General features: G+C 64.2%; 50 protein-coding genes, 3 tRNA genes and 1 riboswitch (1 of these 54 running past the window's edge). Of the genes, 12 read left to right on the forward strand and 41 right to left on the reverse strand.

Annotated elements, in window-relative coordinates:
- Positions 1–581: 581 nt before the first annotated feature.
- From WBG56_RS12530 to WBG56_RS12560, 7 genes are all read right to left on the reverse strand, one after another.
- Entirely contained in the window at positions 582–1,901 is a 1,320-nt protein-coding gene (locus WBG56_RS12530; RefSeq protein WP_424268811.1) for a TRAP transporter large permease, read from the reverse strand.
- Positions 1,902–1,937: 36 nt separating this feature from the next.
- Positions 1,938–2,507, reverse strand: a complete 570-nt coding sequence (locus WBG56_RS12535) for a TRAP transporter small permease (protein ID WP_424268813.1) — start codon at positions 2,505–2,507, stop codon at positions 1,938–1,940.
- 8 nt (positions 2,508–2,515) lie between these two features.
- Positions 2,516–3,559: a TRAP transporter substrate-binding protein gene (locus tag WBG56_RS12540; RefSeq protein ID WP_424268815.1), complete on the reverse strand. Its 1,044-nt coding sequence runs from the start codon at positions 3,557–3,559 to the stop codon at positions 2,516–2,518.
- 90 nt (positions 3,560–3,649) lie between these two features.
- Positions 3,650–4,033: a cupin domain-containing protein gene (locus WBG56_RS12545; RefSeq protein WP_424268817.1), complete on the reverse strand. Its 384-nt coding sequence runs from the start codon at positions 4,031–4,033 to the stop codon at positions 3,650–3,652.
- Between the two features lie 100 nt (positions 4,034–4,133).
- Positions 4,134–4,514: a carboxymuconolactone decarboxylase family protein gene (locus tag WBG56_RS12550; RefSeq protein ID WP_424268819.1), complete on the reverse strand. Its 381-nt coding sequence runs from the start codon at positions 4,512–4,514 to the stop codon at positions 4,134–4,136.
- A gap of 46 nt (positions 4,515–4,560) precedes the next feature.
- Positions 4,561–5,457 carry an NAD(P)-dependent oxidoreductase gene (locus WBG56_RS12555; RefSeq protein WP_424268821.1) on the reverse strand — a complete coding sequence of 299 codons (897 nt, stop codon included), beginning with the start codon at positions 5,455–5,457 and terminating at the stop codon, positions 4,561–4,563.
- A 35-nt stretch (positions 5,458–5,492) separates the two neighbouring features.
- Positions 5,493–6,974, reverse strand: a complete 1,482-nt coding sequence (locus tag WBG56_RS12560) for an aldehyde dehydrogenase (RefSeq protein ID WP_424268823.1) — start codon at positions 6,972–6,974, stop codon at positions 5,493–5,495.
- Between the two features lie 409 nt (positions 6,975–7,383).
- Here WBG56_RS12560 and WBG56_RS12565 point away from each other — a divergent pair, with 409 nt between their 5' ends.
- Positions 7,384–8,073: a GntR family transcriptional regulator gene (locus WBG56_RS12565; RefSeq protein WP_424268825.1), complete on the forward strand. Its 690-nt coding sequence runs from the start codon at positions 7,384–7,386 to the stop codon at positions 8,071–8,073.
- A 193-nt stretch (positions 8,074–8,266) separates the two neighbouring features.
- Here WBG56_RS12565 and WBG56_RS12570 read toward each other — a convergent pair.
- Positions 8,267–8,351, reverse strand: a tRNA-Leu gene (locus tag WBG56_RS12570).
- 189 nt (positions 8,352–8,540) lie between these two features.
- On the opposite strand from WBG56_RS12570, the gene WBG56_RS12575 reads away from it, so the two are divergent.
- Complete coding sequence (locus WBG56_RS12575; RefSeq protein ID WP_424268827.1) at positions 8,541–9,092, forward strand: cytochrome b; 552 nt, start codon at positions 8,541–8,543, stop codon at positions 9,090–9,092.
- A 76-nt stretch (positions 9,093–9,168) separates the two neighbouring features.
- On the opposite strand, the gene secG is transcribed toward WBG56_RS12575, so the two are convergent.
- The 5 genes from secG to WBG56_RS12600 form a co-directional block, all read right to left on the reverse strand.
- Entirely contained in the window at positions 9,169–9,639 is a 471-nt protein-coding gene (gene secG / locus WBG56_RS12580; protein ID WP_424268829.1) for a preprotein translocase subunit SecG, read from the reverse strand.
- 21 nt (positions 9,640–9,660) lie between these two features.
- Positions 9,661–10,422: a triose-phosphate isomerase gene (gene tpiA, locus WBG56_RS12585; protein ID WP_424268831.1), complete on the reverse strand. Its 762-nt coding sequence runs from the start codon at positions 10,420–10,422 to the stop codon at positions 9,661–9,663.
- A gap of 88 nt (positions 10,423–10,510) precedes the next feature.
- Positions 10,511–12,826, reverse strand: coding sequence for a molybdopterin oxidoreductase family protein (locus tag WBG56_RS12590; protein WP_424268833.1), 2,316 nt, complete (start codon positions 12,824–12,826; stop codon positions 10,511–10,513).
- Between the two features lie 135 nt (positions 12,827–12,961).
- A tRNA-Leu gene (locus WBG56_RS12595) sits at positions 12,962–13,046 on the reverse strand.
- Between the two features lie 78 nt (positions 13,047–13,124).
- A tRNA-Ser gene (locus WBG56_RS12600) sits at positions 13,125–13,214 on the reverse strand.
- Positions 13,215–13,272: 58 nt separating this feature from the next.
- Between WBG56_RS12600 and WBG56_RS12605 the strand changes: the two genes are divergently transcribed.
- Complete coding sequence (locus WBG56_RS12605) at positions 13,273–14,253, forward strand: NAD(P)H-quinone oxidoreductase (protein ID WP_424268835.1); 981 nt, start codon at positions 13,273–13,275, stop codon at positions 14,251–14,253.
- Positions 14,254–14,403: 150 nt separating this feature from the next.
- Here the strand turns inward: WBG56_RS12605 and pnp are convergent, their stop codons facing one another.
- The 7 genes from pnp to WBG56_RS12640 form a co-directional block, all read right to left on the reverse strand.
- Entirely contained in the window at positions 14,404–16,548 is a 2,145-nt protein-coding gene (gene pnp / locus WBG56_RS12610; protein ID WP_424268837.1) for a polyribonucleotide nucleotidyltransferase, read from the reverse strand.
- A gap of 155 nt (positions 16,549–16,703) precedes the next feature.
- Positions 16,704–16,973: a 30S ribosomal protein S15 gene (gene rpsO, locus WBG56_RS12615; protein ID WP_424268839.1), complete on the reverse strand. Its 270-nt coding sequence runs from the start codon at positions 16,971–16,973 to the stop codon at positions 16,704–16,706.
- 134 nt (positions 16,974–17,107) lie between these two features.
- Positions 17,108–17,884 carry a CDP-diacylglycerol--serine O-phosphatidyltransferase gene (gene pssA / locus WBG56_RS12620; protein WP_424268841.1) on the reverse strand — a complete coding sequence of 259 codons (777 nt, stop codon included), beginning with the start codon at positions 17,882–17,884 and terminating at the stop codon, positions 17,108–17,110.
- 7 nt (positions 17,885–17,891) lie between these two features.
- Positions 17,892–18,572: a phosphatidylserine decarboxylase gene (locus WBG56_RS12625; protein ID WP_424268843.1), complete on the reverse strand. Its 681-nt coding sequence runs from the start codon at positions 18,570–18,572 to the stop codon at positions 17,892–17,894.
- Positions 18,573–18,696: 124 nt separating this feature from the next.
- Positions 18,697–19,713, reverse strand: coding sequence for a ketol-acid reductoisomerase (ilvC, locus tag WBG56_RS12630; RefSeq protein WP_424268845.1), 1,017 nt, complete (start codon positions 19,711–19,713; stop codon positions 18,697–18,699).
- Between the two features lie 164 nt (positions 19,714–19,877).
- The gene (ilvN, locus tag WBG56_RS12635; RefSeq protein ID WP_424268847.1) at positions 19,878–20,369 is read right to left on the reverse strand and encodes an acetolactate synthase small subunit; all 492 of its coding nucleotides are present in this window, start codon (positions 20,367–20,369) and stop codon (positions 19,878–19,880) included.
- A 10-nt stretch (positions 20,370–20,379) separates the two neighbouring features.
- A complete protein-coding gene (locus WBG56_RS12640) occupies positions 20,380–22,101 on the reverse strand; it encodes an acetolactate synthase 3 catalytic subunit (RefSeq protein WP_424268849.1) in 1,722 nt (573 codons plus the stop codon).
- Positions 22,102–22,558: 457 nt separating this feature from the next.
- Between WBG56_RS12640 and WBG56_RS12645 the strand changes: the two genes are divergently transcribed.
- A complete protein-coding gene (locus tag WBG56_RS12645) occupies positions 22,559–24,775 on the forward strand; it encodes an FUSC family membrane protein (protein WP_424268851.1) in 2,217 nt (738 codons plus the stop codon).
- A gap of 33 nt (positions 24,776–24,808) precedes the next feature.
- Here WBG56_RS12645 and WBG56_RS12650 read toward each other — a convergent pair whose 3' ends face one another.
- The 9 genes from WBG56_RS12650 to WBG56_RS12690 all read right to left on the reverse strand — a co-directional run bounded on the left by WBG56_RS12650 (position 24,809) and on the right by WBG56_RS12690 (position 33,944).
- Positions 24,809–26,125 (reverse strand): TRAP transporter large permease, encoded by a 1,317-nt coding sequence (locus WBG56_RS12650; RefSeq protein ID WP_424268853.1) that lies wholly within the window; start codon positions 26,123–26,125, stop codon positions 24,809–24,811.
- Positions 26,122–26,610 carry a TRAP transporter small permease subunit gene (locus tag WBG56_RS12655; RefSeq protein ID WP_424268855.1) on the reverse strand — a complete coding sequence of 163 codons (489 nt, stop codon included), beginning with the start codon at positions 26,608–26,610 and terminating at the stop codon, positions 26,122–26,124. Before WBG56_RS12655 ends, WBG56_RS12650 begins: the two co-directional genes overlap by 4 nt.
- A gap of 67 nt (positions 26,611–26,677) precedes the next feature.
- Positions 26,678–27,679, reverse strand: a complete 1,002-nt coding sequence (dctP, locus tag WBG56_RS12660) for a TRAP transporter substrate-binding protein DctP (protein ID WP_424268857.1) — start codon at positions 27,677–27,679, stop codon at positions 26,678–26,680.
- An 89-nt stretch (positions 27,680–27,768) separates the two neighbouring features.
- The gene (locus WBG56_RS12665) at positions 27,769–29,310 is read right to left on the reverse strand and encodes a malonate--CoA ligase (RefSeq protein WP_424268859.1); all 1,542 of its coding nucleotides are present in this window, start codon (positions 29,308–29,310) and stop codon (positions 27,769–27,771) included.
- The gene (locus WBG56_RS12670; protein ID WP_424268861.1) at positions 29,307–30,113 is read right to left on the reverse strand and encodes an enoyl-CoA hydratase/isomerase family protein; all 807 of its coding nucleotides are present in this window, start codon (positions 30,111–30,113) and stop codon (positions 29,307–29,309) included. The genes WBG56_RS12665 and WBG56_RS12670 overlap by 4 nt, the downstream gene beginning before the upstream one ends.
- Positions 30,104–31,453 (reverse strand): malonyl-CoA decarboxylase domain-containing protein, encoded by a 1,350-nt coding sequence (locus WBG56_RS12675; protein WP_424268863.1) that lies wholly within the window; start codon positions 31,451–31,453, stop codon positions 30,104–30,106. Before WBG56_RS12675 ends, WBG56_RS12670 begins: the two co-directional genes overlap by 10 nt.
- Positions 31,450–32,166 (reverse strand): GntR family transcriptional regulator, encoded by a 717-nt coding sequence (locus WBG56_RS12680; protein WP_424268865.1) that lies wholly within the window; start codon positions 32,164–32,166, stop codon positions 31,450–31,452. The genes WBG56_RS12675 and WBG56_RS12680 overlap by 4 nt, the downstream gene beginning before the upstream one ends.
- A 122-nt stretch (positions 32,167–32,288) precedes the next feature.
- Positions 32,289–33,065, reverse strand: coding sequence for a peroxide stress protein YaaA (gene yaaA / locus WBG56_RS12685; protein WP_424268866.1), 777 nt, complete (start codon positions 33,063–33,065; stop codon positions 32,289–32,291).
- Positions 33,066–33,161: 96 nt separating this feature from the next.
- Entirely contained in the window at positions 33,162–33,944 is a 783-nt protein-coding gene (locus WBG56_RS12690) for a 3-hydroxybutyrate dehydrogenase (RefSeq protein ID WP_424268868.1), read from the reverse strand.
- A gap of 102 nt (positions 33,945–34,046) precedes the next feature.
- A riboswitch (Fluoride riboswitch) is annotated at positions 34,047–34,112 on the forward strand.
- A 129-nt stretch (positions 34,113–34,241) separates the two neighbouring features.
- Here WBG56_RS12690 and crcB point away from each other — a divergent pair.
- Positions 34,242–34,640 (forward strand): fluoride efflux transporter CrcB, encoded by a 399-nt coding sequence (gene crcB / locus WBG56_RS12695; protein ID WP_424268870.1) that lies wholly within the window; start codon positions 34,242–34,244, stop codon positions 34,638–34,640.
- Positions 34,641–34,715: 75 nt separating this feature from the next.
- Here the strand turns inward: crcB and WBG56_RS12700 are convergent, their stop codons facing one another.
- Positions 34,716–35,426: a TerC family protein gene (locus tag WBG56_RS12700; protein WP_424268872.1), complete on the reverse strand. Its 711-nt coding sequence runs from the start codon at positions 35,424–35,426 to the stop codon at positions 34,716–34,718.
- A gap of 204 nt (positions 35,427–35,630) precedes the next feature.
- Positions 35,631–36,476 (reverse strand): NAD(P)H-binding protein, encoded by an 846-nt coding sequence (locus WBG56_RS12705; RefSeq protein WP_424268874.1) that lies wholly within the window; start codon positions 36,474–36,476, stop codon positions 35,631–35,633.
- A gap of 70 nt (positions 36,477–36,546) precedes the next feature.
- On the opposite strand from WBG56_RS12705, the gene WBG56_RS12710 reads away from it, so the two are divergent.
- A complete protein-coding gene (locus tag WBG56_RS12710) occupies positions 36,547–36,999 on the forward strand; it encodes a winged helix-turn-helix transcriptional regulator (protein ID WP_424268876.1) in 453 nt (150 codons plus the stop codon).
- Here the strand turns inward: WBG56_RS12710 and WBG56_RS12715 are convergent.
- Positions 36,948–38,132 carry an MFS transporter gene (locus WBG56_RS12715; RefSeq protein WP_424268878.1) on the reverse strand — a complete coding sequence of 395 codons (1,185 nt, stop codon included), beginning with the start codon at positions 38,130–38,132 and terminating at the stop codon, positions 36,948–36,950. The two genes, WBG56_RS12710 and WBG56_RS12715, sit on opposite strands and share 52 nt — an antisense overlap.
- A 93-nt stretch (positions 38,133–38,225) precedes the next feature.
- Between WBG56_RS12715 and WBG56_RS12720 the strand changes: the two genes are divergently transcribed.
- Positions 38,226–38,474 carry a hypothetical protein gene (locus WBG56_RS12720; protein ID WP_424268880.1) on the forward strand — a complete coding sequence of 83 codons (249 nt, stop codon included), beginning with the start codon at positions 38,226–38,228 and terminating at the stop codon, positions 38,472–38,474.
- Positions 38,475–38,516: 42 nt separating this feature from the next.
- Here WBG56_RS12720 and WBG56_RS12725 read toward each other — a convergent pair whose 3' ends face one another.
- A complete protein-coding gene (locus WBG56_RS12725; protein ID WP_424268882.1) occupies positions 38,517–39,911 on the reverse strand; it encodes a sigma-54 interaction domain-containing protein in 1,395 nt (464 codons plus the stop codon).
- 222 nt (positions 39,912–40,133) lie between these two features.
- On the opposite strand from WBG56_RS12725, the gene WBG56_RS12730 reads away from it, so the two are divergent.
- From WBG56_RS12730 to WBG56_RS12745, 4 genes are all read left to right on the forward strand, one after another.
- On the forward strand, positions 40,134–40,949 hold the full coding sequence (locus tag WBG56_RS12730; protein WP_424268884.1) for an alpha/beta fold hydrolase: 816 nt from the start codon (positions 40,134–40,136) through the stop codon (positions 40,947–40,949).
- Positions 40,950–40,967: 18 nt separating this feature from the next.
- Entirely contained in the window at positions 40,968–42,605 is a 1,638-nt protein-coding gene (locus WBG56_RS12735) for an MFS transporter (protein ID WP_424268886.1), read from the forward strand.
- Between the two features lie 130 nt (positions 42,606–42,735).
- Positions 42,736–43,473, forward strand: coding sequence for a hypothetical protein (locus WBG56_RS12740; RefSeq protein WP_424268888.1), 738 nt, complete (start codon positions 42,736–42,738; stop codon positions 43,471–43,473).
- Between the two features lie 170 nt (positions 43,474–43,643).
- Positions 43,644–47,264 (forward strand): DUF748 domain-containing protein, encoded by a 3,621-nt coding sequence (locus tag WBG56_RS12745; RefSeq protein ID WP_424268890.1) that lies wholly within the window; start codon positions 43,644–43,646, stop codon positions 47,262–47,264.
- Between the two features lie 3 nt (positions 47,265–47,267).
- On the opposite strand, the gene WBG56_RS12750 is transcribed toward WBG56_RS12745, so the two are convergent.
- The 5 genes from WBG56_RS12750 to WBG56_RS12770 form a co-directional block, all read right to left on the reverse strand.
- Positions 47,268–48,233, reverse strand: a complete 966-nt coding sequence (locus WBG56_RS12750; protein ID WP_424268892.1) for an ATP-grasp domain-containing protein — start codon at positions 48,231–48,233, stop codon at positions 47,268–47,270.
- Positions 48,234–48,402: 169 nt separating this feature from the next.
- Complete coding sequence (locus WBG56_RS12755) at positions 48,403–50,115, reverse strand: SulP family inorganic anion transporter (protein WP_424268894.1); 1,713 nt, start codon at positions 50,113–50,115, stop codon at positions 48,403–48,405.
- 154 nt (positions 50,116–50,269) lie between these two features.
- Positions 50,270–50,836, reverse strand: a complete 567-nt coding sequence (locus WBG56_RS12760) for a cysteine hydrolase family protein (protein WP_424268896.1) — start codon at positions 50,834–50,836, stop codon at positions 50,270–50,272.
- Between the two features lie 10 nt (positions 50,837–50,846).
- Positions 50,847–52,295 carry a DHA2 family efflux MFS transporter permease subunit gene (locus tag WBG56_RS12765; protein ID WP_424268898.1) on the reverse strand — a complete coding sequence of 483 codons (1,449 nt, stop codon included), beginning with the start codon at positions 52,293–52,295 and terminating at the stop codon, positions 50,847–50,849.
- 79 nt (positions 52,296–52,374) lie between these two features.
- On the reverse strand, positions 52,375–52,794 hold the full coding sequence (locus WBG56_RS12770; RefSeq protein WP_424268900.1) for a VOC family protein: 420 nt from the start codon (positions 52,792–52,794) through the stop codon (positions 52,375–52,377).
- Positions 52,795–52,917: 123 nt separating this feature from the next.
- On the opposite strand from WBG56_RS12770, the gene WBG56_RS12775 reads away from it, so the two are divergent.
- Complete coding sequence (locus tag WBG56_RS12775) at positions 52,918–53,613, forward strand: TetR/AcrR family transcriptional regulator (RefSeq protein WP_424268902.1); 696 nt, start codon at positions 52,918–52,920, stop codon at positions 53,611–53,613.
- A 104-nt stretch (positions 53,614–53,717) separates the two neighbouring features.
- Here the strand turns inward: WBG56_RS12775 and WBG56_RS12780 are convergent, their stop codons facing one another.
- The 3 genes in view from WBG56_RS12780 to WBG56_RS12790 are tightly spaced (at most 7 nt apart) and all read right to left on the reverse strand, a layout consistent with a single transcriptional unit that may run on beyond the window.
- Positions 53,718–54,752 carry an HlyD family secretion protein gene (locus tag WBG56_RS12780; protein WP_424268904.1) on the reverse strand — a complete coding sequence of 345 codons (1,035 nt, stop codon included), beginning with the start codon at positions 54,750–54,752 and terminating at the stop codon, positions 53,718–53,720.
- A 7-nt stretch (positions 54,753–54,759) separates the two neighbouring features.
- Complete coding sequence (locus tag WBG56_RS12785; protein ID WP_424268906.1) at positions 54,760–56,328, reverse strand: MFS transporter; 1,569 nt, start codon at positions 56,326–56,328, stop codon at positions 54,760–54,762.
- A protein-coding gene (locus WBG56_RS12790; RefSeq protein ID WP_424268908.1) for an efflux transporter outer membrane subunit crosses the window boundary here: on the reverse strand, positions 56,325–57,671 show its 3' portion. Its footprint extends 189 nt past the window's final position; the window shows 1,347 of its 1,536 coding nt (coding positions 190–1,536); its start codon lies beyond the right edge, outside the window — the gene reads right to left on this strand; the stop codon is at positions 56,325–56,327. The genes WBG56_RS12785 and WBG56_RS12790 overlap by 4 nt, the downstream gene beginning before the upstream one ends.

Below are 57,671 nucleotides of genomic sequence, written 5' to 3' on the forward strand. Positions count from 1 at the left end.
GCGACGCCTCTATCCGGGGCGCCAGCTGCGCCGCGCGGACATTGGTGCACATCATGGTGAGCGCGTCCGGCCGGCTGGCGCAGACCTCGGAGGCCATCGTCAGGATCTGCGGCTCCGTCACCTCGGAGAACGCGAAATTGACCTGGAGAATACGCGCCAAGTCCGGGGTCTACCAGCCGGATCTCCGCTTCGCGCAATTTGTTCCAGCGTGCGCACATTGACGCCGCACCGGCGACGGCACCGGTTGGCCACGCAGGCAGCCGCGAACCTCTTGCAGCAACAGTTCGAGGTGGCCGCGCCGATCAGGCGGAGGCGGCCGGACATCACTTACACCCACCCACGAAGGACGGCCGTATCTGTCCGGGCTGCTCGATCTCTTTGCTCGCACCGTTGAAGGATGGCATGAGCAGTTGCATCTATGGCGAATTCGCGCGCAACGCCTGGTTGACGGCGCTCCGGCGCCGATGCCTCAAGGCTGGGGCATCATCCTTAGCGATCCGGGCGGCCCTGATTGGCGCGACTTCCCGAAGACCCGGCGGCTTAAGCCCAGCCATGGAGTCCCGAAGACTTTCGGTCGCCCACTACGCGCCGGGGAGGAACAGAGCGATCTGCGGGAAGATCATGACCAATGCAAGCCCCACGAGCCCCATCGCGGCGTACGGCGCAGCGCCAATCAGTATTTCCTTCAACGTATAGTTCGGGTAGAGCGATTTGACAACGAACAAGTTCAAGCCGACCGGAGGCGTCACCGTACCTATTTCCATATTGATGACGAGGATGACGCCAAACCAGATCAGATTGATATCCTGCGCAATCAAACTTGGCAGCAAGATCGGCACCGTGACCAAAATCGCAGCTGAAGCATCCATGAACATACCCAGGAACAAGTACATGATGTTGATGGCTATGAGGAATTCCCAGGTCGAGAGATGCAGCGTCTCTATCCATCCCGCAAGCGCCTGAGGCAGCTGAATCAGCGACAGCGCATTGCCGAACACCCCCGCCCCCGCGATCAACATGAGAATCATCGAACTGACCAAGACCGTGTCGCGTGCAGCCTTCCAGAACAACCCCAGTGTCAGGGTACGCTTGAAGCCCAAGGTCAGAATCAAGGCATAGGCCGTACCGATCGCGGCGGCTTCAGTCGGGGTGAAAAAGCCCAGATAGATCCCCCCCAGGACAAGAGGGATCATGAACAGGCTCAAAAGCATGTTCAAACGCAATTTCACGGGCCTCTCAGCCGGAATAGCCGACTGCTCGCCGCTCTCCGCAGCGAGATGCGTGTCCGCACGTCGAGATTTCCTATCCTTTATCGTGACGGCCGCCATTGTGTAAAGAATGAACAGAATCGCCAACATGATGCCGGGAAGAATACCGGCCAGGAATAATTTCCCCACCGAAGCGTTCGTCACGAGCGAGTACAGAATGAATGAGATGCTTGGCGGGATGAGAATCCCGAGGCTTCCGGACACTGCGACCGCGCCCGCGGCCATCTTGCGGTCGTACCCCCTCTTGAGCATTTCCGGGATGCTGATAGAACCGATCGTAGCCACAGTTGCCGTCGAAGATCCGGAAATCGCGGCGAAAATCGCGCTCGCCGCAATCGCCGCGACGGCCAGGCCGCCGGCCAGCTTGCCCACGAGCACCTGCGCAAAATCGAACAGATCCTGGCCGGCCTTGCCCTTGAGCATGATCTGGCCCATGAAGATGTAGAGCGGAATGGCGGATATCACCAGGGAATCCAGATCACCGTAAGCGGTCTGCGCGAGGGTATTGATGCCGGACATCGGTCCTATGACCACGACGTAGCCCACGACGCCGCCCAGGAACAGACTCACCGAAATCGGCACGCCCAGCGCGAGGAAGATGAACAGGGCAAGAAAAATCCAGAGTATTTCCATGCTGCTTACCGCCTCATAAAATACGATCCAGGCACTTCAGACCGAGAAGTCTTCCTGTACTTCTTCACCATAGGATTCCTCGGGGTCGATCATCTTCCTGATGAATTTTCCGAGATCCGCCAGCAACCACCCCCCGATTCCGATCGGAGCCGATATCTGCGCGATCCAGAGCTCCCATCTCAGGGAATCGACCGTTCTCTGGTGAGTGAGCAGCGTTTCCAGGAACTTGTTCCAGGCGGAGAACAGGAACACGGCAAGAAAGACAAGCAAAACGACGTACCGCAGGGCCACGATGACCCTGTGGCCACGATGGATGAAATGCTCTATTGAAATCCCGGCCGTGACATGAAAATCCCGCAGGGCGCAATATGACGCGCCGATGAAGGCAACCCACATGAGGGAGAACAGGCCTATGTTGTACGTCCAGGAACTGTCCACCCTGAACAGCCGCAGCCCGACCCCAAGCGTCAGCGCAATCGTGAGCACAATCAGGGCCGCAGCGGCAATATGACCCAATACATCCGATATTCTGAAAAGAAGGGCTGAAAGATCTATCAGGAACTTATGCTTTTTTTGAGTCATCATCGCCTCGCTGTCCGCCGTCACCGCTCCATCTAGCTCAAAGCAACGTCCGTGGCTCCGGCCTGCTGCAGCAGTTCTATGACATGCCTGCCTTCCTTGCCGGAGAGCCGCAGATACTCATCCAGAAGCGGGCGATAGGCCTTCTTCCAGACGGACAGTTCCTCCGCATTGGGTTCGTATACTTCGTTGCCGTTCTTCCGGGTGACCTTGATGACGTTCGTATATTCATCATTGATATTCTTCAGGTTGTCCGCTTCCGCGTCCTTCATCGCCGTCGAAATGATCTGGCGTTGCTCGGGACTCAGGCCCTCCCACCACTTCAGATTGGTCATGATCGGATAGACGATGGGGACATACTTGATCGCTGTGATGTATTTCGCGACCTCATACCATTTCCTCGACAGAAAATCCGACAACCCTGAGCTCGCCCCATCCACCGCGCCACGCTGCAACGAGGTATAGACTTCCCCTGAATCCATGCCGACCGTCGTAGCGCCCTGCTGCTTGAGAAACATGGCTGACAACGTGCCCTGGGACCTCATCCGCAGACCGTTGAAATCCTTGGGCAGCTTGATCGGATGCCTCGCGTTGATGTAGTCGAACGCATAGCCGTAGAAGCTCCATCCGATGAACTTCACGCCATGGGGTTTCATCAATTCATTGATGTACTCGCCCAGCGGCCCATGAAAGGCCTTCAGCAGGACATCGACGTCCTTGACCAGAAACGGCACCGTGTCCCATTCCATGGCGGGCACCTTGCCCCCCCACCAGTGCATGCCCAGGATCACCATATTGGCGGTATTGTTCTGCACTCCCTCGGCCGATTGATATTCCTGCAAGAGCGAGCCCGCAGGATATGTCTTCACATTGATCGATCCGCCGCTGAGATCCTTGATCCTTTTTGCAACGTCAAAACCTTCCTTACCCGTGGATGATGAATTGGGGAGATACCATGAAAAGCGGACGTCCAGCGTTGCTGCGTTCGCTATCATGGGCAGCGAGATCGAACCGAGCCCGGCTCCCAACAGCCCAAGCCCCGCCCCTCCTTTCAGGACATCGCGTCGCGTAATGGTCATTTCAGTCTCCAAGAATTTTATGAATCCATCTGCTCCGAACCTTGTCGCCCAAGGCCGGATATACATCGCCTGACCAGCATCGGGAAAATCTCAGCAGCCCGCATACTCCTCGGGGCTGACGGCGCCCTCCCACGTCGTGCGATCCACCGAGATCGCGATATGGCCGAAGATGCTGTCGGACGCTGCCCCATGCCAGTGCCTCTCGTGGGGCGCAATCCAGATGATGTCTCCGGTGCGAACCCTCTGAGGCTTCTCACCGTCTTTGCAGACCCAACCGGCGCCCACCGTGACGTGGAGAATCTGGCCGCGCTCATGGCTATGCCAGTTCGTGCGGCCTCCCGGAGCGAACCAGACCATGTTGACGGTGACGCCTTCCGAAGTCGGAAGGATCGCATCACCCCAAACCTCGCCCACGATATTCTGCGATCGCAGCACGGAACCCTTCGATGTGTCTCTTGCCTGAATCACCTTCATGACTGATCACCTCCAAAGATCGAAAGACAATCCTCTGACATCCGAAGCCCGGTCACGGCGTCTCTACATGCCGGCAACATGCGCGGGTTTCATCTGAACTTCATGCTTCCTTCATTTCTTCCAGCACGGCGCTGGCTGTGCGGAAAGCATCCACGGCAGCAGGCACACCCACGTAGATCGCGACCTGCAACAGGATTTCCCGGATCTCCTCGGGCGTGACGCCGTTCCTGATGGCTCCGCCCACATGCACTTTCAGTTCGTGCGGCCGGTTGAGGGCGCTGATCATAGCCAGATTGATCATGCTGCGCGATTTGCGGGACAAGCCCTCACGCCCCCAGACCTCGCCCCAGCAATACTCGGTGACCAGCTCCTGTATCGCCCGATTGAAATCGGTGGCGTTCTTCAACGAATTCTCGACATGCTCCGCGCCCAATACTTCTTTGCGGATCTTCAAGCCCTTTTCAAACAGCTGTTGATTCATGTGATGCTCCTTGCCTGTGTTGATGACAATCGACGCTCGTGAAAACCTAGTCTTTGATCTCGACGCCGCTCCATTGCTCCACCACGCGCGCGGCCGTCGTAAAGTCCGACTCGGGACCATAGGAGCTGTTGGTGATCGCCATAATCTGGCGCACGGCAGCACCGATGATCATCGGAACCCCCAATCCCTCGCTTTCATCGACGCAAAGGCGGACGTCCTTGTATGCAAGCCTCGTGGAGAATCCATAATCAAAGGTCCGCGTCACGACGGCGCGCGGGTACTTCGCTTCCGTCGCCGTATTGCGCCCCGAACTCTTGTTGATGACTTCCAGCATCCGCGTCGGAGAAAGCCCGGCCTTGACGCCCATGGAAAGGGCCTCCGCGGTCGCCACCACGGCGCATACGGACAGCATGTTGTTGGCCAGCTTCAGCGTCTGCGCCTGGCCATACCCCTCGCCGACATGGAATACCGTTCCGAAGATATCCAGCGATTTCCCGACCTCTTCAAAGGCCCGCTCCGCGCACGACACCATGACCGCCAGCGTGCCGTTGGCGGCCCCCTTCGGACCTCCGCTCACAGGGGCTTCGACATAGGTGATCTGGTTTTCGCGCAGTACGGCCGCCACATCCACCGCCGCCTTCGGGCCTATGGTGGAAAAATCGACCACATACCTGGTGCGGCTGCCGGCAGTCGCGGCGGCGCCGATCTCCCGCGCGACGGCCTGCACGGTGCTCGGTTCCGGCAGACTGAGGAAAATCACATCGGCCCCCTCCACCACCGCCTTCAAGCTGGGAGCGGCGACGGCGCCCTCCTGCGCGATCCTGGCGACCGCGTCCGGAGAAACGTCGTGAACCAGCAGCAGCCGCTTGTCATCCAGCACCCTCCTGGCCATGGGAGATCCCATGTGTCCGAGTCCGATGAATCCGTAAGTAGTATTTCCCATGATGTATCCCAGTAAGTAGGCCAGTGGAACTTTTGCTATCGCAGCGTAAAAGGATTGCCGGGGACGTTCGGGTCGTACGAGATCCAGGTGCTCTTCGTTTCCAGGTAGCTTTCAATGGACTCGATGCCGCTTTCGCGGCCAATGCCTGAATGCTTCATGCCGCCAAACGGCATCATGTAGCTCACGGCCCGGTAGGTATTCACCCAGACCGTTCCGGCTCGGATGGCGGCCGACACTCGGAACGCCCGCCCCATGTCGCTCGTCCAGATGCCGGCGGCCAGGCCATAGATCGTGTCGTTTGCGATCCGAACCGCTTCTTTTTCATCCTCGAAACCGATGATCGACAGGACGGGTCCGAAAACCTCCTCCCGGGCGATTCGCATGTCGGAGGTCACATCGGTGAAGATGGTCGGCTCGACAAACTGATTGCCTGGCAAGGCACCCGCAGGCACGGGTGCGCCGCCCAGAATGCACCTGGCCCCTTCTTTTTTCGCAATATCCAGATAACTCACGATCTTCTGAAACTGGGGCGGCGTCGTGACAGGTCCGATGTTGGTCTCGGGGAGCATCGGATCACCTTTTCTGGCGGTCTTTCCCAACTCCACGAGGCGGCGGCTGAACTCATCTTTGATCGAGTTCTGCACCAACAGCCGCGATCCGGCGATGCACGTCTGGCCAGTTGCCGCAAAAATCCCCGAAACCGCGCCCGAAAGCGCTGCATCGATATTGCAGTCTTCAAAGACGATGTTCGGCGACTTCCCCCCCAGCTCAAGCGTGACGCGCTTGAGCTGTTTAGCCGCTTCTTGATAGATCGCCGCGCCGGTCGCGTCCGACCCCGTGAAAGTGATTTTCGACACCAAGGGATGGCGGATAAGCGCGCCGCCCGCTTCCGGGCCATAGCCGGTCACGACGTTGAACACGCCATCCGGGAAACCTGCCTCTGCCGTGAGCCGGGCATAGGCGAGCGTCGAGGCTGACGCGAATTCCGATGGTTTGACCACCACGGAGCAACCGGCTGCCAAGGCGGCCGCGCACTTCCAGGCGATGAACAGCAGCGGTGAATTCCAGGCCGTCAGCGCAGCGACAACGCCAACAGGTTCCTTTCGCGTAAAGGCGAAATGATGTGGCTTGTCGATCGGGATGACCCTGCCCTCGATCTTGTCGGCCAACCCGCCGAAATATTGCAGCCACTTCGGGTGGTACCTGACCTGGCCCAGCATCTCCGCATAGAGTTTGCCGTTATCCCTGACCTCGATTTCCGCAAGGCGCTCAGCATCGCGTTCAACCAGATCCGCGAGCCGCTGCAGCAGCTTCCCGCGTTCAGTCCCGTTCATCTTCGCCCAGGGGCCCTCGTACATTGCCGCATGCGCCGCCTGCACGGCCTTGTCGACATCGGCGTCATTGCTGCGCGGAATCCGTGCCCACGCTTCTCCGAGATAGGGATTGACGCTATCGATCCATTCACGGCTTGCCGGATCGACATAGCGGCCATTGATGAAATTCTGGAATGTTTCCATATCCTGCCAGACCCCACTGATGCAATGAATTTTGCATGACCGGTACCTGCTTCACCGCCGCCGCGCCCCTGCCAGCCTTGATGTCAACGGCTGCAGTGACGGATGCATGGGCCCGGAGCCACTAGACATCCACATGCCTCATAATGAGGCCGCTCAGAAGGTGTCATGAGCCTGGGTCCGCCACATAAGCAATTTCACCGAAGCATCCAGGATCGAAGCTGCGCCATCGGCTGCCGGACGGAGTGGCATGGGAGAGTGTCAAGAAAATGACAGCGCCATCTTGTCTCCTAAAGCCATCATTCCAGTGGCTGGGCGCCTTTACTGAGCGTCTTTGCTTCAACTATAGTGACAAGATTAATGCAAGTCAATCATATTGACTGTTTGTCTGACAAAATAAATGGTAACTTCGATGACACAGAACGCAAGCAAACAGCAGGAACGGCTGGAAAAGCCGATCGGACTCAGGGACTATGTGGAGAACTTCCTTCGTGAGGCGATCGTCGAAGGACGCTTCAAGCCGGGCGAGAAGCTGCACGAACGCGAGCTCTGCGAACTGCTGGAAGTCAGCCGGCCATCGGTGAGGGAAGCGCTGAGAAAGCTGGAAGCCGAGAAGCTGGTGACGACGACGCTGCATCGAGGACCGGTCGTGGCGAAGATAAGCCCCAGCGAGGCGTCCGATCTGTATGCCGTCCGCGCCCTGCTGGAAGGATACGCGGCGCACCAGTTCGCGCTCCTGGCCTCGGAAAGCGAGGTTGACGAACTGCATGCCACCGTGCAAGCCCTGCACGAAGCGGGGCAGGCCGGCGACCGCAAACTCCTGCTCGAGGCGAAGACCCGCTTCTACAACGTCATCCTCGGCGGCTGCGGCAACGCCCTGATCAGGGACCTGCTGTTCAACCTGCTCTCACGCATCAGCCTGCTGCGCGCGACGTCCTTTTCAAGGCCCGACCGCCTGCCGGAAAGCCTGAAGGAGATCGATGCGCTATTCGCCTGCATCAAGGCGCGCGACATCGAAGCCGCGCGAGCCGCGGCGGAACAACACGTCCGCAATGCGCAGAAGGCGGCGCTGGAAGTTCTGTTGCAACAACAGGCCGGGTGACAGAGGGCAAATGTCCATCGGGCTCCAGGGGCCGGCGGCATTGTCGGGCGATCGTGCTGCCGAGTGACGAGATGGCGGCTGGCGCCTCGACCAGACGGCGGCGCAACTCGTCACCGGGGGGCGCAGATCGAACTTCGCCTACAACAAAAAGCCCGCAAGAACCTGATGTTCATGCGGGCCTGCAATAATTCGATGGTGCCGTCGACGAGACTCGAACTCGTACAGCTTTCGCCACTACCCCCTCAAGATAGCGTGTCTACCAATTCCACCACGACGGCTTGAATCTTCTCCCCATAGGGAAAGACGCAGATTCTAACATGAAACGCCCACATTCCTTGGCGGCCAGCGGGCGCCGGGATCAGCCGCTCACATCCTGTATCTTCCGCGCTGAAAAGCAAATGAACGCTCGGGTATAGTCAAATCTACCATCCGTCCTCACGGATGACAGCGCCTGATAGGAGAAGCATATGCCAGCATCCTCCGCCGTCTGGAGCCCGCGTCTCAGATTCCTGCACTGGGCCTTGTTCATCATCATCGCTGCGGCGGTGACCTGCGTGCTCATCGCCAGCGGCTACGAGCGCGGCGATCCCCTCAAGGGGCAATTCATGTTCTTTCACAAAAGCTTCGGGGTGACGGCTTTGGCCTTGATGATCGTCTGGGTCATCACGCGGCTGAACACCGGCCGGCCGCCGCCCATCGGACAGGCATGGCAATCACGCCTGGCGACGACGGTCCACTGGGCCATGGTCGTCCTGGTGCTCGCTCTGCCGACGGCCGGCCTGTTGATGTCGCAATTCGCGCAGCAGTCCGTCAGCGTCTTCGGCCTGTTTTCCATCCCGGTCTGGCTGGCCGAGGACAAAGTGGCGGCGAAGGCCATTCATACGATTCATGCGGGATACGCCGGGCCGATCCTGATCGGCTTGGTCGCGCTGCACTTCATTGGCGCCCTATGGCACCATTTCATCGATCACGACGAGACCCTGAAACGGATGCTTCCGGGGAAAACCCGCCAGCCTTGACGGGCTTCCCCGCTTTCCCGGTCAGTTTCCGAATGTTCGACGGTGTCAGACGGGGAGCGGGCCCTGACGCAGGCGCTTACTTGCCGGTAGGCGCGTCCTTGGGCGCGGGCACCACGGGCACCGAAGCGTCGGAGTTGGCGGCGTCCGGCGTCGCGGAGCCGGATGCGGGCGCGGCGGGCTTGCCGGTGGACGGGGCCGAAGGCACGGCGGCGCCCAGGTCGGGCACGGCGGAACCCGTGGCCGGCGCGGGGGCTTTTTCGGGAGCGCTGAAGCCCTGCATGATGCCCGTTTCGATCGGCGAACCGGCCGGATGGTGGGACACCCAGGCCAGACCGATGGTCGTGGCGAAGAACAGGACGGCCGCCCATTTGGTCGCCCGGGACAGGAAATTCGCGGCCCCCGCCGAACCGAACACGCTGCCGGCGGACCCGCTGCCGAAGGCCGCGCCCATGTCGGCGCCCTTGCCCTGCTGCAGCAGCACCAGCACGATGATCAGTAGCGAGGAGATGACCTGCAACGTCAGCAGGATCGAGGAAAACCATTGCATGATAATAGGACTCCGGGGGGCTTAAGCGACCGCGGCCGCAATATTCAGAAATTCGTCGGCGACCAGCGACGCCCCCCCCACCAAGGCGCCGTCGATGTCGGGTTGGGCAAACAGGGCGGCGGCATTGGCAGCCTTGACGCTGCCGCCGTACAGAATGCGGGTCTGCGCAGCGCCCTGCTGGGCCAGGGACGCGCGGATGAAACCATGCACCGCCTGCGCCTGTTCAGGGGTGGCGGTACGGCCCGTGCCGATGGCCCAGACGGGCTCATAAGCCAGCACCATGCGGGACAGGGCATCCGCCCCCAATGCCAGGATGGGATCGAGCTGATCGCCGATGACGCATTCGGCCTGGCCCGCATCGCGGTCGGCCAAAGTTTCACCCACACACACGACCGGCGTCAGGCCGGCGCCCAGCGCGGCGACGGCCTTGGCCGCCACCAGAGCGCTGGACTCGCCATGCATGGCGCGGCGTTCGGAGTGGCCGCACAGGACCCAGGCGCACGCGAAATCCGCCAGCATGGCTGCCGAGACTTCGCCCGTGTAGGCGCCCCGATCATGCACGCTGACATCCTGCGCGCCCCAGGTGATGGCGGCGCCAGCCAGGGCCTGACGGGCCTGTTCCAGGTAGGGGAAAGGCACGCACACGGCCAGCTGGGCATCGCCGGCCCGCTGCGCGCCCGCAACCAGACCGCCCAGCAGCGCGGCATTGTCTGCCAGGCTGCCGTGCATCTTCCAGTTGCCCATGATCAGGCGCGAACGAGGTTGGCTCCGGGTTTGGCTCATGCGTATCGTCGATTAGGTTCAATTCAGGTAACTCTTGATTGTAGCGTGAATGACACCAAGACGCAGAAAAACCAGACGCCGTCCCGATTCACAGCGCCGGCCATTCACGCGCCGCGAACGGCACGATGGACGTGCCGTCCAGTTCGGCCATGCGCCGCAACAGCCAGGGTTCGGGCTGGCCGAAACCCAGCCTTCTCAGGGCCACGGGCGAAGACTTGAAATGCGGCTGCTGGCTGACGGCATCGCGCGCGTACCACGTGTGCTGATTGGCGGCCTGAGCGCCATGCCCATAGTGGAAAGGCACGAACACCTCGCCGCGCCGCACGGTCCCGACCACCATCGCGACGCCCTCCCACCGGCCATTCGGTGACACGAGCTCAACCAGATCGCCGGTCGAGATCTCCAGCCGCGCGGCATCGTCGGGATGAATCTCGGCATAGGCATGCGGCGCGCATGAGTTCAGGACGGTGGACCGCGCGGTCTTGGTGCGGGTGTGAAAATGGTAGACCACCCGCCCCGTGATGAGCAGAAACGGAAACTGCTCCGAGGTCGGATTGGGATGCCGGCGCCAGCGCACCGGGCGCAGGAAGGCCTTGCCCTTCGGGTCATCGCGCTCGTAGTCGGCCCGCGCAACCGCCCTGCCCGTCAGAAAATCCACGCCCCAGGTCTCGCAATCATCGACGCCGGTCCCGAACCGCAGGTCCTCGTACAAGCGTTCGCACCCGCGCGGATGCTGTTCATTGCACGGCCAGCGCACCGCCCCCATTTCCAGGATCAGCTCGTAGCTCATGCCCGAATAATCACAGGGACGGCCCTTCGAGACCTTGCGCCACTCGTTGAAGGCGTCTTCGGAGCGCTTGAAAGGCAGCAACGGCGCGCCGTCCCTGTCTTGAAAACCCAGCCGCCCGGAGGCCTCGACGATGATGTCGAGGTCGCTGCGCGCCTCGCCGGGCGGCTCCACCGCTTTCAGCAGCAGGTTCACGCTACGATCGGCATTGGTGACGCACCCCTCTTTCTCGCCCCACATCGCGGTCGGGAAATAGATGTCCGCCAATTCCACGGTCTCGGTATCGATGAAGGGATCCTGCACCACCAGGAACAGGCGCTTCAAGATGCGCTCGGTGCGGTTCTGGTCGGGCAGGCTGACCAGGGGATTGGTGCCGATCACCCACATGAACTCGATTTCACCGCGCTCGGCCTGCTCCATCATCGTGAGTATGTCCTTGGGCGTCTCGGGGCGAAACGTCTCGGGATCGAGGTTCCAGCACTCGCACAGTTCGCGCATGTGCTTTTCATTCGCGGGGTTGCGGTAGGCCGGATAGGACCCGCCGGCGCCGGCTTCGCGATTGCACATGGCCGAAGGCTGGCCGGCCATCAGCAGCGGCCCGGCACCGGGCTTGCCGATCGCCCCCGTCAGAAGATGCACGGCATTGACCAGGGACGAAGACGCGGTGGCTTCCACGCTTTGATAAAAGCCCTGCAGCACCGTCGACACCATCCGGGGCGTGGCGCCAATCCATTGGGCGGCTGTTTCCAGTGTTTCTTGGGGAATATCGCAGATCCGAGCCACGCGCTCAGGCGGATACTCGCGCGCCACGGCTGCCAGCGCATCGAACCCCACCGTGTGCGCAGCGATGAAATCGCGATGGATCCAGTCGTGCGCGATCAGCAGATGGAGGATGCCATTCATCAACGCGACGTTCGTCCCGCCCCGCAGCTGCACGTGCAGGTCGGCGCCCTGGGTCACCGTGGGCGTCCTGCGCGGGTCGAAAACGATGATGCGGGCGCCATGGTCCTTTTTCGCCGCCAGCATGCGTTCCCACAGTACCGTCTGCACTTCGGCCACGTTGTGGCCGTACAGGCAAAGAAGATCCGCCTGGTCCACATCGGCATAGGATGCGGGCGGACCATCGGTGCCGAAATTGGCCATCAGGCCGGTCGCGGACGTCGCGGTGCACAGGCGCGTATTCCCGTCGATATTGGCCGATCCCAGGCCGCCGCGCCAGAATTTGCCAAGCGTGTAGAACTCTTCGATGGTGAGTTGGCCGGAGTTGTAGCAAGCCAGGTTCTGATGGCCCTGCCGCCAGGCATCGCGGAATTTCTTCTCGAAGAAATCCATGGCCTCGGGCCAGCCTGCAGGTTCCAGCGGCGCGCCCTTGCAGCGGCGGATCATGGGCGTGACGCCGCGACGCGGGCTATTGTTGGCGACCCAGGCATGCTCGCCCTTGGGGCCCAGATGCCCGAAATTGACCGGGTGCGCAGCGTCGCCGCGAACGCCGACGATCTTGCCGTCCTTGACGGCTATATCAAGGCCGCAGCCGTTGGAACACAGGATGCAGGCCGAATGAACCCAGGCGTCGGGTTCGCCCTGGATGCCGAGACCGATGTCGATTCTTGCTTGCATGCGCGCCCCCGTGGGCGGCAGGCAAGCCGGTCGATGCGCGCGGAGGCCGCCTCGTCCACGAAACCGGCGTTGGCGAAAGTTGCGATCGAGTATACGCCGCCTCGCCGACACGGCCCTGAACGATACGGCCCAGAATGGTGCTCCCAGCCGGGGTCGAACCGGCACGCCCGAAGGCGAGGGATTTTAAGTCCCTTGCGTCTACCAATTCCGCCATGGGAGCAACTGGAGAACTGCCGGGAAGAATATTCCCGGTATAGTACCAGCGAGGGGATTGCGCACTGCAGCCGGCCGCCTGCAGTGGCGGAAGCGGTGAGATTCGAACTCACGGATGGGTCGCCCCATCGCCGGTTTTCAAGACCGGTCCATTCAACCACTCTGGCACGCTTCCGGGGATGAAGACCGCAAGTGTAGCGCATAATTCAGGCTGATCATTCAGCGGAGGTCCCATGCAAGCGATAGAAATCACGACTCCCGGCGGACCGGAAGTCCTGGAACTCGTGGAACGCCCCACCCCCGTCCCCGGCCCCGGCGAAGTCCTGATCCAGGTCAGCGCGGCCGGCATCAATCGGCCCGATGTCTTCCAGCGGCAGGGCAGCTACCCCCCACCGGCCGGGGCATCCGATCTGCCCGGACTGGAAGTGGCCGGCCGGATCGTGGACGGCGACGCGTCTTCAGCCGGATTCCGGATCGGGGACGAAGTCTGCGCCCTGCTGGGGGGCGGCGGCTATGCCCAGTACTGCGTCGCGCCGGCCGCCCAGTGCCTGCCCGTGCCCAAAGGCCTGTCGATGATCGAGGCCGCCGCCTTGCCCGAAACCTACTTCACGGTCTGGAGCAACGTCTTCGACCGGGGCCGTCTGGCAGCGGGCGAAACCCTGCTGGTGCACGGCGGGGCCAGCGGCATCGGCACGACGGCCATTGCGCTGGCACGCGCTTTCGGCCACACCGTTTACGCCACGGCCGGCAGCGCCGAACGCGTGCGAGCGATCGAAGCCTTGGGGTGCACCCGGGGCATCAATTACCGCACTCAGGACTTCGTCGAGGAAATCCACGCCCTGACGAACAATCGCGGGGTGGACGTCATCCTGGACATGGTGGCGGGCGACTACCTGCCGCGCAACCTCAAGGCGCTGGCCGATGACGGCCGGCTGGTGATGATCGCCCAGCTGGGCGGCGTGCACGCCTCGATCAATTGCTGGCAGGTCATGGCCCGCCGCTTGACCATCACGGGCTCCACGCTGCGGTCCCGACCCGTGGCCTTCAAGGCCGCCATCGCGCAGGCCCTGCGCGAACGGGTCTGGCCGCTGCTGGACGCCGGCAAGATCCGCCCCAGCATCCACGCCACCTTTCCGCTGGCGGAAGCTTCCAGGGCGCACGCCATGATGGACGCGGGCGAGCAGATCGGGAAGATCGTGCTGACGTTGTCGTAAATCCGCACGACCGCGCCCGGCCCCCGTTGCCGGGGCCGGGTGCCGCGGTCTCTTGGCGCCGTCGCACCGCCATAGAAAAAGGGCGCTCCTTGCGGAGCGCCCTTTTTCAGGCAACCGCCGGGCAGCGCCGCTGCCCGGGACCGCAGCCGATTACTCGGCCGTGGTCGGGGCGGCGGGACCGCCCTGGGCTTCGATACCGCCGATGGCCTTGACCGACAGGCGCAGACGACCGCGGTCGTCGGCTTCCAGGATCTTGACACGCACCGACTGGCCGACCTTCAGCACGTCGTTGATGTCGGCGATGCGGTAGTTGGCGATTTCGGAGATGTGCAGCAGACCGTCGCGGCCCGGCAGCACCTGGACGATGGCGCCGAAGTCCAGCAGGCGTTGCACCGTGCCCTGGTATTCCTGACCGATTTCCACGTCGGCGGTCAGTTCCTTGATGCGGCGCTCGGCTTCGTGCGCGCGGTCCAGGTCGGCGCTGGCGATGGTGATGTTGCCATCATCGCCGATGTCGATCTGGCAACCGGTTTCCTCGGTCAGGGCGCGGATGGTGGCGCCGCCCTTGCCGATCACGTCGCGGATCTTTTCCGGGTTGATCTTGACGCGCAGCATGCGCGGGGCGAAGTCGGACAGTTCCGTGCGCGAACCGTCGATGGCTTCGCGCATCTTGCCCAGGATGTGCAGACGGCCTTCGCGGGCCTGGGCCAGCGCCACCTGCATGATTTCCTTGGTGATGCCCTGGATCTTGATGTCCATCTGCAGGGCGGTCACGCCGGTGACGGTACCCGTCACCTTGAAGTCCATGTCGCCCAGGTGATCTTCATCGCCCAGGATGTCGGTCAGCACGGCGAACTTGCCGCCTTCCTTGATCAGGCCCATGGCCACGCCGGCCACGTGATCCTTGACCGGCACGCCGGCGTCCATCATGGACAGGCTGCCGCCGCAGACCGACGCCATGGACGAGGAGCCGTTGGATTCGGTGATTTCCGACACCAGACGCAGGGTGTACTGGAATTCTTCCGCGCTGGGCAGCAGGGCCAGCAGGGCTCGCTTGGCCAGGCGGCCGTGGCCGATCTCGCGGCGCTTGGGTACGCCGAAGCGGCCGGTTTCGCCCGTGGCGAACGGAGGCATGTTGTAGTGCAGCATGAAACGGTCGCGGTATTCGCCCATGATCGAATCGATGATCTGCTCGTCCTGCTTGGTGCCCAGCGTCGTGACCACCAGCGCCTGGGTTTCACCCCGGGTGAACAGGGCCGAGCCGTGCGCGCGGGGCAGCACGCCCAGGCGGATGCTGATGGGGCGCACCGTGCGCGTGTCGCGCCCGTCGATGCGCGGTTCGCCGTTCAGGACCTGGCCGCGGACGATTTCCGATTCCAGGGCGAACAGCATGTTTTCGACCTCGACGCTGTCGGGGGCGGCATCGCCCCGGGCGGTGGCGTGCTCGGCCAGTTTCGTCTTGACCTCGGCATAGACCCGGCGCAGCTGGGCGGTGCGCTCCTGCTTGTTGCGCACCTGATAGACGGCCTGCAGGGGTTCGAAGGCGGCGCTGCGCACGGCGGTCGCCAGGACCTCGTTGCGCGGGGCCGGCTGCCAGTCCCATTCGGGCTTGCCGGCTTCGGCCACCAGTTCATGGATGGCGTTGATGCAGGCCTGCATCTGTTCGTGGCCGAACACCACGGCGCCCAGCATCACGTCTTCGGGCAGCTGCTTGGCTTCGGATTCGACCATCAGCACGGCGGCTTCGGTCCCGGCCACGACCAGATCCAGCTGGGATTGCTCGTGCAGCTGCGTGGTGCTGGGGTTCAGGACGTACTGGCCGTCCACATAACCGACGCGCGCGGCGCCCACCGGGCCGTTGAACGGAATGCCGGAGATGGCCAGGGCAGCCGAGGCGCCGATCAGCGCGGGGATGTCCGGATCGATTTCAGGATTGACCGACAGCGTGTGGATGATGACCTGCACGTCGTTGTAGAAGCCTTCCGGGAACAACGGGCGCAGCGGGCGATCGATCAGGCGCGACGTCAGGGTTTCCTTTTCGGAGGGCTTGCCTTCGCGCTTGAAGAAGCCGCCCGGGATCTTGCCGGCGGCGTAGGTCTTTTCAACGTAATCGACGGTCAGCGGAAAGAAATCCTGGCCGGGCTTGGCGGTACGGGCAGCCACGACAGTAGCCAGGATGACCGTATCATCCACGGACACCAGCACAGCGCCGGACGCCTGGCGGGCGATCTCGCCGGTTTCCAGGACGACGGTGTGCTCACCGTATTGAAACGATTTGCTCACTTTATTGAACATTTTCTTATCCTATTAAAAGGGCCGCCTGCGGACACGCGCCCGCGACCCGCCATGAGCGGGAACTTATTTCAGCGACCCATGACAAAAAGCCGCGCACACTGCGGACATGAAGGCAGCGTGCACGGCTCGTGCAAGGGGAACGACGCCCCCGGGCATTACTTGCGCAGACCGAGTTTTTCAATCAGGGCGCGATAGGAATCCGGGTTGCGACCCTTCAGGTAGTCCAGCAATTTACGGCGACGGCTGACCATGCGCAGCAGGCCGCGGCGCGAGTGGTGGTCTTTCGTGTGGGCCTTGAAGTGGCCGGTCAGTTCATTGATGCGGGCGGTCAGCAGAGCGACCTGCACTTCGGGAGAACCGGTGTCACCGGTGGCGCGCTGGAATTGCGCAACGATGTCGGATTTGACGATATCAGCAACGGACATGCTTTATTAACCTCAGGAACAGGCGGCAGCACCGAGGCGCGCTGCCGTGGGACGAAAAAAGCGCCACGCGAGATCGCGGCGCAGGCAAGATTATAACGGATTTGAGGCGCCCGCGCCCAAGCGCGGATCGGGCCTCATTCGTTGGCAGGTGCGTCTTCGTCGGCGCCACGCATGCGCTGGCCCAGGCGCCGCGCGCGGCGGATCCGCCATATCCAGATCAGCCAGCCCGACAGGCTGTAGAGCACGAACAGCAGGAACAGCACCACGGGAGGGTCACTGGACACGAAGACGAACACCGCCACCACCAGCAGCATCACCCAGAACGGCACGCTGCGCCCCAGAGCGAAGGACTTGCCGCTGAAAAACGGCGCATTGGACACCATAGCGACGCCGGCGTAGACGGTCACGGCGAAGGCCGCCCAGGGAATCAGGCCGTCGGACAGGGACAGCTTGTTGTCCACCGACAGCCAGACGAACCCGGCCACCAGGGCCGCCGCCGCCGGGCTGGGCAGGCCCTGGAAATACTGTTTGTCGACCTTGCCGATATTGGCGTTGAAACGCGCCAGGCGCAGCGCAGCGCCGACCACGTACACGAAAGCGGCCAGCCAGCCCCAGCGCCCCAGCCCCTGCAGGGACCATTCATACATGACCAGCGCCGGCGCCATGCCGAAGGAGATCATGTCGGCCAGGGAATCGTACTGCTCCCCGAACGCCGACTGGGTATTGGTCAGGCGCGCCACCCGGCCGTCCATGCTGTCGAAGACCATGGCCAGGAAGATCGCAATGGCGGCGACCTCGAAATGCTGGTTCATGGCCTGCACGACGGCATAGAAGCCGGAAAACAGGTTGGCGGTGGTAAATGCGTTGGGCAGCAGATAGATGCTGCGGCGGCGCTGTCTTTCGTCAGGCATGGGATGTTCAGACTGCGGAATCATCATCGCGGGAAGGGACGGGAAGTTCGGCCAGCACGGTACTGGTGGCCTTGACCTTGTCGCCGATGGCGACGCGCGGCCGCGTCCCTGGAGGCAAGTATACGTCCACCCGCGATCCGAAGCGGATAAAGCCGTAGCGCTGGCCCGCATACAGGGACTGCCCGACCCGGGCATGGCACAGGATGCGCTTGGCCACCAGGCCGGCCACCTGCACCGCCGTGACGACCTGCCCTTCGGGGGTTTTCAACACCATGGCGTTGCGTTCGTTTTCCAGCGAGGCCTTGTCCAGCGCCGCGTTGAAGAACTTGCCCGGAAAATAATCGATCGACTGCGCAACGCCGTCGACCGGCACGCGGTTCGAGTGCACGTTGAAGACGTTCATGAAGACGCTGATCTTCAGCGACGGCCGCCCGCCCGCATAGGGGTCGGCTGCATCCTCGACGCAGACGATGCGCCCGTCGGCCGGGCACAGCACCAGACCTTCGCCATCGGGCGCCTCGCGCGATGGGTCGCGGAAGAACTGCAGCGCGAACACGGCGAAGATCCAGAACGGGATCGAAACCCACCAGGACCAGGCGCTGATCAGCAGCGCCACGATCACGGCGCCGATCAGGATGAGCCAGCCTTCGCGGGCGATCAGGGGATGCGGATAAGGGGGGATTTTCATGGTAGGCGCAAGGATAACCCAAATACGGGTACGGAACGACCCGAATACGGGTACGCCTCCGCACCAAAGGCAAAACAGCCGGACATCCCGATGGGATGCCGGCTGTTCAGCCGCACGAACCGGATCAGTTCTTGGACTGGTCCACCAGCTTGTTGGCCGCGATCCAGGGCATCATGGCGCGCAGCTTGCCGCCAACCTGCTCGATCTGCGATTCGGCGTTCAGGCGGCGGCGCGAAGTCAGTTCCGGGGCGCCGGCGGCGTTTTCCAGGATGAAGTTCTTCGCGTAGACGCCGGACTGGATGTCGGCCAGGCATTGGCGCATCGCGGCACGGGTGTCGTCGGTCACCACGCGCGGGCCGGTGACGTATTCACCGTATTCCGCATTGTTGGAGATCGAGTAGTTCATGTTGGCGATGCCGCCTTCGTAGATCAGGTCCACGATCAGCTTGAGTTCGTGCAGGCATTCGAAATACGCCATTTCCGGCGCATAACCGGCGTCGACCAGGGTCTCGAAGCCCGCCTTGATCAGTTCGACGGTGCCGCCGCACAACACGGCCTGTTCACCGAACAGATCGGTTTCGGTTTCTTCGCGGAAGTTGGTCTCGATGATACCGGCGCGCCCGCCGCCATTGCCCATGGCATAGGACAGGGCCAGGTCGCGGGCCTTGCCGGACACGTCCTGGTGCACGGCGATCAGGTGCGGCACGCCGCCGCCCTGGGTGTAGGTGCTGCGCACCGTGTGGCCCGGGGCCTTCGGCGCGATCATGATGACGTCGATATCGGCGCGCGGCACGACCTGGCCGTAATGCACGTTGAAACCGTGGGCGAAGGCCAGCGCGGCGCCCGGCTTCAGGTTGGCGGCGACATCGTTGCGGTAGACCGCCGCGATGTTCTCGTCGGGCAGCAGCATCATGACCACATCGGCGCCCTTGACGGCTTCGGCGACTTCCTTGACGGTCAGGCCGGCGTTCTCCGCCTTTTTCCAGGAGGCGCCGCCCTTGCGCAGACCCACGGTGACGTGCACGCCGGAATCATGCAGGTTCTGTGCATGGGCGTGGCCCTGCGAGCCATAGCCGATGATGGCCACGTGCTTGCCCTTGATCAGGGACAGGTCGCAATCTTTGTCGTAGAAAACTTTCATGTTGGATACTCCGATTTTTTAATTCTGAAACGAGAGGTTAGGTACAGCCGGACGCCCGCACAGCGGGACGCCCTTGATATTTACAGCTTGTGCCGCCGGGCCGCCCCAAGGCCGCCCCCATGGGGAGGGGCAGCAAGCGGACGAAGCCTGCGCGGCGTGGGGGCTCATAACTTCAGTACGCGTTCGCCGCGGCCCACGCCGGAAACGCCCGTGCGGACGGTTTCCAGGATGGCGCTGCGGTCCAGCGCCCCGATGAAGGCGGCGATCTTGTCCTGCACACCGGTCAATTCAATGGTGTAGGTCTTGTCGGTGACATCGATGATGCGCCCGCGGAAGATTTCCGCCATGCGCTTCATTTCGTCGCGTTCCTTGCCCACGGCGCGCACCTTGATGAGCATCAGCTCGCGTTCGACGTGCGGCCCTTCGGACAGGTCCACGACCTTGACCACATCCACCAGGCGGTTCAGGTGCTTGGTGATCTGCTCGATGATCTCGTCGGACCCGACCGTCACGATGGTCATGCGCGACAGCGTGGGGTCCTCGGTGGGCGCCACGGTCAGGGTTTCGATGTTGTAGCCGCGCGCCGAAAACAGGCCCACCACCCGCGACAGGGCGCCGGGTTCGTTTTCCAGCAAAACGGAAATGACGTGTTTCATGGTTATCCCCTCACAGATCCTCGGCGCCCAGCAACATTTCCGTCAGCCCGCGGCCAGTTTTGACCATGGGCCAGACGTTCTCGGTCTGATCCGTGATGAAGTCCATGAATACCAGGCGGTCCTTGTACTTCGTGAAGGCCTCGCGCAGCGCCGGTTCGACATCCGCCGGTTTCTCGATGCGCATGCCCACATGACCGTAGCTTTCCACGAGCTTGACGAAATCCGGCAGGGCATCGACATAGGATTCGGAATAACGCGAACCGTATTCGATCTGCTGCCATTGGCGCACCATGCCCAGATAGCGGTTATTCAGGCACAGGACCTTCGGCGTCAGGTGGTACTGCTTGCAGGTGGACAGTTCCTGGATGTTCATCTGGATCGAGCCCTCGCCGGTGATGACGGCGACGTCGCGGTCCGGATTGGCCATCTGCACCCCCATGGCGTACGGCAGGCCGACGCCCATGGTGCCCAGGCCGCCGGAATTGATCCAGCGGCGCGGTTCCGGGAAGGGATAATACTGGGCCGCCCACATCTGGTGCTGCCCCACGTCGGACGTGACGAAAGCCTGGCCGCGCGTGACTTCCCACAGTTTCTGCACCACGTACTGGGGCTTGATCACCGTGTCGGAACTTTCGTAATCCAGGCATTTGCGCCCGCGCCAGGCATCGATCTGCTGCCACCAGGCATCCAGGCGCTGTTCCGCCGCGCCCTCTTCGGCCAGCGATTGCGCATACAGGCCGATCAGGTCCTGCAGGACCTCGCGCACGTCGCCCACGATGGGCACGTCCACCCGCACCCGCTTGGAAATCGACGAGGGGTCGATGTCGATGTGGATGATCTTGCGCGGCACCTGGGCAAAATGCTTGGGGTTGCCGATCACCCGGTCGTCGAACCGCGCGCCGATGGCCAGCAGCACGTCGCAGTTCTGCATGGACATATTGGCTTCGTAGGTGCCGTGCATGCCCGGCATGCCCACGAATTTTTCGTCCGTGCCCGGCAAGGCCCCCAGCCCCATCAGGGTGGTGGTGCACGGCGCCCCGGTCATGCGCACCAATTTGCGCAGTTCGTCGGCGGCATCGGCCAGCACCACCCCGCCCCCCGCGTAGATCATGGGGCGTTCGGCGGCCAGCAGCATCTGCACGGCCTTCTTGATCTGGCCCTGATGCCCCTTGGTGACCGGCGCATAGGAGCGCAGCACGGTCGGACCGCGCTTAGGCGTGTATTTGCAGGTCGCCACGGACACGTCCTTGGGAATATCCACCAGGACGGGGCCGGGACGGCCGGAACGCGCGATATAGAAAGCGCGGCGCATGGTTTCCGCCAGGTCCTTCACATCGCGCACCAGGAAGTTGTGCTTGACGCAGGGCCGCGTGATGCCCACGGTATCGCATTCCTGGAAAGCATCCTGGCCGATCGCGTGCGTGGGCACCTGACCGCTGATGACGACCATGGGGATCGAGTCCATGTAGGCCGTGGCGATGCCGGTCACGGCATTGGTCACGCCTGGGCCGCTGGTCACCAGGCACACGCCTGTCTTGTCCGAGGATCGGGAGTAAGCATCCGCCGCGTGAACCGCGGCCTGCTCGTGTCGCACGAGGACGTGCTGGAATTTGTCCTGCTTGTAGATGGCGTCGTAGATGTAGAGGACGGCACCGCCCGGGTAGCCAAACACGTGGTCTACGCCTTCCTCGATCAGACAACGCACGACGATGTCGGCGCCATTGAGTTCCATGATGGATTCCTTTCTTAACCTGCGTCATGCACCAAGCGGCCTATTGGCAGCCCGGGCCAGTCCTGGCGGTCCGCAACATGATCCGACGCTGGGCGATTCACGGAATCGCTTTGCCCGGACACATCGGGGAACCAGTCTGCACCCCTTGGCACAGGACACTCGCGCCATCGGGCGCAGTGTGGTGGAAATGGACGCCCCGGACCACGCTTGTGGCGCATCCTGGAGCATAAAACGGAAGACGAAAAAAACCGGGTGTGTGACCCGGGGGTTCGCCACATCGGCCAACCCTGATGCGGGGTGGCGGAACGGCTAATTTACCGCGTTGCAACATGCGCCGCAAGCGAAGCCGCCCCATCGTCCCGATTGCGACACGCCCGGTGTCGGGAAACTCCCACCAAAGCCGCCAGACTTTCTATACTGCGGATATTGCCCTGCTCCGGGTTCAAGGCTTCTGCGCATGACCCCCTCGACACCGCAACTGCAACGTTTCTTCTACAGCCATTACTTCTTCGGCGGCTTGCGCCAGGCAACGGGCGTCCTGCTGCCCGCCTTGGTGCTGTCGGGCCTGTTCGGCTGGACCGCCGCCGGCTTCGTGGCGGCCGTGGGCGCGGCCTGCGTGGCCATCCTGGATCAACCCGGCGGTCCCCGGCGTTACGGCATCAACGGCATGTTCGCCGCTCTGTGCCTGGGGTCGGCGACCACCGCCATGACGGGGCTGGCCGCCAGCCATGCGCTGGCGATCTGGCTGGTGGTCCCGGCCCTGTGCTTCGCCTTTTCCATGTTGACGGTCTACGGCAAACACGGCGGGCTATTGGGATTCGCCTGTCTGCTGATCATGACGCTGACCCTGCGCACGCCGCTGACACCGGCCGATGTGCTGCAGCACACCCTGACCTCGTTCCTGGGCGGGGCGTTCTACCTGATCTACAGCGCCATCGCCCACCGCGTCCTGTGGCATCGGGAAGAACAGCAGGCGCTGTCGGTGGCCCTGTTCGCCACGGCGGATTACATCGCCACTCGCGCCCGCTTCTACGACGTCCACCTGGATCTGGACGAAAGCTACCGGCAACTGATCCGCCGCCAGGCCGCGATGACCGACGCCCATCAGGCCGCCCGCGACATGGTCCTGCGCGAACTGCCTCGCGGCACGACGTCGCGCGCCGATCGCCTGCGCCAGGGTCTGCTGAACCTGTTCGTGGACATGGTCAGCCTGCTCGACAGCACCGTGGCCACCCACACTGACTACGCCACCTTGCGCCAGGCACTGCCCGACAGCGATGCCCTGCTGTTCGTGCGCGACGCCATGCGCAAGCTGGCCGACAACGTGTCCGGCCTGGCGCTGAACGTGGCCCGCAACCGCCGCACCCGGGTGCGCAACAGCGTGAAAGCGGAACTGAGGGCGCTGGAATTCGAACTGCAGCAACTGCGCGAACAGGGCCTGCTGCAAAGCAACCCCGAGCTCTACGCCCTGCTGGTGCAGGTGCTGCGCCGCCTGCGCAACATGACGCGCCAGGTGGACCGCATGGCGGACCATTCCGTCAACCCGCTGCCGCCGGACTCCGATCTGTCGAAAGCCAATCGCTCCCTGAACCGCTTCCTGACCCGCCAGAAGTGGCAACTGGGGCTGCTGACCCACAATCTGCACGGACAATCCGCCCATTTCCGCTACGCCATCCGGGTCGCCATCGCCGCCCTGTTGTCGATGGTGGTCGGCAACCTGCTGGCCCTCACGCCGATGGTCCGCACCCTGGACCCGGGCATGGCCGGCCACAGCTACTGGATCATCCTGACGGTGCTGATCATCATGAAGCCGGGGTTCGCCCTGACCCGCCAGCGCAACGGCTGGCGGCTGATCGGCACCCTGATCGGCTGCGGCCTGTCGCTGGTGCTGTTCTACCTGGGGCTGAATCCGAAGCTGTATCTGCTGATCCTGGTAGCCTGCAGCGTGCTGGGCTACAGCCTGATCCAGGTGAACTACACCCTGTCGGCGGTCTTCAACACCTTGTTCGTGCTGCTGGTCTTCCATTTCCTGGTGCCGGGATCCAACACAGTCGTCGGCGAGCGCCTGGTGGATACCGTGATCGGCAGCATCCTGGCCCTGACGTGCAGCTACATCCTGCCATCGTGGGAACGCAACACCCTGGAGGACCTGGCCCGCGCCATGCGCACGGCCAATCAGGCCTTCCTGCACGGCGGTCTGGCTTTCGTGCAGGCCTCGCGCCTGGCCCGCCGCGCCGGCCGGGCCGACGACGCGGAACTGCAGGAAGCGGAAACCCAGTGGAAACTGGGCCGCAAGAACGTGCATATCGCCTTCAGCAATTTCGCCGCCGCGTTCTACCGGATGATGGACGAACCCACCCGCCGCCAACGCCACGTCCCCGAATTCAACCGCCTGATGATCCAGCATCACGCGCTGGCCTCGCAGATCGCCGCCGTGATTCCGCAACTGGCGCTGCTGGACGCGGAACCCGACGGCATCCGACAGGCGCTGGCGGCGACGGACGATTTTCTGGCGGATCGCCCCGCCGCCCCGCCCAATGTGATCGAAACCGACGGCGACCATGCAGCGCTGGCCTATCCGCTGCGGCAGATGATCAAGGCCGCCCAGCAGATCCGCGACAATATGCAGGCGCTGGGGTCTGGCCCGGACGGCGCGCGCGCCCAGCCCGCCTGAACGACGGCGGGCCGGCACGCCGGCCCGCCGGATTCAGATGGGAGCCCCCATGATCAGGTCGGGCAGCCAGGTGACGACCTGCGGGAAGATGCTCAGCAGGACGATCGCCCCCATCATCACCAGCACATACGGCAAAGCCCCCACCAGGATCTCCCGCGTCGGAACATCCGGCGCGATGGCATTCAACACGAACAGGTTCAGGCCCACCGGCGGCGTGATCAGGCCGATCTCCATGTTGACGGTCAGGATGACGGCGAACCAATACGGGTCGAACCCGGCCTGGGTGATGATGGGCAGCAGCAGCGGCGCCGCCATGACGATGATGGCGACCGGCGGCAGGAACATGCCGGCTACCAGCAGGAACACGTTGATCAGCCCCATCAGCAACCAGCGATTGATTTCCAGCGAAGCAATGGCGGCCGCCAGCGACTGCGTGATGAACAGGGACGACAGCGCGAAGGCGAACAATTCCGCCGAAGCCATGATCATCATGATCATGACGCTTTCGCGCATGGCGGAACCGAAGACACCGGTGTAGGTCCGCATCCGGAACAACCTATACACCACGGCCACCACGACCAGGGTCAGCAAAGCCCCCGCGCCGGCGGCCTCCGAGGGCGTCGCCACCCCGCCATACAGCACGAACAGCATCCCCAGGATGATGAGCAGCAGCGGCAGAACGCGCGGCAACGCCTCGAGTTTGTCGCGCCAGGAGTAGTGCCCGGCGTTCGCGCCGAACCGGAATCCCTTGCGTCGCGCATCGAACAGCGCCCAGGCCATGAAAAGCGCCGTCAGCAACAGGCCGGGGATGACGCCGGCCAGGAACAGCCGTCCGATCGACGTCTGAGTCGAAATGCCGTAGACGATCATCGTGACCGACGGCGGGATCAGGATGCCCAGGGTTCCCCCCGCCGCGATCGAACCGGTGGCCACGGAAGCCGGATAGCCGCGCCCCAGCATCTCGGGAATCCCCATTTTTCCGATGGCGGCGCAGGTGGCCGGACTGGACCCCGTCATGCCGGAAAAGATGGCGCAGGCCCCGATGTTGGACAGGATCAACCCGCCGGGAACTTTGTACAGCCAGCGATCCAGGGCCTTGTACAGATCCCCGCCGGCGGGCGTTCCCGCCACGATCGCCCCCATCAGGACGAACATGGGGATGGCCACGTAACCCAGATTGGCGATGCCGGAGAACATGGTCTCGGCCAGCACGTAGATCACGTCGGGTCCCATGTCCAGAAACAGGCCCGCGACAGCCGCCAGGCCCAGGGCGAATGCGATCGGCATCCCCGTGGCCAGCATCAGACACAGGCCCACGATGATGCTGATTCCTGCCAAAGTCGGCGTCATGATTGATCCTCCTGCAGCTTGATGATCTCCGCGACATACTGCAGGCAGAGCAATGCGAAACCGGCAACGACCGGCGACAGCGGCATCCACAGCGGCACGGCGGCGACGCTGGCGGTGGTCCAGCCCCCTTCCAGGGCTTCGAACAGATGCAGGCCCGTCGCCACGGTCATCACGCCGCAGAACACCAGCCCCAGCCAGGCGCCGACCTTGTCCATCCAGCGGCGCGTGCGCGGCTGCACCAGCATCTGGATGAAATCCACGCCCACGTGCCCCTTGGTCATCAGCACATAGGGGGCCCCCAGAAAGATCGCCGCCGTCGCCCCGAAAACGACCGCTTCGGTCTGCCAGATCGTGGCAGCCCGGAAGACGTAGCGCATCAGGATCATCTGGCACACGACCAGCATGGCGAAGACCAGCAACAGCACGGACGCGACGCCGCAGGCCCGCGACAGGGCCTCGACCCAGCGTATGAAAATTCGACTCATGCGACCTCCCGGTGTCGCTTCAGCAGCAGGGCCGGCGCCGGATACGCCCGGCGCCGGCCCCGTCCCTTTACTGGACGGCCAGCGCCTTCTTCAGCAAGACATCGCCGCCCGGCACCTTTTCGGCGAACTGCCGGTAGGACGAGTGCTTGGCGATACTCATCCAGGCCTGATAGTCCTCGGGCGTCATGGTCACGACCTCCACACCCGCCTTGGTGTAGATATCGCGCATTTTCTGCTCGCCTTTCTTGGCTTCCGCGGTGAAGTAGTCTTCCGCCTTCCGGGCGGCGGCCAGGATCGCCTCGCGCTGCTTGGGCTCCAGCCGGTCAAAGACCTTCTTCGACATCAGCACCGGTTCGTACATGAACCAGAGGGCGTTATCCCCCGGCGCGGTCAGGCACTTGGTCTGCTCGTACAGCCGATACGACACGAAACTGTCGTTGGACGTATTGGCGGCATCCAGCACGCCCGTCTGCATGGCCGAATACACTTCGGACGAAGGCATCGAGGAGATCGACGCCCCGGCCGCCGCCAGCATCTGCTCGAATGCGGGGCCCGCCGCCCGGATCACCTGTCCCTTGATCGTGTCGGGTCCGGTAATGCAATGCTTCTTGGACGCGAACCCGCCCGCCAGCCACGCATCGGCGATCACCACGGCGCCCTGCTTCTCGACCAGCGCCTTGATGTCCTTCATGAAATTGGATTGATTCAAACGCTGCGCATGGTCATAGTTGCGCACCAGTCCCGGCATGAGCGTGGCCGAGAACTGCGGCACCCGGCCCGAGGCATAGTCCAGCGGAAAGGCGGCCATATCCAGCTGGCCGCGCGTCAGCGCGCCCCACTGCTCGGTCGCCTTGTACAAGGAAGAAGATGGAAAGACCTGGATCTTCAGCCCCACGTTGGCGGCCTCGACCTCTCGGGCGATGATCTGCACCATTTCATCCCGCGGATCGCCTTGTCCGCCCGGAAACTGGTGTGAGGCCCGCAGCGTGGTATCGGCCAGGGCCGATCCAGAGCCAGCCGCCAGGGCGAATCCCAGCGCGGCGCACAGCATGTGTCGCTTCATCATCATGTTGTCTCCTGATTATTAGTCGTCGTGTCTCTTTCCGCACCCTCCCGGATCCGGCTTGCCTCATGAGCGGCCGAGCGTCCTCCTTGTCGTCAATGCTGGCCTGTGTACTGCTGCCGCAGCACGTTTTTCTGGACCTTCCCCATGGCATTGCGCGGCAGCGCATCAGCCACATGGATCTGCTTGGGCACCTTGAAATTCGCCAGCCCGATCTTCAGATCGGCCAGCATGGCCTGCGTATCGACCGCCGCCCCTGCCCTGGGCACGACCACGGCCACGACGGCCTCGCCGAAGTCCGCATGCGGAATGCCGATCACGGCGGATTCCTGGATGCCGGGCATGGCGTCGATGACCATCTCGATCTCCTTGGGATAGACGTTGTAGCCGCCCGTGATGATCAAATCCTTGCTGCGCCCGACAATGCTCAGATAATCGTCGGGAATCCCCGCGCCGCCCAGCGCACCGATGTCGCCGGTGCGAAACCAGCCGTCGGGCGTGAATTCCTGGCGCGTCTTTTCCGGCATGCGCCAGTAACCCGCGAAGACATTGGGGCCGCGCACCTGGACATGCCCGGGCTCGCCCACGGGCACGGCCATGTCCGCATCGTCGACCACCCGAACGGTGATTCCCGGCAATGCCGGCCCGACCGTGCCCGGCAGGCGCTCGCCGCGCGCCGGATCATAGGGATTGGAGGCGATCATGCCGGTCTCGCTCATGCCATAGCGTTCCAGGATGGTCATGCCGCTGCGCGCCTGGAATTCGCGGAACGTATCGACCAGCAGGGGCGCGGACCCGGAGATGAAGAGCCGCATGTTGCTGCAGGCTTCGCGATCGAAACGGGCATCCGCCAGCAATCGCACGTAATACGTCGGCACGCCCATCATCAGGGTGCAGCGCGGCAGGTAATGCAGCGCCCGATCCACGTCCAGCCTGGGCAGCCAGATCATGCGGGCGCCGGCCAGCAGGGCGCCGTGGGACGCCACGAACAGGCCATGCACGTGGAAGATCGGCAGCATGTGCAGCAGCACGTCGTCGGATCGCCAACCCCAGTACGCTTTCAGCGTCAAGGCATTGGAGGCCAGATTGGCATGGGTGAGCATGGCCCCCTTGCTGCGGCCCGTCGTGCCTGAGGTATACAGGATCGCGGCCAGATCATCGGGCGCGTTGCGTGCCGTCTCGAACACGGGACCGTGCCCGGCAGCGGCCTGCATCAGGCTGCCCTGCCCGTCGGCGTTCAGGGTGAAGACGCGGGCGGCCCCCTTGCGATGCGCCAGCGGCTCGCACCAGACGCGGGCGCTCTCCGAACAGACCACCACTGCCGGTTCGGCATCCTCCAGGAAATACGTGACCTCGGCCTCGTGATAGGCGGTATTGAGCGGCAGATAGACCAGGCCCGCCCGCAGGGTGGCCAGATACAGCATCAGGGCTTCCGGCGACTTGTCCACCTGGACGGCCACCCTGGAACCCGCGGCCACGTCCAGGGAACGCAGCAGATTGGCCATCCGGCCGCTCAGCTCGTCGATATCCCGCCAACTGTAGGTGCGTTCGGGCGTTTCGATCGCCACCGCCTGACGATCCGCCGGAAAGCCGGACTGCAGGATCACATAAAGGTTGGCATTGGATTCCAAGTTCATTCTCCTTTGAAAACCGGAGGGCGCCTGTCCAGGAAGGCCCGCACGCCTTCCTGGTGATCGTGCCCGGACGCATAGCCGAAGCATGCCTGCCATTCGGCATCCGTCAATGGCGGGTTTCCGGCGCCCAGGCGCGCCGCCATGCGTTTGTTCAAGCGCGCGGCCTGCGGCGCTCCCGCGCACAGACGGGCCACCGTGGCGGCTTGTTCGGAGTCCAGTCCGGCGGCGTCGACGACCCGGGTCAGCAAGCCCTTGGACAGAGCTTCCCGCGCATCGAACACCCGGCCTTCCAGCAGGATTTCCAGAGTGACGGCACGGCCCGCCAGCGCCAGCAAGCCCCGCATTTCGTCGGGCGCCATGGGAAAGCCCAGCCGATTGATCGGCGCGCCGAAACGCGCATCGTGCGTGGCCAGGCGCAGATCGCACACGCTGGCGATCTCCAGCCCGCCGCCGACGCAGACCCCTTCGATGACGGCCAGAACAGGATGGATACAGCGGGCAATCGCCTGCAAGGCCGGGGCGATGGTGAGTCGGTGATAGGCCTGCACCCGATCCGGGTCGGAGCGCACCTCGGGAAACTCCCGGATGTCGGCTCCCGCCGCAAAATGCCCGCCGACCCCGCGGACGACAACGCAGCGCAGACCGGTATCCGCCGACAGCGCCGTGAACGCCTGCGCCAGTTCGCGCCACATGGACACGGTGATGGCATTCAGGCGCCCTGGATGATCCAGCAAGACGGTGGCGACCGGCCCGGCCCGCTGCACGCGGATGCAACCCGCAGCGCGGGCATCCCGTGCTACAGCCATTGCACCCCCCGCGAGATCCGGGGTTTGCCCGCCGCCAGGCGCGCCCGGTTCTCATCCAGTTGATCGGGTTCATACAGGTAATTCACCATCAGGCCGCAGGACTGATCCAGCCCTTTGGCCGACCGGTCGGCGGCCCAATTCAATCGCTCGATCCGCGCGCCATTGCCCAGATGGAAACGAGCCACCGGGTCCAGCGGATCCCCGCCGCGCAACTGCCGCAGATAATGCGCGGCCAGCCTCAGGCCGGTCCGGCGCACCGATTCGGGCCCCGCCCCGGACGCAGCGGCGCGCAGGCGATCGACCCAGCGGGCGCCCGCCTCCGGATCCTGGGCGGCCGCCTGCCGCTCGGTCTTGTCGGCCAGGGATTCCTGGATCTCGGCGCCGCCGCGTTTGCCCAGCCAATCGGCAAACCCCGGGATGGGTGACAACGTGGCGAACGATTTGAGCCTCGGCAATTCGGACAACAACTCCTCGATCACGCGCTTGAGGAGGAAATTGCCGAAGCTGATCCCGCGCAAGCCCCTCTGGGTGTTGGAAATGGAGTAGAAGATCGCCCACCGGGCCTTGCCCAGATCCGCCAGCGGGCGGCCCGGATCGATCAAGGCCTGCACGTCGGCGGCCATCTGCTCGGCAAAGGCCACCTCGACGAAGATCAGCGGCACATCGCTCATCCGCGGGTGGAAAAACGCATAGCAGCGACGGTCGGCAGCCACGCGGCGGCGCATATCGTCCCAGGAGCGGATTTCATGCACGGCTTCGTACTGGATCAGTTTTTCCAGCAAAGACGCCGGGGAATCCCAATTGATGTGGTGCAGTTCCAGCATGCCCACGTCGAACCAGTTCGACAACAGCACCGCCAGTTCTTGTTCCAGCGCCGACACGCCCGCCACCTGATTGCGCCATCGCAGCATGTCCGCCCGCAGTTCCACCATCAAGGCCAGCCGATCGCTTTCGGCATACAGACGGCGAAACAACCGGCTGCTGTGATCCGCGTGCGGTTCCAGCCCGATACCGGCATGCACCAGACCCGCCAACAGACAGCGCCGCTCATCCGCGTCGGCGGCCAGGTAACGGTCCGCCCATTGCCGCGCCAGGCGATTCGCCGCGCTATCGGTGAGCGTGGCCTCGTAGAGCGCACGCAAGGCGGCCGGATCGGGCAGATGATCCCGATCCAGCCAGCGATTCAAGCGCCCCAGCAAGCCGGCCGCGCGGGGCGATGCCTCGGGGGCGGGCTGCCGGGCAGCGGCATCCGCTGTAGAAACGGCCGCGACGGCGTCACGGCCCGACGCCGCATCCCGGGCCGGCGCGGCCGCCCCGGCCCAGGGGCTCGATCCGCTCATGATGATTCCCCCGACAGGACGGGATCGGAGACCGGCAGATCCGGTGACGCGGCGGGATCTTCCTGCCGGGCCAGCGCCCGCAGGGCATCGAGCTGTCGCATCAGGTGCTTGCGCGTGATGGCATCCGCGCCCTCCGGGTCCCGGGCCTTCAGCGCCGCGAAGATCGCCAGGTGTTCCGCGCAGGATTCGCGCACGCGCCCCGGATAGCTGAGGCTGCGATGGCGCGACAGGCTGAGCACCTGGCGCAGATTGTCGATCAGGTCCGACAGCCAGCGATTGTCGGCCAATTTCTGGATGGCCTCGTGGATGCGGGCATTGGCCGCGTAATAGTCGTCGATGGAATCCAGTTCGGCGAAATGCCGCAGGTCATGATGCAGCGTTTCCAGTCGCTGCAGATCGGCCTGCGTGACCTTGCTGGCGGCCTCGTAGGCGCAGCGCCCTTCCAGCATCGCCATCAAAGGAAAGATGTTCTCCAGGTCGCGAGCCGACAGTTCGTTGACGAAGCAGCCCCGGCGCGGCTCCAGCCGTAACAAGCCTTCGGCGACCAGCACTTTCAGGGCCTCGCGCAGCGGCGTGCGGGAAATGCCCAACACATCCGTCAGATGGACCTCGTCGATCCAGGCGCCCGACCGCAGTTCGCCAGCCTGGATCATGCCCCGCAGGCGATCCGCCACTTCCTGATAAAGAATCTTCTGGATGATTCTGGCCGCCATCGGGGTCTCCCGCGCAGTATCTGGAAATTAATAATTCATAATTATGGACAGCATAAGCACGGCCATCTTCGCAGACAACCTAGGTTATCCCTGATGCGCCCGGACCGGCGGAAGAGCGACGGTCATCGGGCCGCGCGCCGGAACACCAGACGATCGGCCGTCGAGGCCTCATCGGCATAGTGGTAGCCGTCCGCCGCGAACCCCTGCAAGCCGGCCACCCGCTTGACGTGATGGTTGATGACGTAGCGCGCCATCAGCCCCCGCGCCCGCTTGGCATGGAAGCTGATGACCTTCCAGACGCCGTTCTTTTCATCCTGGAAGACGCACTCGACCACGCGGGCCTGCAGCGTCTTCCGGTCCACGGCCTTGAAGTATTCCTGCGAGGCCAGGTTCAGCAGCACCCGTTCGCCCGACAGGGCATCCAGGCGGCGGTTGAGCTCCTGCGCGATCCGCGCGCCCCAGAATTCATACAGGGTATGGCCGCGCGCGGTCCTCAGCCGGGTCCCCATTTCCAGGCGGTAGGGCTGGATCAGGTCCAGCGGACGCAGCACGCCGTAGAGGCCGCTGAGGATGGCTAGGTGGTCCTGCGCCCAGGCCAGACGGGCGTCGGACAGTTCCGCCGCCCGCAATCCTTCGTAGACATCGCCGTTGAAGGCCAGCGCCGCCTGCCGGGCATGCCGCGCATCGGGCGCATCGACCCAGGCGGCATACCGATCCGCATTCAGGCGGGCCAGCGCATCGGACAGGCTCATCAAGTCCGCCAGATCCCCTGCCGACAAGGCCTGCATCACGCCCACCAGCTCGCGCGCATCCGCCGGGAACACCGGCAAGGAGTGCTGCGTGGTACGCACCGGCGAGTCATAGTCCAGCTTTTTCGCCGGTGACAAAACCATCAACATGGGAGACTCCTGTGCATGAACGACAACGGCGACAGCATAAGCCATCGCCGCGAGAAACACCCGGGCCGGATCACATCGGCCCGATCAGCTCATCGATCAGCGCGCAGTCCAGCCGCCATCGATGGACAGGGTGGTTCCCGTCATCTGCGCGGCCGCATCCGAGGCGATGAATACGGCCGCCTGCCCCAGCTGCTGCGGGGTCACGAACTGCAGGGACGGCTGTTTTTCGGCCAGCAGGTCGCGGGCCGCGTCTTCGATGCTGAGGCTTTTCTTTTCAGCCAGCGCCTGGATCTGCTTTTCCACCAGCGGCGTGCGCACCCAGCCCGGGCAGATGGCGTTGCAGGTGACGCCGGTGCCGGCATTTTCCAGCGCCGTGACCTTGGTCAAGCCCACCACCCCGTGTTTGGCCGCCACATAGGCGGATTTATTCACCGAAGCCACCAGGCCATGGGCCGAGGCGATATTGATGACACGCCCGAATTTCTGCTTTTTCATAACCGGCAGAGCGGCTGCCGTGCAATGAAAGACGGCCGACAGGTTCAGCGCGATGATGGCATTCCATTTATCGACGGGAAAATCCTCGACCAGGTCGGTGTGCTGGATGCCGGCATTGTTCACCAGGATGTCGATGCCGCCCAATGCCTTGATCGACTGAGCGATGAAGTCCCGCGCAGCCTGGGCATCCATCAGGTCGGCGTTCAGATAGACGGCCTTGACGCCGAAATCCTTTTCCAGCCCGGCGCGTTCCCGTTCGATCGCGTCCGCATCCCCGAACCCATTGATCACCAGATCGGCCCCCTGGCGGGCCAGTTCCTGGGCGATGGCCAGGCCGATGCCGCTGGTGGATCCGGTGACGACTGCTTTTTTGCCTTTGAGCATGAGACGACTCCTTCAGGAATAGTGCATAAAGAGACTGGATTCAGTGTAACGCGCCGTCCTGACGGCTGCCTTGCGGCACTTGCGAAGCGGCTGTTACTATCGACTTCGACAGGAGATGGCATTCCTCCTTGAACCGCTGCAGCCGCAGCTGATGATGCCTACAGGCCCTGGCTCCGACCAGGCTGTAGGCGTTCTTTTTACCGCCGGGCCGCCCCAAGGTAAAAAGCGGCCCATCGGGGGGCAGCAAGCAGGCGAAGCCTGCGCGGCGCGGGGGCAATTTTTATGGTCATCACTCTCATGCCTGTCTTCTATAACCCGCTGTTCGCCATCGCCGCCGGCGCGTCGGCCGGCGCCATCCTGCGCTGGTGGCTGGGGCGCGCCCTGAACGCCTTGTTCCCGATCCTGCCGCCGGGCACCCTGGCGGCGAATCTGCTGGGCGGCTACATCATCGGCCTGGCGATCGCCATTTTCGGATCATCCCCCCATCTGTCGCCGCAGCTGCGCCTGTTCATCATCACCGGATTCTGCGGCGGCCTGACCACCTTTTCGACCTTTTCGGCCGAACTGGCCATCCTGCTGCAAGAGGGCCGCTTCGGCTGGCTGGCGACCTCCATCCTGGTTCACGTCGGCGGCTCCCTGGCCATGACGCTGCTGGGCATCGGCACTGTGGCGCTGGCCCGGATGATGACGGCCTGAGCCGCCCTCATCCGCACGAGCCACCCCACAGGCTCGAGCCCGGCGCGGGGAAGCCCCCGCCAGGCCCCGGATGGCTTATTCCTGCGCGGCCGCCAGCGCCAGCTTGCGCCGCGCCAGAACCCGGCCCAAACCCACCACCAGGATCGCGCCGACGATTTCGGCGCCGATCTTCCAGGCGACGGTCGGCTGACCGATCCGTTCGACGACGAACACATCGGTGATCAGCATGCCGCCGGCGATCCAGCCCAACAGCCCCGCCCCCAGCGTCACCACCAGCGGGAAGCGGTCGATCAGCTTGAGCACCAGCGTGCTGCCCCAGATGATGATGGGCACGCTGACCAGCAGGCCGAAGACCACCAGCCCGATCTGATGATCCACGTGGGCATTTTGCGCCGCGCCGGCGATGGCGATCACATTGTCCAGGCTCATCACGAAGTCGGCGATGATGATGGTCTTGACGGCGGCGAAGATGGACGCGCCGCCCTTGATCTTGTCATGGGCGTCGTCCTCGGGCAACAGCAGCTTGATCCCGATCCACAGCAGCAGCACCCCTCCCACGACCTTCAGGAAGGGAACGTTCAGCAGGGTCAGCGCAAAGGCGATCAACAGCACGCGCAGGATGATCGCCCCCGCGGTCCCCCACAGAATGCCCTGCATGCGCTGTTTCGGTTGCAGGTTGCGGCACGCCAGGGCGATCACCACGGCGTTGTCGCCCCCCAGAAGAATGTCGATCAGAATGATCTGGAATACCGCGCCCCAATGCAGGGTCTGAAAAAATTCGATCATGGTTGTCCTTATGAAAATGGCCTGAAACCCATTTGGGCCAGGCCATTTCCAAAGTAGAGACGTGCCTTGCCCATGATGGCAAGGTCTTGCTCGCAACCGTGGGTTGCCCGGGCACCGGGTGCCTGCCGAAGGCAGACGACCGTCATGACGATGCCGCGGAAAGTGAGCTACTCCCCTTGATCGGAGGATTATAAAGGAAAACGGCTACTTCAAGGCGGCGGCCACCACGGCGGACAGCGCGGTCGTGGGCCGGCAGATCAGGCGCGACAGTACGCGCCCCTCGTCGAACAGCGCGCCCTGCGAAGCGCTGACGTCCCAGCCGGCCACGGCATCCGCGAAATCGGCGGGCAGACCGAACCCCCGCAAGGCAGCCGCATAATCGGCCCGGGGCAGGTTCCTGTACGGAATGGCGCGTCCGGTCTGGCGCGAGACTTCCGCCGCCAGGTCGGCCAAGGTAAAGCTGTCGTCTCCGGCCAGTTCGTACGTCTTGCCGTCATGGCCTTCACCCGCCAGCGCCACGGCGGCGGCCTGGGCATAATCCGCCCGGGCCGCCGACGAAATCCGCCCTGCGCCGGCGCTGCCGATCAAGGCGCCGCCCGCGACGGCGCCGGCAATCGAGCCGGCATAGTTTTCGGTATACCAGCCATTGCGCAAGATCGTGTAGGCGAGGCCGGAATCCTTGATCATCTTTTCAGTGGCGATGTGTTCGCCGGCCAGGCTCAGCGTGCTGGTGTCGGCATGCAGCAGACTGGTATAGACGATACGGCGCGCGCCCGCCCGGCGGGCGGCGTCGATGATGTGGCGATGCTGTTCGGCGCGCTTGCCCAATTCATTGGCGGAAATCAGCATCAGCGTATCAATGCCGGCCAACGCGGCGGGCAGCGCATCGGGCTGGTCATAATCCGCCTGCCGCACGGCGATGCCCAGATCGGCCGCCTTGGCGGGGGAGCGGGCCAGCGCCAGCAGATCCCGGGCCGGGAGTCTGGCTTTCAAAGCGTCGATGAGGAGGCGGCCCAATTGGCCGGTGGAACCTGTGATGGCGATAGTCATGGTGCATCTTCCATTGCGTTGAACGTGGAGAAGACTGTATGCTTAATACTAACTTTTAGGAAGTACGCACATGAAAGTAAGTATAGAACTGCCGGATCGGGGCGCGCAGCGAGGCAATCTGCTGGCCGAAGCCTGCCCATCCCGGGATGTCCTGAAGCACATGACGAGTCGCTGGGGGGTTCTGGTGTTGCGCGTGCTGGCTGGCGGCACCCACCGTTTCAGCGCGCTGCGGCGCGCCATCGGCGGAGTCAGCGAACGCATGCTGGCGCAGACGCTGCAATGGCTGGAAAATGACGGGCTGGTGGATCGGACGGCCTTCGACGTCGTGCCGCCCCATGTGGAGTACAGCCTGACCCCCCTGGGTCGGGAAGCCGCAGGCAAGGTCGGCGCCCTGGCCGATTGGATCGAGATCAATCTGCCGCAGATCCTGGCCGGACGCGAACCTGCGGCTGCGGCGGGATCAGGCCGGCATCAGGTCGACGCAGGCATGAAACGCCAGGCGATCAGCCCGCCCAGGGCCTGAGCAGCCAGCAGGACGGCGACCGTGCCCGTCCATCCCCCCCAGGCATAGGCCACGCCGCACAGCCAGGCCCCCGTGAAACCGCCGCAATAATAGGCGGAATAGTACAGACCGCTGGCCAGCGAACGCCCGTGGGTGATGCGGTAGGCGATGAAGCTCATGGTCGCGGATTGCGTGATGAACGTGCCGCACGCGGCAATGGCCAGCGCCACCACGATGCCCCAGGAGGGCCGGACCAGCGTCAGCATCACGCCGAAGGCGGACACCGCCAGCATGGACAGAATCGCGCGGCGAACGCCGATGCGCGGGATGATGCGCCCCGCCAGCGGTGTCACGACCACCCCCAGCAGATAGACGGAAAAGATGTTGGCCAACTGACCGGAGCTGAAGTGATAGGGTTCGGCCGCCAGGTGCAGATTGATGAAGGTGAACAAGCCGATCAGGGCGAACAGGACCGTGAATCCCAGGGCGCAGGCCGTCTGCAGCGCGGGGTTGCGCAATAACTGCCCCAGCGTCGCCATGCTGGACCGGAAACGCGCATTGGCCACGAAGTGGCGCGAATCCGGCAGGCCGCGCCAGACGATCACGGCTCCGGCCAGATTCAGCACGGCCATCACGCCGAACGCCGACTGCCAGGCCATATATTCCGTCAGGTGTCCCAGGATGAAGCGCCCCAGAAAGCCTCCCAGCACACTGCCGGCCACATACACGGTCACGATGCGCACCATGGTCGAACCGCGGAATTCTTCGCCGATATAGGCGATGGCGACCACCGACACCCCAGGCACGGCCAGCCCCTGCAGGAACCGCAGGATCAACAGGCCATGCACCGTTTCCACCAACGGCATCAGCGCCGTCGGAACCGCCAGCGCGAACACCGAACCGACAATCAGCCATTTGCGCCCGATCGCATCGGACAGCATCCCGACGAAGGGGGAAATCAGCGCCACGGCCAGCACCGTCATTCCCACCGAATTGCCGATCTCCACCACCGAGGCGTGCAGGTCGCGCTGCAACTGCGGCAGAATCGACTGGATCGAATAGACCTGGATGAAGGCAAACACCCCCACCAGCGCCATGGTCAGTTTCAGCAGCTGACCGGGACGGTCATTGAATTCATCGGAGGGGGCGGGCACGGGCGATTGACATACTTTGCAGGAATTTCCCATTATAGGGGGCGGACACGCATGTTATAAAAAGGCTGTCTCACCCCCGCAGGATCAGGGAACATGTCCATACGAATACTCAGCCGCCTGGGCGCCGTGCTGGCGCTGGCCGCCCTGGCTTCGGGATGCGCATCCGACAGCTCCGGCAGCCTCAGTTCCAGCATCGGCACCGCGCTCAGCAAGCCACTCTGCGCCGTCAGCCCCAGCAGTTGCCTGTACCAAGGTTCTTATGAGCCCGGGGAAGCGGCCTACGCCGAACAGGAAGCCAGGCGCCTGAATCAGGCCCAGTTGATCCGGCTGCGGGGCATGTGATTTTTTCACCCCAGCCAGCGCCACGCACGGCCGGGAACCCGATCAAGGACTGGCGGCATCGTCCCGGGATGCGGGGCGCTTCTTCAGAATCCTGTAGATCTGCGCCCGGCTGATGCCCAGCAATTCGGCCGCCCGTCGCTTGTCGCCGCCCGCCTTTTCCAAAGCCAGGCGCGCCGCCCTGACCTTCTCGGCATCGAGCGCCGTCGCCAGCGAAGCATCCCGATGCGCGCTCGCGGACGGGCGCTGCCCGGGAATATCCGCGCCCGTCCCCCGCCCCTCATCGTCCAGCAGCAGGTTTCCCGTCACCAGGAAGCGGATCAGGACACTTTCCAATTCCCGCACGTTGCCACGCCAAGGATGCGCCATCATGCGCGCCAGGGCGGACGCGGGCAAAGGGCGACGGGCCGCACCCAGCCGCCGCGCCAGCCTGTCCAGCAACTGTTCGATCAGGAACGGCCGATCATCCCTGTCCCGCAAGGCCGGCACCTGGACCGGCAGCACATTCAGACGATAAAAAAGATCCTGGCGGAAGCGGCCGGAACGGGCGAAGTCGCTCAAGGGCAGGTTGGTCGCGCAGATCACCCGGACCCGAACGCCGATCGGCGCCGTCCCGCCCACGCGGACGATCTCCTGGGTTTGCAACACGCGCAACAGACTGCCCTGCAGGGACATCGGCATATCACCGATCTCATCCAGAAACAGGGTTCCACCCTGCGCGAGCTCGAACTTCCCCGGTTTGCCGCGGCTACGGGCGCCCGTAAACGCCCCGCCCTCGTAGCCGAACAGTTCCGCATCGATCAGCTCCGCAGGTATCGACGCGCAATTGACCCACACAAAAGGCCCCGCCGCCCGATCCGACAAGCCATGGATCGACTGCGCCGCCAGTTCCTTCCCAGTACCGGTTTCCCCGGAAATCAACACGGGAAAATCATAGGCGGCGGCCTGGCGCAAGGCATGGCGATAGGACTCCATCCGCGAGCCCTGGCCGATGACGTCCTGAATCGAAAACTGGCAGGCCCAGGGCCGGTCACGCTGCAAGGTCAGCCCTGACTGGGCCATGCGGCTATAGGTGCGTTTGAGCGCGTCCAGATCCGAGAACAGGGCCATGCCGATCGCGCCGACGCTGCGGCCGTTCTGCAGGATCGGTACCTGCTTGGTGATGAGCTGATGCCCCCGGACTTCCAGCGGATAGCCGATCTGGGGGCCCTCGTCCCCCCTCGCCACATGATGCAGCCGCGTCTGCGAGCCCACCACATCGGAGATGTGGCGGCCGATGAAATCAGCCTCCTCGCCCCCCAGCAGCTTGCAGTACGGCTGATTGACCAGCACGATCAGGCCGTCCGTATCCACCACGACCAGACAATCCGACACATGGTTCAGCACCAGTCGCAGGAACAAGGCTTCGTCGGAAGCACTCAACTGCCAGGGCAAGTTCATAGGATTCTCAATTCATAGACTTATGCGTCTCATTAGAGAAAATAATCTCATCAAGCCGCGATGACTGTCAATCATCGGAGGCGGCGGGCCGATCGCGCCTTGCGCGGCCAGCCCGCTGGGAAAACATGCTCCAGGCCATGGGCGGCTCCCGCCGCCTGCGATGGCCGGCGCTCCTGGCATGGGTTTTGCTTGGAATGGCGTGAACCCACATGGAGGAGTCTCATGACCGCAATCAACACCATCCCCATCCGCGATACCGTCGTCCAGGTATCCGGCCAGGGCCACCCCTTGGTTTTCATTCACGGATTCACGACCACCGGCGAATTCTGGCGGGAACAGGTCGCGCCCTTTTCCGACGCTTTCCAGGTGATCCGCATCAATCTGCCCGGACATGGCGTATCGCCGCACCCGACCGGCCGGCCCTACACGATCGACGCCTTCACGCAGGACGTGCTCGCCGTATTCAAGGCGCTGGCAATCCCGGAGGCGACCGTCATCGGCCTGTCCATGGGCGGCACCATCGCCCAGCAATTCGCCCTGCGATATCCGGATCGCACCCGCGCGCTGGTCCTGGTCGGCGCGACGCCGCACGGCCTGGGCACAGACGTCAGTGCCGGCAGCGTGCACGATGCCATTACAGAATTGGGGGTGGTCGGCGCAAGCCAGCGGGTCATCGACCGCTCATTCAGCCCCTCCACAGCCGCCGACATCGTCGCGTTCGCCAGAACAGAAGTCGCGCAGACGCCGGAGTTCGTCGCCCGGGAAGCCATCACCTCGCTGAACGCATCCGACAGCCGACACCTGCTGGATCAAATCCACATGCCGACCTTGATCGTCGTGGGAGAAGACGACATCATCACCCCGCCTGCGGAATCGGAACTGCTAGCGGCAAGCATCCCGGGCAGCATCCTGGAGATCCTGCCGCAGGCAGGCCACTTCCCGATGCTGGAACGCCCCCATGCTTTCAATGCCCTGCTCGCCGACTTTCTGCGCACAGTACAGGCAACGTCGGCGACATCCATAGAAAAAACCATCTGAACAAAACAGGAGGAGACCATGCAACCTACCCCATCATCCGCAGCCGCAGCCGCCATCGGCATGCCGCGACATCCTGCGCAGGCCAGCCCGGACACCCGGAAAGTCATCCTCGGCGCAGCCCTGGGCACCGTTTTCGAGTGGTACGACTTTTTCATCTACGGCAGCCTGGCGGTGTTCTTCGGCGCCCTCTTTTTTCCAAAAGGGAACGAAACCGCAGCCCTGCTGGCGGCCCTGGCGACTTTCGGCGCGGGATTCGTGCTGCGTCCGTTCGGCGCCATCGTGTTCGGGCGCCTGGGCGACATGATCGGCCGCAAGCGCACCTTTCTCATGACGATGATCATCATGGGGATCGCCACCGCCGCGGTCGGGATACTGCCGACCTTCGACACCATCGGCTGGTGGGCGCCCGTCATCCTGGTGAGCCTGCGACTGCTGCAGGGGCTCGCTGTCGGCGGCGAGTTCGGCGGCGCCGTCACCTACGTGGCGGAGCACTCGAGCGGCGACCGCAGAGGCCTGACGACCAGTTGGATCCAGATCACCGCCACGCTGGGCCTGTTCCTTTCCGTCATCGTCATCCTGGCCTGCCGGCAATCCATGAGCGCCGAGGCGTTCGCCGACTGGGGCTGGCGCATCCCCTTCATCGGGTCCCTGGGCCTGCTTGCCGTGTCCCTCTACATCCGTTTGAAGCTGGAGGAATCGCCGGTCTTCCAGCAGATGAAAGCCGCCGGCAAGGGCTCGAAGAACCCCATCGCTGAAACCTTCGGCAACCGGCGCAACCTGCGCCTGGTGCTGATCGCCATCTTCGGCATTGTCGCCGGCCAGGCAGTGATCTGGTACACGGGTCATTTCTACAGTCTCTATTTCATGACCACGACACTGAAAATGAGCCATGAAAACGCCTATACCTACCTGCTCGCCGCCCTGGCGCTGGGCACGCCGTTCTTTCTGTTTTTCGGGTGGCTATCCGACCGGATCGGCCGCAAATGGATCGTACTGACAGGCTGCGTGCTGTCGGCGGCGCTGTTCATGCCCCTGTTCCAGGGACTCGCCACCTATGGCAACCCGGCGCTGGCTGCCTTCCGCTCACATACGCTGGTCCAGATCCAGGGCGACGACTGCCGGGAAAATCAGTCTTTCGTGGGCCAGCTATTCCGGCCGGCGGCGACAACCGCGTGCACGCGCGCAAAGTCCTTTCTTTCCGCCCATGCGGTCCCCTACGAAATCCAGGCAGGCAAGCAGCCATTTTCCATACGGGTAGGCTACCAGACCTTCCAGCGCTTCGATGAGTCCGAACTGCGCACCGCCTTGACCGCGCAAGGCCTGCCGACCGATGCCACACCCGCGGAACCGAATGGCCCGATGGTCGTCGCGATTCTGTTCGTGCTGGTCTTTCTGGCCACCATGGTCTACGGACCGCTGGGCGCGCTGCTGGTGGAGCTGTTCCCGACAAGAATCCGCTATAGCGGCGTGTCGGTCGCCCTGCAATTCGGCAACGGCTGGATCGGCGGCTTCGCGCCCTTCGTCGCCACCGCGATCGTCGTCAGTTCCGGCAGTATCTTCGCCGGCCTCTGGTATACCGTGGGCTTTGCCGCATTGACGGCCATCATCGGCGCCATCGCGCTCCCGGAAACACGTCACAACGACATCAGCCAATAGTCTCCATCCCGGCCGGCGGCGCACCGCCGGCACAGGCGCGAAGCAGCGCCGGCATGCCCTGCGCCATGCCGGCGCCCGCCCCGCGGGCGGGACCGATATAATCCGAAGCGACCTCAGGATCGGACCCCCCATGCACAGCGCCGCCCCATTCACCGACGCCCTCGCCGGCCTCGCGCCCCCCGAAGACCAGCGGCATGCCGCCGCGCTGGCGCGGGAAGCCTTCGCGCACACCTTCCGGCAGGCCGCCGCCGAAGCCCCGACGGAACAGACCGCGGACATCCTGACACGCTGCCAGACCTGGATGACGTCGGCCCCCGCTCCGGACGCCGCCGCCCTGCGGCTGGCCATGCTTCTGGTCGGCCTGGATCAGTGGGGGCTGGCGTTCAGCCAGGCCTTCGGCATCACGGCCATCCCGTCCCTGACGCGGCTGATCAGCGATCTGCGCACACAGACGGACGCCGCCGAGGACGCCCGCCTGCAGCAGCAACTGGAACGGCTGGATGCGCAGGAAAGCAACGCCATCGATTTCAAGATCGGTCTGCGTCGCGACATCCATATGGCGCTCTGGCACGCCATGGCCGGCGGCGCCGACCTGGAATCGATCCAGCCCATCCTGCAAACCCTGGGCAGCCTGCTGCTGGCACTGGACGCCCGGATGCCGGAACTGGGATGGCGACTGGTGGCCGACACGCTGGCGCACATCCAGATCCGCCTGCTGGGCAGCGAATTGCCGCCGCTGGCGCAAAGCGGCACGCAGCAACTGCTCGAGGCTCTGCGCCAGGCCCTGCCGGCCGAGCACTACAAGACCATTCTGGCGCACGCCACCAGCGTGCTGCTGGACTGGCAACGCGCCCGGCGTCCGCACTGACGGCGCGATCGCGCCGTCCGGGCCTGTCCATTAAAAGAATGCAAAAACCCGGGGTCCCCGGTGGACGGGCCGGGACCCGGCAGGGATAATGGGCGAAAGCCCTGGCCGGCGCGGCTGCGACGATGACGGCAGGCCCCGGGGCGCACAATAATCAGCCGGGAGCGCGGACAATGCCATTGAGGATGCCAGTTCTGAAACTCAGCCGGCGGGCGGGCAAGATCCTGGCGGGCGTCGCGCTCACCCTGCTCGTGCTGGCCGCCCTGTCGGCCTGGCTGGTGCCCAAGGCCGTGCATCACGCGCTCACTCAAAACGTCGCCCAGCTGCTGGGCCGCCAGGTGGACGTCGGCGAGATCCGCTTCAATCCTTTCACGCTGGCGCTGAGCGCCCAGGATCTCGTCATCGAGCAGCCTCAATCCGCGCCGCTGCTGCAGATCGGCAAGATCGACCTGCGGGTGGCCTGGCGCTCCATCGTGATGTTCGCGCCGGTGCTCGACCGGATCCGCATCGATCAACCACGCCTGGCGCTGGTGCGGCAGGACGCCACGCACTTCAATTTTTCCGATATCGTGGACCGCTTGGCCGCAAAGTCGGCCGAACAGCCAGCCGAACCCGAACCTGCCGCGACAGGACTGCCGCGCTTCTCCCTGAACAACCTGTCGCTGACCGGAGGCGCCATCAGCCTGGACGACCGCGTCACCGGCCGCCTGCAGGCGATCGACGACCTCACGCTGGGCATCCCCTTCATCTCATCGTTCGGCTACGCCACGAAAATCGACGTGCAGCCCGCCGTGCACATGCTCATCAACGGCAGCCCCTTCGACCTGAGCGGCACGGCGCGACCTTTCGATGCCGTCCCCGCATCCACACTGAACGTAACGCTCGACGGCCTGGCCCTCGACAAGTGGGCCGACTTCTGGCCCCTGCCCCTGCCCGTCCAGCTCAAAAGCGCCCTGCTGGATTCCAGGCTGCAAGTGCTGTTCGAGCAACCCTCGGACGCCGCGCCGCGCATCCGCGTGCAGGGCGACCTGGGCCTGCGCCAGCTCGACGTGGCCGAGTCCTCCGGCGAGCCGCTGCTGGCCTGGGACGGCCTGAAAGTCCAAGGACTGGCGGCCGACCTGAGCGCCCGGACAGTGTCGATCGACACGGTGGTCCTGGAAAAACCGCGCGTGGCGGCGCACCGCGACGCCCGGCAATTGAACTGGCAGCGCGTGGCCGAGGGCTTCGCCAAGCTGGGCGCCCCGGCGCCGGCAGAATCCGCGACGGCGGGAACCGCTGGAACCGCTGGAACCACTGGAACCACTGGAACCACTGGAACCGCTGGAACCGCTGGAACCGCTGGAACCGCTGGAACCGCAGCTATCATGCCCGAAGAGGCGGCATCGAAAGCATCCGGTTCCGTCGAACAGAAACCTGCGGATGCGAAACCCGTCGACCAGAAACCCGCCGACCAGAAGCCCGCGGATCCGACATCCACCGGACCGGCGCCCGCCGCAGCCGCCTCTACAGATTCCGCCGCCCAGACGGCCCCCGCGACAGCGCCAGCCGCCGCAGCGCCTCCCTGGAAGATCGCCATCGGCAACTTCAAGCTCGAGGCCGGCGAAGCGCGCCTGCGCGACGACCCGATCAAGCTGGACTACCTGATGAGCGGCCTGGGCGCCGACATCCAGCACATCACCCTGCCGCAAGCCGCGGACGAGCCCATGCTCGCGAGCCTGAGCATGGACAACCCGACCGACGGCAGTTCGCTGCAAGTCCAGGCGCCCGTCATCCTGCAGCCCCTGTCGATCCAGGCGCAGGTCCGGCTGGACCGTCTGGCGCTGGCGCCCTTCGCGGCGGCTGTCCACCATGTCGCCCCCATCACCGTGAAGGATGGGCGGCTGAGCCTGGAAGGCAAGATCGACGTGGCTGGAACTCAAGTCCAGGCCCACGAGGTGAAACTGGACCTGAAGCAGTTCGCCGCGCGCGACGACTCCGTCAAACCTGGCGTCGACCTGTCCATCGGTTCGCTGGCGCTGACCGCAGACCGCCTGGCCCTGGACGCCAAGCCGGCGAACTTCACCCTGCAGGCCGACGGCATCCAGAAGCATGGCACGCTGGCGCTCAAGGGATCCCTGACGGCGCAGCCGCTGGCGCTGAAGACCTCGGTCGACCTGGCGAAATTCGACGCTGCATCCCTGGCTCCCTACATCGCCTCCAGCCTGAACGCCACCGTGCGCAGCGTTTCGCTGGGCGCGCGCGGCAACGCTGAATTCGCCGCCGCGCAGGGCGGCAAGCCAATGCGGGCAAACTGGAACGGCGCCGTCCAGGTCAATGATTTCGATCTCCAGGACCGCGTCAACAAGACGGCCTTCCTCAACTGGAAACACCTGGGCCTGAGCAACATGCGCGTCTCGATGGCGGGGCCGCAGCTCGGGCTGGACCTGGGCGATATCCTGCTGGACGACTTCTACGGCAACATCCTGCTCAACAGCAACGCGCGCCTGAACGTCATGGACATCCTGGTGGACAAGGGCCAGGCTGGGGGATCCATCACGCAAGACACGCAGACCCGTCGGGGCCAGGCCGCCGGAACGGGGAAATCCGCGGCCCCGCGCGCCGCGGGACCCGACATCGCGATCCACAGCGTCAAGCTCAAGCGCGGCCGCATGACATTCAACGACCACTTCGTGCGCCCCAACTACCGCGCCGAACTGTCATCCATCGACGGCGCCCTCACGGCCGTGTCCTCGTCCAAACCCACGCCGGCCAAAGTCAGCGTCGCCGGCCGCGTGTACGGCACCGCGCCCTTCTCGGTATCGGGCACGGTGCAGCCCTTCGCGCGCTACCTGGCGCTGGACCTGAAGGTGTCCGCCAAGGGCGTGGACCTGCCCCGCTTCACCACCTACTCGTCCAAGTACGTCGGCTACGCCATCCAGCGCGGCAAGCTGTCGGTCGACCTGCAATACCAGATCAAGGATCGCGCCCTGCAGGCCAGCAACAAGGTGCTGCTCAACCAGCTCACTTTCGGCAAACCATCCGACAGCCCCGACGCCATCAAGCTGCCGGTGCTGCTGGCCGTCTCCCTGTTGAAAGACGCCAGCGGCAACATCGACATCAACCTGCCGATCTCCGGCTCATTGGACGATCCCCAGTTCTCGGTGGGCGGCATCATCGTGAAGGTGATCATGAACACGCTGGCCAAGGCGGTGACCGCGCCCTTCAAACTGCTGGCCTCCGCCTTCGGCGGCGGCGATGACGACCTGTCGCGCATCGAATTCGCGCCCGGCAGCGCCGCGCTCGATGACACGGCCAAGTCCAGCATCGCCACCCTGATCAAGGCCCTGGCCGACCGCCCCGCCCTGAAGATGGACATCATCGGCCGCGCCGACCCCCAGGCAGACGAAGCCGGCCTGCGCCAGGCCTGGGTGGACAAGAAGATCCGCGCGGCCAAGGCGCGCGACATCGGCAAGAAAACCGATCCGGCCAGCATCACGCTGACCGATGCCGATCGCGCCAAATACCTGGAAGACGTCTATGACGACACCAAGATCAAGGACAAGCCGCGCAACGCCATCGGCTTCGCCAAGTCGCTGCCGCCCGAACAGATGAGCGCCCTGCTGCTGGCCGCCGCTCCGGCGGGCAAGCAATCCCTGGAACGGCTGGCGGACGCCCGCGCGCAGGCGGTGTATGAACAGATCCTGACGACCGCCCAGGACCTGACCAGCCGGGTCTTCATTGTGGCGTCCAAGATCGACGCGGCGGATACCGAAGACGGCGGCCCGGCGACGCGCGTGGACTTTGCGCTGCAATAAGGCTCAGACTGCTTTCGCGGCAAGCTCACGCGCCGCCAGCTGACCGGATGCGCGGCCCAGATACGCCGCCAGCGTCCGCATGCCGTACAGCCCCGCCTTTTGTTCGGCCTCGCTGTTGTAGTTCGTGTTGGTATTGACGTCGTAGGTATAGCGCACACCGCGCGCATCGACGATGGACTCGATGCCTGTCACGCCGACACCGTGATCCTGCATGAAGCGCCGGTAGCGATCCAGATCGGCGCTCCGGAAATCCGGGATGACCTCGAAACGCGGATGCGTCACGGCCGTCTCGCCGCCCACGGGGCAGGCCAGATCGCCGATCTGGCAGACGTCGGCGGGGCACAGCTCGAAGCCCTGGGACGTATCGACCCGCACGGCGTACAGGAACTCGCCGCCGATGAATTCCGCCCGCGCGATGCAAGGCTCGGGCGCCTGGATGTATTCCTGGATCAGCGTCACGCCATCGACCGATTCCTCGAACTGCGGGCTCGCCACATAACGTTCCAGGCTTGCGACGTCATGGAACAGATGCACGCCCAGCCCCTTGCCTGCACGATTGTGCTTGGTGATGAAGGGCGCCGGCATCTTGCGCGCCGCAGCCACGATATTCCCGGCGCCCACCGCTGCGAGCGTCCGGGGAGTGCGTATGCCATAGCGCCGCAGCGCGGCGTACTGCGCGATCTTGCTGACCTCGAGTCGCAGCGCCCGGCTATCGTTCACGACGGTCCTGTCGTAGGATTCCAGCCACGCCAGCACCGCCGCAGTGTATTCCGGCCCGTAGCGATGTCCGCGCGTATGCGACGACGCGCTCATGCGGTTGTAGAACACGCCCTCGGGCGGCGTGCTGGAAAAATCCAGCACGCCTTCATCCAGGAACCACTCCTCGTAATCCAGGCCGAGTTCCTTGAACGCTTCCCGCAGCGGCTCTACCCAAGCGTTGTTTTCATGAATGACGAAGATTGTTGACATCACCAGCATCCGCTCCGCTGCAACGGAGGCGGCCTCAGAAAATAGGTTCATCGAAGATCACCGACAACAGTAATCTCAGGCGGCGCCGCAATAAACGAACCACTGGCTATTTGCTTATGGGAAACCGCGGGGACTGGCCGATCCCCGCATCACCGGATACCGGCGCGGGTCAGGGCCGCGCCGCGCAGACCGCCAGCCGGGCGGATTCAACGGCGCTGCCCACGTCCTTGCGGAATCGGGCCTCGGTTTCGCGAATGCCGTGGCGCAGCAGCGTATGCCGGACCGCCCGGGTCGCCGCCACCAGGTAGACCGCCGCGCCCCGGCGGCGGGCTTTGCGGGCCAGGTCTTCGATCGTGGCCACGCCGCTGGAATCCAGCAGCGAAACCGCCGACAGGTCGATGACGTAGGCCTTGGGCCGGTCGCCGATGCGGTCCAGCGCCGCTTCGACGGCGGAAGTCGCGCCAAAGAAGAACGCCCCGGTCACGCGGATCACCGCGATGTCCGAAGCCGCGGCGGCCGCCGATTCCGCGTCCCCGGCCGCATCGTCCGCCGCATCGTCGGACCGGTCGTCCTCCGCCCAGGGGGAGACCTGCTCCACCGCCACGATCCGCGCCATGCGATGCATGAACAGGAACGCGCTCAGGGCGAAGCCGATCAGGATCCCTTCGCTGAGATCCCGGAAGATGACTAGCAGGAAGGTGACCAGCAGCACGGCGGCATCCCCCCAGGAGACCCGCAACAGCCGTGCGAATGCGTGCTTTTCGACCATATTCCAAGACACGACGGTCAGCACGCCCGCCAGCGCGGCCAGGGGAATGTAAGAGGCCGCCGGCGCTGCGACCAGCACGAACAGCAACAGGAAAACGGCATGCAGCATGCCCGAAATCGGCCCGCGCGCACCGGCGCGGACGTTCGTGGCCGTGCGGGCGATGTTGCCCGTCACGCAAATGCCGCCGAACAGCGGGGATGCGATATTGGCCAGTCCCTGTGCGACCAGTTCGCAGTTGGACCGATGCCGCCGCCCCGTCATGGAATCCGCCACGACGGCCGACAGCAGGCTCTCGATGCAGCCCAGCAGGGTAAAGGACAAGGCATTGGGCAGCACGGCCAGCACTTTCGCGTAGGTGATCTCGGGCAGCTGGGGAACCGGCAAGGACTGGGGTATGCCGCCGAACTGGGTGCCTATGGTCGCCACCGGAAGGCCGAACCACGCGGCGCTGGCGGCAGCCGCGGCGACCGCCACCAGCATGGACGGCCAGTGCGGCCGGTACCGCCGCAGGATGGCGATGACGCCGATGGTGATGGCGGCCACCAGGATCGCCATGGGGCTGGCTGTCGGCAGGGCCGCCGACAGCGCCTGCAGCTTCGGCAGCAGAGGCCCGGGCTCATGTTCCAGCCGCAGGCCCAACAGATCCCTGATCTGGCTGGCAAAGATGATGATCGCAATGCCGGCGGTAAAACCCACGGTCACAGGATAGGGAATGTACTTGATGAAGGTGCCCAGCCGTAGGAGCCCGATGGCGGCCAGCATCAGGCCCGACAGGAGAGTCGCCAGCAGGAGCCCATCCACCCCGTGCTGGGCCACCGCCGCGGCGACCAGCACGATGAACGCGCCCGCCGGCCCGCCGATCTGGAAGCGGCTGCCGCCAAAGGCCGACACGATGAACCCGCCGACGATGGAGGTGTACAGGCCGCGGTCGGGCGTCACGCCCGACGCAATGGCGATCGCCATGGAAAGGGGCAGCGCGACGATCGCCACCGTCAGGCCCGACAACGCATCCGCCCTCAGGCTCGACAGGCCGTAGCCCTGTTTGAGCACCGTGAATATCTTCGGCGTGTACAGTTCGCGAAACCCGGGTTTCGCGGCAGAGGCTGCGTTCATACCTATCCTTTCAACTGCCGTGGGGTGACGTGGCAGCAAGCGGCATGATACATCCAGTTGCCGGGTTGGTTGTTCGAAAACACACGAACCCAAAAAAATAAACCCTTGGGAACCAAGGGTTTATGACATCGACCACCCGCAGCGCGCTACCCAGCTAAAGGGTCAGCAACACCCCCGATGAAACGACCGTGCAATATTCCGCGTCCAGATTGGCCAGCAACATCGCATGCACCTCGTCGGCGCTTCTGGACACCCCGCCCCAATCCGCCTTGGCGAACGTGAAGCAACCATCCGCCGCCAGATAGGTCCGGAACCCCAGGTTGCCGGCCATGCGGACAGTCGCCTCGACGGAATTGTTCGTGATGACGCCCGCCACCACCCGCGCGCCGTGCCCCCCGGCGCGAAGGCGCGCTTCCAGATCAGTGCCGATGAACGCGCTGTTCCGGTGCTTCGCGATGATCGGTTCGCCCGCGACGGGGGCCGTTTCAGGCTTGAACTCGTGACCCGGCTGGCCCGGCCGGTAATGGGATCCCGGTTCGGTCGAGTCGTGTCGGACATGCCACACCGGCCAGTTCCGGCTTCTCCAGTGAGCCAGCAGACCCGCGATCCGCGCTTCCGCCTGAGGGTTTTTTCTCGTCCCCCAGCTTGGGTGATCGATCGCCCGCTGCAGATCGATCAGCAGAAGGACGGCGCCGGCGGCGTGCTCCAAGGCAGGTTCCATGGCTGATCCACTAGCCATTGCCGGCCAACCCCGAGGGCTGGCCGGCAGCTTCGCCCACTGTGGCGGGCAGATACACGGCGCCGATCCCCGCAGCCAGCGCCGCGAATACCGCCCCGCCGATGAACGCGCCGTGATACCCCCCATTCAGCGCAAGCTGCGCGGGGAGCCCCATGGCGAGCAGGCCTTCCGAGCGCGCCTGGGCCAGGCTGGCCAGGATCGCCAGCCCCAACGCGCCCCCCATCATGAACGATGTATTGACGACGCCGGAAGCCAGGCCCGATTCGCCCGGACCCGCATCGCTCATGGCGGCCAGCAACACGGGGTTGAACGCCATGCCGGCGCCCAGCCCCAGAAGCGTCATGCCGGGCAGGACATCGATCATGAAGCTGCCCTGGGCAGGCGCGCGAGCGAACAGGGCCAGGCCCGTCGCCGCCATGATCAGGCCCAGGCAGAGCGGCCGGCGGATACCGAAACGCAGCACGATCATGCCGGACAAGCCCAGGGAGAACGCGGCCATGATCAGATTGGCCGGCAGGAACGACAGGCCGACCTGAAGCGGGGTGTATCCCAGCACGCGCTGCAGATACAAGGCGGAGATGAAAAACCACGCGAACATCGCAGCGGCCCACAGCACGCCGATGACGTTGGACGCCACGATCACGCGCGACCGGAACAGATGCGGCGGTATCAGCGGCGCCTCGGCGCGGGCTTCGATGCGCACAAAAACCAGGAACGCGACGAGCGCAAGCGCCAGCAGACCCAGCGTCCAGGCCGAGCCCCAGCCGGCCTGGTTGCCGCCGACGATGGCATAGACCGCCAGCATCAGGGATGCCGTCACCGTCACCGCCCCGGCCACATCGAGACGCGCACGGCCGACTGGCCCGTGCGCGGCGGGCAGCAGGCGCCGCGACAGCAGGTACACCACCAGGCCGATGGGCAGGTTCACAAAGAAAATCCAGTGCCAGCTCAGGCTTTCCGTCAGGAAGCCCCCCAGCAAAACCCCCACGCTGCCGCCGCCGGCGCCCACGAAGCCGTAGACCCCCATGGCCATCGCCCGCCCGGCCATGTCGGGGAACAAATCCATGATGAGCGACAAAGCCACGGCGGACACGACGGCGCCCCCCATCCCCTGCACGATCCGCGCCCCGATCAGCCAATGGGGAAGATCGGACAGCCCGCAGGCCAGTGACGCCACAGTGAACAGGAGCAGGCCGGCCAGGAACAAGCGCCGGTGGCCGTACAGATCGCCCAGGCGGCCGCCGAGCAGCAGGAACCCGCCGAAGGTCAACATGTAGGCATTGACCACCCAGACCAGGGAAGTCTCAGAAAATCCCAGATCCGCCCTGATGGACGGCAACGCGACATTGACGATGGTCGTATCGAGCACGATCATCAACACGCCCAGGCAGAGCACGGCCAGCGCGATCCAGCGTCGAGGCACATTCACGGCAAATTCCATCGGCGATTCCTTCGTCGGAGCAAACCGGAAAGCGTCCAAGGCGCGCCCATGCAGGCGCCCTGGAGGAGAAGACAGGCGATCAGACCGGGTTGGGAACGATGACCATCCAGTGCACGCCGAATTTATCGGCCACCATGCCGAAGTGCGAGGCGAAGAACGTCTTGTCCAGCGGCATGGTCACCTGACCGCCCTTGCCCAGAGCCGCGAACATGCGTTCCGCGGTTGCGCCGTCGGGCGCGGTCAGAACCAGCGACACGCCCTGGAATGACGGCTTGCCCGAACACATGCCGTCGGAAGCCATGACCGTGGCCCCGCCGATGTCGAAGCTGGCGTGCAGGATCTTGTCCTGATGTTCGGGCGAACCGCTGCACGGGCCGCCCGGTTCGGGATTGTCCCTGAACCGCATGAGATGCGTGGTTTCCGCACCGATCGCATCATGATAGTACGTCAAGGCCTCTTCGCAGCGGCCCTCGAAAATGAGATAAGGATGAATTTCCACGACGCCTCCGGGGGATAGAAACCAGGGAAAGCCGGCCGAAATGCGGTCAGCCCGGGAACGGTTCGCACCTCATTGTGTACACCGTCCACTGAAATAATAAGGGAACGGGTGTACAGTGTCCACATGAAGCACAACACTGATACAAAAAACCCTCCGGCGCGGCATCGCGAGGCGGCGGCCCTCGCTACCCGGTCCCCAAAAGAGCGCGACACCTATCGCCACGGCGACCTGAAGCACGCCCTGCTGGAAGCTGGCGTGGCGCTCGCCCGGGAAGGCGGGCCGCAGGCCATCGTGCTGCGGGAAGCCACGCGGCGCGTGGGCGTGGTGCCCAATGCCGCCTACCGGCATTTCACCAACCGGGAGGCGCTGCTGCAGGCCGTACGGGCAGCGGCCTTGTCCGAGCTGGCCCGTGCCATGGAAGATGAACTGGCCCGGCTGCCTTCCGGGCTTCCCGCGCCGGCGTTCGCCCGCTCCAGCGTACGAGCCATCGGCGCCGGCTACCTGAGCTTCGCGCGCAAGGAACCCGGCCTGTTCCGCACCGCTTTCGCGGTGTCCGATCGCGTGGAAGACGACACGGATCCGGCCAAGACAGGCCGCAGCGGGCTCAACCCCTTCCAGTTGCTGGGCAAGGCGCTGGACGAGCTCGTCAAGGCGGGCTCGCTGCCGGCGGAACGGCGCCCCGGCGCCGAATACCTGGCCTGGTCCTCCGTTCACGGCCTGGCCATGCTGATGCTGGACGGCCCGCTACGCGGCCTGGCCCCCGATCAAGTCCACACCGTCGGCGAGCATTTGCTGAATATGGTCGAACGGGGGTTGTAGATCCGCGCAAGGCTCTGGCTCACCCACCCGATCTTTGATCATGCAGCCTGTTATTTGAAAGCGCTCTTGATTTCAGGCCGAATACAGAGACCATGACCGGCCATTCATCCACCGACGAAAATCGTCGGCGTCACAGACATGCCGACACGCAGCTTCGCGGCTTCAGGCTGATCGGGATCGATACGAATGCGAACGGGGAGACGCTGAACGATTTTCGTAAAGTTCCCGGTGGCATTGTGAGGGGCGACCGCTGAATAACTCACCCCGCTTGCCGGCCCGAGACTGTCCACAGTTCCCTTCAGCACAGCGCCCGGCAAGGCGTCCACCTCGATATCGACCCTCTGCCCCGTTTGTATGCGCGCCAGTTGCGTTTCGCGGAAGTTCGCCGTGACATAGATGGAGTCGAGCGGGATGATCGCCAGCAACGGTTTCCCCGCGCTGACGAAGGCCCCGAGACGCACCGATTTCTGGCCAATCACCCCGTCCACAGGCGCCGTGATCCGGGTATAGGAAAGCTTCAATTCAGCGCTCGCCAAGGCCGCCCGCGCCTGGGCGAGCACCGCTTCCGCTTTCTTCAGATCCGCTGCCAGAATACCTGTCTGTTGCTGCGCGGCCTGGAGGCCCGCACGGTTCTTTTCCCGACCGGCGATCTGGGTGGCCAATTGCGCTTCCGCTTGCTGCCTGGCCTGCACCGAGCCTGACCCATCGGCGGCCAGGTTGCGATAACGCTGCCGGTTGGCCTGCGCCAGCTTGAGTCCCGCATCGTCCGCCGCAACGGTTGCTTGAGCTTGCCGGATGACGGCTTTCTGTTGCGCCAGGCGCGCGGCCAGGCCGGCGACGCTGGCTTCAGCGGCAGCGACCTTGGCTTTCGCGAAAGCGGCGGAAGCCGCAAAATCCCGGTCGTCGATGACGGCCAGTACATCTCCGGCCCGCACCGGCTGGTTTTCCTTGACCGACACCTTGTCGATCACCCCCGGAACCTGGGGCGCAACCACCGTGAAATCGGCCTGCAGGTAGGCATCGTCCGTTGACTGCGTCGATGCGTCGGATTCCGGCCGATTGAGATAGACGACGGCGCCGGCCACTGCCGCACACAACAGGGTCGCGCCGATGATCTTGGCCCTCTTCAGCATTGCCATGATGAAATTATCCTTCTGGTGAAGACGTGGAGCGGGAGGTGGGGGGCTGCAGGTTCGGCGCCGGGATATGAGCCATGCACAGGACGAACGGCACCATCAGGAGCGCCAGAACGCCCAGGACGCGGTAAGCATCCGCGATCGAGAGCACCCATGCTTGCGGCCCGATGACTCCCATCAATTGAGCGGGTTCTTGCGTGACCGGGATCAGATGACTTGCCAGGGCGGCATGGTCCAGCAACATTTCGGCGTGGAACCGTTGCCGTATGGTCAACAGATGCCCGACGACCGCGCCGCCCGACAACGATCCCAAGGCGCGCAGCGTGTTGATGCTGCCCGATACATACGAACCCTCGCTGGGATGGACGACACTGGTGCACAGGAACAGCATCGAAACAACCGCCATCGGCTGACCGAAGGCCTGCAGCGTTTGCGCCAGGATGAACTGATCGCGATTCCAGTCCGAAGTCAGGCGCGCCGCGAGAAAACACGCAAGCGCGATCAGCAGCAGGCCGCCCGCGAACACGACGCGCGCATCGACCCATTTCCGGTAAAGCAATAAGGCCACCAGAGAACCCAGGATCAGCTGGGGCAAAGCGACGATCAAGCCAATGGGCGCCATCTGAAGCTGCCTGTAATCCTGGAGCGCGCCGAGGTAGCGCATCGGCAGCAATGATCCAGACGCCATGACAAGCAGCAGGACGACAAACAGGGTGAACCCGATCCCGAGGTTGCGGCGACCCAGCATCTGCCACTTGATGAATGGCGTCGGGTGATACCACTCCAGCAGCAGATGAACCCCCAAGAGAGCCGACCCCGCCACCAAGGAACTGGCAATGAGCGGCGAGTTGAGCCAATCCAGGCGCTCGCCCTGATCCAGGGCAATCGCAATCAAGGCAAATGCCGGCACACCGCACGCCATGCCAACCCAGTCGGCCTGGGGAAAGCGATCTCTCTGGATCGGCTCTTTCGGCAACCCCCACCCGATCAACAAGGCGGCGATGGCGGCGAACGGGAGGATCTGCCAATACACCCAGCGCCAGTCGAACAGGCCGTCCGTCCAATAGCCGGCCAACCAGATCGAAAGATTCGGGGCAAAGGTCGCCGTCAGCGCATACAGCGCCAGCCCGTGCAAGCGGATGTCCGGCGTCAGGAACTTCAGCGCCGCCATCATCAGCACCGGAATCATCGTCCCGCTGGCGATGCCTTGCAGAAAACGGATGGTCAGCAGCAAACCCAGGTCATGGATGAACGGAAGACACGCGGCCAGCAAGGAGCACACCCCGATCATCCACAGCTCGAAACGACGCACGGACAGCGTAATGGCGAACCAGGCGGAGAAAGGCATGGCGAGCACTTCCCCTACGTTGTAGGCGGTCGTCAACCAGGAAGCATCGTCCATGCCGAAGCCCAGCGCACCGCGCACGTCCGCCAGCGCCAAAGCCCCCACTCGGTTGTTCAGCCCCGCCATCATCGCGGCGATCAAGATACCGGCCAAGCCGACCAGCAGGCGGTTCGCGGAAACCGCCGGGGCCGCGGCCGGCGATGCGGGCCTTGGCGGCAGCACGGCGGCGCTCATGGAGTGGCCTCGGACGTTGAGGCGGCCAATCGTCCGGCGCTCTGGGGCAGGCTGTCGGAGGATGATTGGGCGGCAGCGGCCAGCGCGTCCGGTTCCCAGCCGCCGCCCAGTGATTTGAAAAGATTGACCAAGGCCAGCGCCGCCTTGGTGGCGCTGTCGTTGAGGCGTGTCTGACTGGCGAGCGTGCCGCGCTGCGCAGCCAGGACGCCCAGATAGTCGGCGGCGCCTTCTTTATATCCTTGCTCGGCGGCCCGCAACGCCTGTTCGTTCTGCGCAAACGAAACGAGCAGCTCGGCATGCCGGTTCTGCTGCGCGGCCCAGGCGTCCAAGGCGTTGTCGACCTCATGCCAGGCCCGAAGCACTGTCTGCCGATACGCGATGGCGGCCGTCTTCTGCCGAGCTTCACTCAGGATCAACCGTTGCTTCAGCCGCCCTCCCTGGAAGATGGGCAGGTAAACCGTGGGACCGACGGAAAAGAACCTTGAATCCCAACTGCCCAGATCATTGAAATCCAAGGCTTGAAGCCCTATGCCTCCCCGCAGGCCGATGCGCGGGTAGAAGTCGGCCTTAGCCGCGCCGATGGCGGCCGTCGCGGCATGAAGCCGCGCCTCCGCGCGCAGAATATCCGGCCGCCTGTGCGCCAGCTCCGAAGGCAAGCCGACCGGCACATTCGTGGGCAGCGAAGGCAGCGGCATGGCTTCCATCAATTGCGCATCGAGGGCGCGGGGTTCTTTGCCCAACAACAGAGCAAGCGCGTTCATCAGCGCGTTGCGGCGCTGGGTCAATTCAGGCACCATCGCCTTGATCCCCGCCAATTGCGCGCGTGCCGAGGACGTTTCAAAACGCGTGGCGACCCCGTTGCGCTCACGGCTTTCGACAAGGCCGAGTGTGCGATCGGCGATCCCCAGGTTCTGCCGGGCGATATCCAGTTGCGCCTGCGTTCCGCGCAGCTGGAGATAGATACGCGCCACCTCGGCGGACACAGTCACCCGTGCGGCTTCGCGTTCATACCTCGTCGCCTCGAACGTCGCTGCGGCGCTCTCGCGCAATCGCCGCGCCCTGCCCCACAAGTCGAGTTCCCAACTGGCATCGAATCCCAATTGCCAGAAATCGCCGGCGTTCGTCGGAGCCCCCAGCGCGGCGAACTTTCCATGCTCGCTGATTGCCTCGCGGGAATAGCTTGCCGAGCCCCCGACGCTCGGCAGCATCGCGGATGAGGCAATCCCCAATCGGGCGCGGCTTTGCTCTATCCGCTCGGATGCGACCTGCAAATCCAGATTGCCGGCCTGCGCGCGGGACTCCAGGTCCGAGAGCACGGGATCATTGAACAGCGCCCACCAGGA

The organism is Castellaniella sp. (genome assembly GCF_049671645.1).
Lineage (GTDB): Bacteria > Pseudomonadota > Gammaproteobacteria > Burkholderiales > Burkholderiaceae_B > Castellaniella.

Coding starts and splice junctions, on each gene's coding strand:
- WBG56_RS12655 (WP_424268855.1), bottom strand. CDS start 26,610: ATGAGTCGAATTTTCATACGCTGGGTCGAGGCCCTGTCGCGGGCCTGC.
- WBG56_RS12775 (WP_424268902.1), top strand. CDS start 52,918: ATGAAGCACAACACTGATACAAAAAACCCTCCGGCGCGGCATCGCGAG.
- yaaA (WP_424268866.1), bottom strand. CDS start 33,065: ATGTTGATGGTTTTGTCACCGGCGAAAAAGCTGGACTATGACTCGCCG.
- WBG56_RS12670 (WP_424268861.1), bottom strand. CDS start 30,113: ATGGCTGTAGCACGGGATGCCCGCGCTGCGGGTTGCATCCGCGTGCAG.
- WBG56_RS12675 (WP_424268863.1), bottom strand. CDS start 31,453: ATGAGCGGATCGAGCCCCTGGGCCGGGGCGGCCGCGCCGGCCCGGGAT.
- WBG56_RS12690 (WP_424268868.1), bottom strand. CDS start 33,944: ATGCTCAAAGGCAAAAAAGCAGTCGTCACCGGATCCACCAGCGGCATC.
- rpsO (WP_424268839.1), bottom strand. CDS start 16,973: ATGTCCGTTGCTGATATCGTCAAATCCGACATCGTTGCGCAATTCCAG.
- WBG56_RS12575 (WP_424268827.1), top strand. CDS start 8,541: ATGCCAGCATCCTCCGCCGTCTGGAGCCCGCGTCTCAGATTCCTGCAC.
- WBG56_RS12625 (WP_424268843.1), bottom strand. CDS start 18,572: ATGAAAATCCCCCCTTATCCGCATCCCCTGATCGCCCGCGAAGGCTGG.
- secG (WP_424268829.1), bottom strand. CDS start 9,639: ATGCAATGGTTTTCCTCGATCCTGCTGACGTTGCAGGTCATCTCCTCG.
- WBG56_RS12755 (WP_424268894.1), bottom strand. CDS start 50,115: ATGAACGCAGCCTCTGCCGCGAAACCCGGGTTTCGCGAACTGTACACG.
- WBG56_RS12705 (WP_424268874.1), bottom strand. CDS start 36,476: ATGACTATCGCCATCACAGGTTCCACCGGCCAATTGGGCCGCCTCCTC.
- WBG56_RS12540 (WP_424268815.1), bottom strand. CDS start 3,559: ATGACCATTACGCGACGCGATGTCCTGAAAGGAGGGGCGGGGCTTGGG.
- WBG56_RS12645 (WP_424268851.1), top strand. CDS start 22,559: ATGACCCCCTCGACACCGCAACTGCAACGTTTCTTCTACAGCCATTAC.
- WBG56_RS12735 (WP_424268886.1), top strand. CDS start 40,968: ATGCAACCTACCCCATCATCCGCAGCCGCAGCCGCCATCGGCATGCCG.
- dctP (WP_424268857.1), bottom strand. CDS start 27,679: ATGATGATGAAGCGACACATGCTGTGCGCCGCGCTGGGATTCGCCCTG.
- pssA (WP_424268841.1), bottom strand. CDS start 17,884: ATGCCTGACGAAAGACAGCGCCGCCGCAGCATCTATCTGCTGCCCAAC.
- tpiA (WP_424268831.1), bottom strand. CDS start 10,422: ATGAGCCAAACCCGGAGCCAACCTCGTTCGCGCCTGATCATGGGCAAC.
- WBG56_RS12750 (WP_424268892.1), bottom strand. CDS start 48,233: ATGTCAACAATCTTCGTCATTCATGAAAACAACGCTTGGGTAGAGCCG.
- WBG56_RS12760 (WP_424268896.1), bottom strand. CDS start 50,836: ATGGAACCTGCCTTGGAGCACGCCGCCGGCGCCGTCCTTCTGCTGATC.
- WBG56_RS12710 (WP_424268876.1), top strand. CDS start 36,547: ATGAAAGTAAGTATAGAACTGCCGGATCGGGGCGCGCAGCGAGGCAAT.
- WBG56_RS12725 (WP_424268882.1), bottom strand. CDS start 39,911: ATGAACTTGCCCTGGCAGTTGAGTGCTTCCGACGAAGCCTTGTTCCTG.
- WBG56_RS12785 (WP_424268906.1), bottom strand. CDS start 56,328: ATGAGCGCCGCCGTGCTGCCGCCAAGGCCCGCATCGCCGGCCGCGGCC.
- crcB (WP_424268870.1), top strand. CDS start 34,242: ATGCCTGTCTTCTATAACCCGCTGTTCGCCATCGCCGCCGGCGCGTCG.
- WBG56_RS12550 (WP_424268819.1), bottom strand. CDS start 4,514: ATGAATCAACAGCTGTTTGAAAAGGGCTTGAAGATCCGCAAAGAAGTA.
- ilvN (WP_424268847.1), bottom strand. CDS start 20,369: ATGAAACACGTCATTTCCGTTTTGCTGGAAAACGAACCCGGCGCCCTG.
- ilvC (WP_424268845.1), bottom strand. CDS start 19,713: ATGAAAGTTTTCTACGACAAAGATTGCGACCTGTCCCTGATCAAGGGC.
- WBG56_RS12745 (WP_424268890.1), top strand. CDS start 43,644: ATGCCATTGAGGATGCCAGTTCTGAAACTCAGCCGGCGGGCGGGCAAG.
- WBG56_RS12650 (WP_424268853.1), bottom strand. CDS start 26,125: ATGACGCCGACTTTGGCAGGAATCAGCATCATCGTGGGCCTGTGTCTG.
- WBG56_RS12780 (WP_424268904.1), bottom strand. CDS start 54,752: ATGGCAATGCTGAAGAGGGCCAAGATCATCGGCGCGACCCTGTTGTGT.
- WBG56_RS12555 (WP_424268821.1), bottom strand. CDS start 5,457: ATGGGAAATACTACTTACGGATTCATCGGACTCGGACACATGGGATCT.
- WBG56_RS12740 (WP_424268888.1), top strand. CDS start 42,736: ATGCACAGCGCCGCCCCATTCACCGACGCCCTCGCCGGCCTCGCGCCC.
- WBG56_RS12680 (WP_424268865.1), bottom strand. CDS start 32,166: ATGGCGGCCAGAATCATCCAGAAGATTCTTTATCAGGAAGTGGCGGAT.
- WBG56_RS12590 (WP_424268833.1), bottom strand. CDS start 12,826: ATGCAAGCAAGAATCGACATCGGTCTCGGCATCCAGGGCGAACCCGAC.
- WBG56_RS12700 (WP_424268872.1), bottom strand. CDS start 35,426: ATGATCGAATTTTTTCAGACCCTGCATTGGGGCGCGGTATTCCAGATC.
- pnp (WP_424268837.1), bottom strand. CDS start 16,548: ATGTTCAATAAAGTGAGCAAATCGTTTCAATACGGTGAGCACACCGTC.
- WBG56_RS12530 (WP_424268811.1), bottom strand. CDS start 1,901: ATGGAAATACTCTGGATTTTTCTTGCCCTGTTCATCTTCCTCGCGCTG.
- WBG56_RS12640 (WP_424268849.1), bottom strand. CDS start 22,101: ATGGAACTCAATGGCGCCGACATCGTCGTGCGTTGTCTGATCGAGGAA.
- WBG56_RS12730 (WP_424268884.1), top strand. CDS start 40,134: ATGACCGCAATCAACACCATCCCCATCCGCGATACCGTCGTCCAGGTA.
- WBG56_RS12665 (WP_424268859.1), bottom strand. CDS start 29,310: ATGAACTTGGAATCCAATGCCAACCTTTATGTGATCCTGCAGTCCGGC.
- WBG56_RS12765 (WP_424268898.1), bottom strand. CDS start 52,295: ATGGAATTTGCCGTGAATGTGCCTCGACGCTGGATCGCGCTGGCCGTG.
- WBG56_RS12545 (WP_424268817.1), bottom strand. CDS start 4,033: ATGAAGGTGATTCAGGCAAGAGACACATCGAAGGGTTCCGTGCTGCGA.
- WBG56_RS12720 (WP_424268880.1), top strand. CDS start 38,226: ATGTCCATACGAATACTCAGCCGCCTGGGCGCCGTGCTGGCGCTGGCC.
- WBG56_RS12565 (WP_424268825.1), top strand. CDS start 7,384: ATGACACAGAACGCAAGCAAACAGCAGGAACGGCTGGAAAAGCCGATC.
- WBG56_RS12605 (WP_424268835.1), top strand. CDS start 13,273: ATGCAAGCGATAGAAATCACGACTCCCGGCGGACCGGAAGTCCTGGAA.
- WBG56_RS12560 (WP_424268823.1), bottom strand. CDS start 6,974: ATGGAAACATTCCAGAATTTCATCAATGGCCGCTATGTCGATCCGGCA.